General features: G+C 73.3%; 53 protein-coding genes and 1 pseudogene (2 of these 54 running past the window's edge). 16 read left to right on the top strand and 38 right to left on the bottom strand.

Annotated features, from left to right (window positions below):
- From ACIQGQ_RS28100 to ACIQGQ_RS28090, 3 genes are all read right to left on the bottom strand, one after another.
- Positions 1-921, bottom strand: the 5' portion of a protein-coding gene (locus tag ACIQGQ_RS28100) for a glycosyl hydrolase family 18 protein (protein WP_402400589.1). 846 nt of this gene lie to the left of the window's left edge; only the first 921 of its 1767 coding nucleotides appear in the window; its start codon is at positions 919-921; the stop codon falls past the left edge of the window.
- A gap of 235 nt (positions 922-1156) precedes the next feature.
- Positions 1157-3583 carry an ABC transporter gene (locus ACIQGQ_RS28095; protein ID WP_402400586.1) on the bottom strand — a complete coding sequence of 809 codons (2427 nt, stop codon included), beginning with the start codon at positions 3581-3583 and terminating at the stop codon, positions 1157-1159.
- A gap of 138 nt (positions 3584-3721) precedes the next feature.
- A complete protein-coding gene (locus ACIQGQ_RS28090) occupies positions 3722-5113 on the bottom strand; it encodes a polysaccharide pyruvyl transferase family protein (RefSeq protein WP_402400584.1) in 1392 nt (463 codons plus the stop codon).
- A 228-nt stretch (positions 5114-5341) separates the two neighbouring features.
- Here ACIQGQ_RS28090 and ACIQGQ_RS28085 point away from each other — a divergent pair, with 228 nt between their 5' ends.
- Positions 5342-5830 carry a hypothetical protein gene (locus ACIQGQ_RS28085; RefSeq protein WP_402400582.1) on the top strand — a complete coding sequence of 163 codons (489 nt, stop codon included), beginning with the start codon at positions 5342-5344 and terminating at the stop codon, positions 5828-5830.
- A gap of 20 nt (positions 5831-5850) precedes the next feature.
- Here the strand turns inward: ACIQGQ_RS28085 and ACIQGQ_RS28080 are convergent, their stop codons facing one another.
- Positions 5851-6066, bottom strand: coding sequence for a dodecin (locus ACIQGQ_RS28080; RefSeq protein WP_352280254.1), 216 nt, complete (start codon positions 6064-6066; stop codon positions 5851-5853).
- Between the two features lie 203 nt (positions 6067-6269).
- On the opposite strand from ACIQGQ_RS28080, the gene ACIQGQ_RS28075 reads away from it, so the two are divergent.
- The 3 genes from ACIQGQ_RS28075 to ACIQGQ_RS28065 all read left to right on the top strand — a co-directional run bounded on the left by ACIQGQ_RS28075 (position 6270) and on the right by ACIQGQ_RS28065 (position 9375).
- Complete coding sequence (locus tag ACIQGQ_RS28075) at positions 6270-7526, top strand: extracellular solute-binding protein (protein ID WP_402400579.1); 1257 nt, start codon at positions 6270-6272, stop codon at positions 7524-7526.
- Between the two features lie 194 nt (positions 7527-7720).
- Complete coding sequence (locus ACIQGQ_RS28070) at positions 7721-8515, top strand: GNAT family N-acetyltransferase (protein ID WP_402400576.1); 795 nt, start codon at positions 7721-7723, stop codon at positions 8513-8515.
- Positions 8512-9375 carry a lysophospholipid acyltransferase family protein gene (locus tag ACIQGQ_RS28065; RefSeq protein WP_402400574.1) on the top strand — a complete coding sequence of 288 codons (864 nt, stop codon included), beginning with the start codon at positions 8512-8514 and terminating at the stop codon, positions 9373-9375. Before ACIQGQ_RS28070 ends, ACIQGQ_RS28065 begins: the two co-directional genes overlap by 4 nt.
- Here the strand turns inward: ACIQGQ_RS28065 and egtD are convergent.
- Genes egtD through egtA form a run of 4 tightly spaced genes read right to left on the bottom strand, consistent with a single transcriptional unit; the run spans position 9318 to position 13679 of the window.
- The gene (gene egtD, locus ACIQGQ_RS28060; protein ID WP_402400572.1) at positions 9318-10280 is read right to left on the bottom strand and encodes an L-histidine N(alpha)-methyltransferase; all 963 of its coding nucleotides are present in this window, start codon (positions 10278-10280) and stop codon (positions 9318-9320) included. The two genes, ACIQGQ_RS28065 and egtD, sit on opposite strands and share 58 nt — an antisense overlap.
- Positions 10277-11032, bottom strand: coding sequence for an ergothioneine biosynthesis protein EgtC (gene egtC, locus ACIQGQ_RS28055; protein WP_366293780.1), 756 nt, complete (start codon positions 11030-11032; stop codon positions 10277-10279). Before egtC ends, egtD begins: the two co-directional genes overlap by 4 nt.
- On the bottom strand, positions 11032-12363 hold the full coding sequence (egtB, locus tag ACIQGQ_RS28050) for an ergothioneine biosynthesis protein EgtB (RefSeq protein WP_402400569.1): 1332 nt from the start codon (positions 12361-12363) through the stop codon (positions 11032-11034). The genes egtC and egtB overlap by 1 nt, the downstream gene beginning before the upstream one ends.
- A complete protein-coding gene (gene egtA, locus ACIQGQ_RS28045; RefSeq protein WP_402400566.1) occupies positions 12360-13679 on the bottom strand; it encodes an ergothioneine biosynthesis glutamate--cysteine ligase EgtA in 1320 nt (439 codons plus the stop codon). Before egtA ends, egtB begins: the two co-directional genes overlap by 4 nt.
- A gap of 148 nt (positions 13680-13827) precedes the next feature.
- On the opposite strand from egtA, the gene ACIQGQ_RS28040 reads away from it, so the two are divergent.
- Positions 13828-14664: a TIGR02452 family protein gene (locus ACIQGQ_RS28040; RefSeq protein WP_402400563.1), complete on the top strand. Its 837-nt coding sequence runs from the start codon at positions 13828-13830 to the stop codon at positions 14662-14664.
- Between the two features lie 68 nt (positions 14665-14732).
- Here the strand turns inward: ACIQGQ_RS28040 and ACIQGQ_RS28035 are convergent, their stop codons facing one another.
- The gene (locus tag ACIQGQ_RS28035; RefSeq protein WP_402400560.1) at positions 14733-15200 is read right to left on the bottom strand and encodes a type II toxin-antitoxin system PemK/MazF family toxin; all 468 of its coding nucleotides are present in this window, start codon (positions 15198-15200) and stop codon (positions 14733-14735) included.
- Positions 15201-15320: 120 nt separating this feature from the next.
- Between ACIQGQ_RS28035 and ACIQGQ_RS28030 the strand changes: the two genes are divergently transcribed.
- Positions 15321-16343 (top strand): LacI family DNA-binding transcriptional regulator, encoded by a 1023-nt coding sequence (locus ACIQGQ_RS28030; RefSeq protein WP_402400557.1) that lies wholly within the window; start codon positions 15321-15323, stop codon positions 16341-16343.
- Between the two features lie 66 nt (positions 16344-16409).
- Complete coding sequence (locus ACIQGQ_RS28025) at positions 16410-16757, top strand: hypothetical protein (protein ID WP_402400554.1); 348 nt, start codon at positions 16410-16412, stop codon at positions 16755-16757.
- A gap of 33 nt (positions 16758-16790) precedes the next feature.
- On the opposite strand, the gene trxA is transcribed toward ACIQGQ_RS28025, so the two are convergent.
- Positions 16791-17168, bottom strand: a complete 378-nt coding sequence (gene trxA, locus ACIQGQ_RS28020) for a thioredoxin (protein ID WP_402400551.1) — start codon at positions 17166-17168, stop codon at positions 16791-16793.
- Between the two features lie 116 nt (positions 17169-17284).
- Between trxA and ACIQGQ_RS28015 the strand changes: the two genes are divergently transcribed.
- Positions 17285-18724, top strand: coding sequence for a dihydrolipoyl dehydrogenase family protein (locus tag ACIQGQ_RS28015; RefSeq protein ID WP_402400549.1), 1440 nt, complete (start codon positions 17285-17287; stop codon positions 18722-18724).
- On the opposite strand, the gene ACIQGQ_RS28010 is transcribed toward ACIQGQ_RS28015, so the two are convergent.
- From ACIQGQ_RS28010 to ACIQGQ_RS27970, 9 genes are read right to left on the bottom strand one after another with little or no spacing between them, the layout of a single operon-like run.
- Positions 18681-20300 carry a dipeptide ABC transporter ATP-binding protein gene (locus ACIQGQ_RS28010; protein WP_402400547.1) on the bottom strand — a complete coding sequence of 540 codons (1620 nt, stop codon included), beginning with the start codon at positions 20298-20300 and terminating at the stop codon, positions 18681-18683. The two genes, ACIQGQ_RS28015 and ACIQGQ_RS28010, sit on opposite strands and share 44 nt — an antisense overlap.
- Positions 20297-21130: an ABC transporter permease gene (locus ACIQGQ_RS28005; RefSeq protein ID WP_402400545.1), complete on the bottom strand. Its 834-nt coding sequence runs from the start codon at positions 21128-21130 to the stop codon at positions 20297-20299. Before ACIQGQ_RS28005 ends, ACIQGQ_RS28010 begins: the two co-directional genes overlap by 4 nt.
- Positions 21127-22086, bottom strand: coding sequence for an ABC transporter permease (locus tag ACIQGQ_RS28000; RefSeq protein WP_402400542.1), 960 nt, complete (start codon positions 22084-22086; stop codon positions 21127-21129). The genes ACIQGQ_RS28005 and ACIQGQ_RS28000 overlap by 4 nt, the downstream gene beginning before the upstream one ends.
- Positions 22083-23738, bottom strand: coding sequence for an ABC transporter substrate-binding protein (locus ACIQGQ_RS27995; RefSeq protein ID WP_402400539.1), 1656 nt, complete (start codon positions 23736-23738; stop codon positions 22083-22085). The genes ACIQGQ_RS28000 and ACIQGQ_RS27995 overlap by 4 nt, the downstream gene beginning before the upstream one ends.
- 48 nt (positions 23739-23786) lie before the next feature.
- Entirely contained in the window at positions 23787-24602 is an 816-nt protein-coding gene (locus tag ACIQGQ_RS27990) for a class I SAM-dependent methyltransferase (protein ID WP_402400536.1), read from the bottom strand.
- A 16-nt stretch (positions 24603-24618) separates the two neighbouring features.
- Positions 24619-26082: a 4-hydroxyphenylacetate 3-hydroxylase family protein gene (locus tag ACIQGQ_RS27985; RefSeq protein ID WP_402400533.1), complete on the bottom strand. Its 1464-nt coding sequence runs from the start codon at positions 26080-26082 to the stop codon at positions 24619-24621.
- Positions 26079-26642: a flavin reductase family protein gene (locus tag ACIQGQ_RS27980; RefSeq protein ID WP_402400531.1), complete on the bottom strand. Its 564-nt coding sequence runs from the start codon at positions 26640-26642 to the stop codon at positions 26079-26081. Before ACIQGQ_RS27980 ends, ACIQGQ_RS27985 begins: the two co-directional genes overlap by 4 nt.
- Entirely contained in the window at positions 26639-28462 is a 1824-nt protein-coding gene (gene asnB, locus ACIQGQ_RS27975) for an asparagine synthase (glutamine-hydrolyzing) (protein WP_402400528.1), read from the bottom strand. The genes ACIQGQ_RS27980 and asnB overlap by 4 nt, the downstream gene beginning before the upstream one ends.
- The gene (locus tag ACIQGQ_RS27970; protein WP_402400525.1) at positions 28450-29082 is read right to left on the bottom strand and encodes a hypothetical protein; all 633 of its coding nucleotides are present in this window, start codon (positions 29080-29082) and stop codon (positions 28450-28452) included. The genes asnB and ACIQGQ_RS27970 overlap by 13 nt, the downstream gene beginning before the upstream one ends.
- Before the next feature lie 187 nt (positions 29083-29269).
- Here ACIQGQ_RS27970 and ACIQGQ_RS27965 point away from each other — a divergent pair, with 187 nt between their 5' ends.
- Positions 29270-30172, top strand: coding sequence for an alpha/beta fold hydrolase (locus tag ACIQGQ_RS27965; protein WP_402400523.1), 903 nt, complete (start codon positions 29270-29272; stop codon positions 30170-30172).
- Here the strand turns inward: ACIQGQ_RS27965 and ACIQGQ_RS27960 are convergent.
- The 8 genes from ACIQGQ_RS27960 to ACIQGQ_RS27925 all read right to left on the bottom strand — a co-directional run bounded on the left by ACIQGQ_RS27960 (position 30127) and on the right by ACIQGQ_RS27925 (position 38550).
- Positions 30127-31125, bottom strand: coding sequence for a helix-turn-helix transcriptional regulator (locus tag ACIQGQ_RS27960; RefSeq protein WP_402400520.1), 999 nt, complete (start codon positions 31123-31125; stop codon positions 30127-30129). The genes ACIQGQ_RS27965 and ACIQGQ_RS27960 overlap by 46 nt on opposite strands.
- 221 nt (positions 31126-31346) lie before the next feature.
- Positions 31347-32099 (bottom strand): alpha/beta fold hydrolase, encoded by a 753-nt coding sequence (locus tag ACIQGQ_RS27955; RefSeq protein WP_402400518.1) that lies wholly within the window; start codon positions 32097-32099, stop codon positions 31347-31349.
- On the bottom strand, positions 32096-33106 hold the full coding sequence (locus ACIQGQ_RS27950; RefSeq protein WP_402400515.1) for an LLM class F420-dependent oxidoreductase: 1011 nt from the start codon (positions 33104-33106) through the stop codon (positions 32096-32098). Before ACIQGQ_RS27950 ends, ACIQGQ_RS27955 begins: the two co-directional genes overlap by 4 nt.
- The gene (locus ACIQGQ_RS27945; RefSeq protein ID WP_402400512.1) at positions 33103-34320 is read right to left on the bottom strand and encodes an acyltransferase family protein; all 1218 of its coding nucleotides are present in this window, start codon (positions 34318-34320) and stop codon (positions 33103-33105) included. The genes ACIQGQ_RS27950 and ACIQGQ_RS27945 overlap by 4 nt, the downstream gene beginning before the upstream one ends.
- Positions 34307-35614: an MFS transporter gene (locus ACIQGQ_RS27940; RefSeq protein WP_402400509.1), complete on the bottom strand. Its 1308-nt coding sequence runs from the start codon at positions 35612-35614 to the stop codon at positions 34307-34309. The genes ACIQGQ_RS27945 and ACIQGQ_RS27940 overlap by 14 nt, the downstream gene beginning before the upstream one ends.
- Positions 35615-35687: 73 nt before the next feature.
- On the bottom strand, positions 35688-36755 hold the full coding sequence (locus tag ACIQGQ_RS27935; protein ID WP_402400506.1) for a GDSL-type esterase/lipase family protein: 1068 nt from the start codon (positions 36753-36755) through the stop codon (positions 35688-35690).
- A gap of 120 nt (positions 36756-36875) precedes the next feature.
- A complete protein-coding gene (locus ACIQGQ_RS27930; protein WP_402400503.1) occupies positions 36876-37760 on the bottom strand; it encodes a family 16 glycosylhydrolase in 885 nt (294 codons plus the stop codon).
- 190 nt (positions 37761-37950) lie between these two features.
- A complete protein-coding gene (locus ACIQGQ_RS27925) occupies positions 37951-38550 on the bottom strand; it encodes a histidine phosphatase family protein (RefSeq protein WP_402400500.1) in 600 nt (199 codons plus the stop codon).
- A gap of 270 nt (positions 38551-38820) precedes the next feature.
- Between ACIQGQ_RS27925 and ACIQGQ_RS27920 the strand changes: the two genes are divergently transcribed.
- On the top strand, positions 38821-39036 hold the full coding sequence (locus ACIQGQ_RS27920) for a CbtB-domain containing protein (protein WP_352280270.1): 216 nt from the start codon (positions 38821-38823) through the stop codon (positions 39034-39036).
- 27 nt (positions 39037-39063) lie between these two features.
- Complete coding sequence (locus tag ACIQGQ_RS27915) at positions 39064-39825, top strand: CbtA family protein (protein ID WP_402400496.1); 762 nt, start codon at positions 39064-39066, stop codon at positions 39823-39825.
- 63 nt (positions 39826-39888) lie between these two features.
- On the opposite strand, the pseudogene ACIQGQ_RS27910 reads toward ACIQGQ_RS27915, so the two are convergent.
- Positions 39889-39996, bottom strand: a pseudogene (locus ACIQGQ_RS27910) (VOC family protein); the annotation flags it as partial.
- A 120-nt stretch (positions 39997-40116) separates the two neighbouring features.
- Complete coding sequence (locus tag ACIQGQ_RS27905) at positions 40117-40461, bottom strand: tetratricopeptide repeat protein (RefSeq protein WP_402400493.1); 345 nt, start codon at positions 40459-40461, stop codon at positions 40117-40119.
- A gap of 175 nt (positions 40462-40636) precedes the next feature.
- Here ACIQGQ_RS27905 and ACIQGQ_RS27900 point away from each other — a divergent pair, with 175 nt between their 5' ends.
- Complete coding sequence (locus tag ACIQGQ_RS27900) at positions 40637-41602, top strand: pirin family protein (RefSeq protein WP_402400491.1); 966 nt, start codon at positions 40637-40639, stop codon at positions 41600-41602.
- Positions 41603-42177: 575 nt separating this feature from the next.
- On the opposite strand, the gene ACIQGQ_RS27895 is transcribed toward ACIQGQ_RS27900, so the two are convergent.
- Positions 42178-43038 (bottom strand): universal stress protein, encoded by an 861-nt coding sequence (locus ACIQGQ_RS27895; RefSeq protein WP_402400486.1) that lies wholly within the window; start codon positions 43036-43038, stop codon positions 42178-42180.
- Positions 43039-43281: 243 nt separating this feature from the next.
- Here ACIQGQ_RS27895 and ACIQGQ_RS27890 point away from each other — a divergent pair, with 243 nt between their 5' ends.
- Positions 43282-43878, top strand: coding sequence for a CBS domain-containing protein (locus tag ACIQGQ_RS27890; protein WP_402400484.1), 597 nt, complete (start codon positions 43282-43284; stop codon positions 43876-43878).
- A gap of 113 nt (positions 43879-43991) precedes the next feature.
- Here the strand turns inward: ACIQGQ_RS27890 and ACIQGQ_RS27885 are convergent, their stop codons facing one another.
- Genes ACIQGQ_RS27885 through ACIQGQ_RS27875 form a run of 3 tightly spaced genes read right to left on the bottom strand, consistent with a single transcriptional unit; the run spans position 43992 to position 48246 of the window.
- Positions 43992-46397 (bottom strand): glycoside hydrolase family 65 protein, encoded by a 2406-nt coding sequence (locus tag ACIQGQ_RS27885; RefSeq protein WP_402400481.1) that lies wholly within the window; start codon positions 46395-46397, stop codon positions 43992-43994.
- Positions 46394-47167: an HAD family hydrolase gene (locus ACIQGQ_RS27880; RefSeq protein WP_402400479.1), complete on the bottom strand. Its 774-nt coding sequence runs from the start codon at positions 47165-47167 to the stop codon at positions 46394-46396. The genes ACIQGQ_RS27885 and ACIQGQ_RS27880 overlap by 4 nt, the downstream gene beginning before the upstream one ends.
- Positions 47164-48246: a zinc-dependent alcohol dehydrogenase family protein gene (locus tag ACIQGQ_RS27875; protein ID WP_402400476.1), complete on the bottom strand. Its 1083-nt coding sequence runs from the start codon at positions 48244-48246 to the stop codon at positions 47164-47166. Before ACIQGQ_RS27875 ends, ACIQGQ_RS27880 begins: the two co-directional genes overlap by 4 nt.
- Positions 48247-48432: 186 nt before the next feature.
- Here ACIQGQ_RS27875 and ACIQGQ_RS27870 point away from each other — a divergent pair, with 186 nt between their 5' ends.
- Positions 48433-49080 (top strand): CBS domain-containing protein, encoded by a 648-nt coding sequence (locus tag ACIQGQ_RS27870; protein WP_402400474.1) that lies wholly within the window; start codon positions 48433-48435, stop codon positions 49078-49080.
- 45 nt (positions 49081-49125) lie between these two features.
- Here the strand turns inward: ACIQGQ_RS27870 and ACIQGQ_RS27865 are convergent, their stop codons facing one another.
- The 4 genes from ACIQGQ_RS27865 to ACIQGQ_RS27850 all read right to left on the bottom strand — a co-directional run bounded on the left by ACIQGQ_RS27865 (position 49126) and on the right by ACIQGQ_RS27850 (position 51984).
- Entirely contained in the window at positions 49126-49707 is a 582-nt protein-coding gene (locus tag ACIQGQ_RS27865; RefSeq protein ID WP_402400471.1) for a hypothetical protein, read from the bottom strand.
- 242 nt (positions 49708-49949) lie between these two features.
- On the bottom strand, positions 49950-50855 hold the full coding sequence (locus ACIQGQ_RS27860; protein WP_402400468.1) for a universal stress protein: 906 nt from the start codon (positions 50853-50855) through the stop codon (positions 49950-49952).
- Positions 50856-50990: 135 nt separating this feature from the next.
- A complete protein-coding gene (locus tag ACIQGQ_RS27855) occupies positions 50991-51698 on the bottom strand; it encodes a helix-turn-helix domain-containing protein (protein ID WP_402400466.1) in 708 nt (235 codons plus the stop codon).
- Positions 51685-51984: a DUF1918 domain-containing protein gene (locus ACIQGQ_RS27850; protein ID WP_402400463.1), complete on the bottom strand. Its 300-nt coding sequence runs from the start codon at positions 51982-51984 to the stop codon at positions 51685-51687. Before ACIQGQ_RS27850 ends, ACIQGQ_RS27855 begins: the two co-directional genes overlap by 14 nt.
- Positions 51985-52180: 196 nt before the next feature.
- Here ACIQGQ_RS27850 and ACIQGQ_RS27845 point away from each other — a divergent pair, with 196 nt between their 5' ends.
- The gene (locus ACIQGQ_RS27845) at positions 52181-52858 is read left to right on the top strand and encodes a CBS domain-containing protein (RefSeq protein ID WP_402400460.1); all 678 of its coding nucleotides are present in this window, start codon (positions 52181-52183) and stop codon (positions 52856-52858) included.
- Positions 52859-52912: 54 nt separating this feature from the next.
- The gene (locus tag ACIQGQ_RS27840) at positions 52913-53545 is read left to right on the top strand and encodes a CBS domain-containing protein (RefSeq protein WP_402400457.1); all 633 of its coding nucleotides are present in this window, start codon (positions 52913-52915) and stop codon (positions 53543-53545) included.
- A 48-nt stretch (positions 53546-53593) separates the two neighbouring features.
- On the opposite strand, the gene ACIQGQ_RS27835 is transcribed toward ACIQGQ_RS27840, so the two are convergent.
- On the bottom strand, positions 53594-54583 hold the 3' portion of the coding sequence (locus ACIQGQ_RS27835; RefSeq protein WP_402400454.1) for a zinc-binding alcohol dehydrogenase family protein. The gene runs 36 nt beyond the window's last position; the window shows 990 of its 1026 coding nt (coding positions 37-1026); the start codon falls outside the window, past its right edge; its stop codon occupies positions 53594-53596.

The following is a 54583-nucleotide window of genomic DNA, read 5'->3' as shown; positions in this document are numbered from 1 at the left end:
GCTCAGCCCCTTGGAGACCGCCCAGTCGTAGACCACCGGGGCGTCCGCGGTGGTGAACGTCTCGGCCGGGCCGTAGTCGTCGATGCCGGGCATCTCGATGATGCCCGCCATGCCCCAGAGCTGCGCCTCGGTCTTCGACGGGTAGAGCTGGGCGAGCTGGCTCTTGAGACCGGTGATCGCCGTCTTGGTGTCCTGCGCCATGTTGTGCGAGGCGCCGTCGTAGTAGTCGAACGTCATGAGGTTCACGACATCGACCTTGGCGCCGTTGGACACCGCGTTCTCCAGCACCGCGAGCCCGCTGTCGGCGAGACCGCTCGTGGTGGTGGGCAGGGTGTACGAGATCTGCAGCGGGCGCCCGTTGGCGGCGGCCCAGTCCTGGACCTTCTTGATCGCCTTGTTGCGGCGGTCGATCCCGGCGTTGTTGTCCAGCGAGTTGTCCTCGATGTCCATGTCGAGGCGGGACACGTCGTAGGTCGTGATGACCTTCTCGTACGCGGCGGCGATCGAGTCGACGTTGGTGCAGCTGTCGGCGATCTCGGTGCTCTCGTTGTCGGCGGTGTAGCCGCCGAACGACGGGATCACGTCCCCGCCCCGGGACCGCATGGTGGTGAAGTCGGAACCGAAGACGGACTGGGCGATGGGGGTGCCGGTGTCACCGTTCCAGTACGGGGTGCAGGAACCGCGGGCCTCGGTCTGGATGAAGGCCATGGTCAGGTACTTGGCACCGGAGGCCTGCGACAGCGCGGCCGGGCTGTCGCCGTTCCACGCCTCGAAGTACGGGGCGAAGACATGGGCCGGCATGGGGGTCGCGGCGGTGGGGGCGGCCTCGGCACCGGCACCGGCGCCGAGGACCAGTCCGGCGGAGGCCACGGTGGTGGCCAGGACGCTCAGGACTGCGCCGAGTGCTCTTGGACATCGCATGGGGGATGCTCCCGGGGGGTGAGACGACGGGCGGATCGCACGGCTCGGCCGCGCCCGTCGAAGGGCGCGGCCCGTTCCTGTGATTCCCGGCCGGGGGTCACACGCCGCACGGTGTGGAGCGGCCGTGAGGCATGCCCATAATTGGTCTGGACCAGAACGCGGTCAAGAGTCTTTGCCGTTTCATTCCCCATTGCTTGCCGTCCGTCAACTCAACCTCTCCTTCGGTGAGTTGATGTCAGGATCGGTTCAGCGACGCGGCCAGGTACGGGGCCGTGCGGCTGCCGGGGGCCGCCGCCACCTCGGCCGGAGTGCCCGCCGCCACGATCCGTCCGCCCCGGTCGCCGCCGCCGGGACCGAGGTCGATCACCCAGTCGGCCCCCGCCACCACCGCCATGTCGTGCTCGACCACCACGACGGTGTCGCCCGCGTCGACGAGGCCGTGCAACTGCCGCATCAGCACCTCGACATCGGCGGGGTGCAGCCCGGTCGTCGGCTCGTCCAGCAGGTACAGCGTGTGGCCCCGGCGGGTGCGCTGGAGCTCGGCCGCCAGCTTGATCCGCTGGGCCTCGCCGCCCGAGAGCTCCGTGGCGGGCTGCCCCAGCCGCAGGTACCCGAGCCCGACGTCGAGCAGGGTCCGCAGACTGCGCTCCGCGGCCGCGGTCCCCGCGAAGAACCCGGCCGCCGACTCCACCGTCAGGTCCAGTACCTGGGCGATGTCGAGCCCGCGCAGGGTCACCTCCAGCGTCTCCGCGTTGTACCGGGCCCCGTGGCAGTCCGGGCAGGGCGCGTACGTACTGGGCAGGAAGAGCAGCTCCACGGAGACGAAGCCCTCGCCCTGGCAGGTCTCGCACCGCCCGCCCGCCACGTTGAAGGAGAACCGCCCGGCCTTGTAGCCGCGCTCCCCGGCGGTGTCCGTGGCGGCGAACAGCTTCCGTACGACGTCGAAGAGCCCGGTGTACGTGGCCAGGTTGGACCGGGGCGTACGGCCGATCGGCCGCTGGTCGACCTGGACGAGCCGGTCCACCGCCGCCAGCCCCTCGGCCGAGGCGCACCAGCGGCGCGCGGGTTCTGTGCCCGGCTCCCCGGAATCGGCGGACGGCCGCCGGTCGGCGAGCAGTCCGGCCAGCACCTGACCGGTGAGCGTCGACTTCCCCGACCCCGACACCCCCGTCACGGCGGTGAACACCCCGAGCGGGAATGCCGCGTCCACGCCGCGCACGTTGTGCCGGTCCACCCCGGTCAGCCGCAGCCACCCGGCCGGCGTGCGCACCGTGCGCTCCGGTGCCGGCCCCTGGTCGAAGAGGAACCGCCGGGTGGCCGACTCCGGCACCTGCGCGAGCCCGGCCGGGGGGCCGCTGTGCAGCACCCGTCCCCCGTGCTCACCGGCGAGCGGCCCCACGTCCACCAGCCAGTCCGCCCGGCGCACCACGTCCATCTGGTGCTCCACCACGAAGACCGTGTTCCCGGCCTCCTTCAGCCGCCCCAGCACCCCGAGCAGCGACGCGGTGTCCGCCGGATGGAGCCCGGCCGACGGCTCGTCCAGGACGTAGACGACACCGAAGAGGCCCGAACGGAGCTGGGTGGCCAGCCGCAGCCGCTGCAACTCGCCGGAGGAGAGCGTCGGGGCCGTCCGGTCCAGGCTGAGATAGCCGAGGCCCAGCTCCGTGACCGTGGCGATCCGGGCGAGCAGGTCCGCCGTCAGCATCCGCGCCGTGCCGTCGCCGCCCGCCCCGTCCAGCAGCTCCGCGAGCGAACTCAGCGGCAGCGCCGCCAGCTCCGCGATCGTCCGCCCGGCGAAGGTGACGGCCAGCGCCTGCGGGCGCAGCCGGCTGCCGTGGCACTGCGGGCACGGCGCGGAGGTCAGGAACCGCTCGGCCTTCGCCCGCAGCGTGCGGCTCCTGGAGTCCGCGAAGGTGTGCAGCACATAGCGGCGGGCGCTCATGTACGTGCCCTGGTAGGGGCGCTGGATGCGGCCCGCCTCCCGGACCGGATGGACCGTCACCACCGGCTGCTCGTCGGTGAAGAGGATCCACTCCCGCTCCTTCGCGGGCAGCTCGCGCCAGGGCCGGTCGACGTCGTGGCCCAGCGCGTCCAGCACGTCGCGCAGGTTCTTGCCCTGCCAGGCGCCCGGCCACGCGGCGATGGCGCCCTCGCGGATCGACAGCGAGGGGTCGGGGACCAGCAGTTCCTCGGTGGTGCGGTGGACGAGGCCGAGACCGTGGCAGGCCGGGCACGCCCCGGCGGCGGTGTTCGGCGAGAAGGCGTCGGAGTCCAGCCGCTCGGCCCCGGCCGGGTAGTCCCCGGCCCGCGAGAACAGCATCCGCAGCGAGTTGGAGAGCGTGGTGACCGTGCCGACGGAGGAGCGGGCCCCGGGAGCCGAGCGGCGCTGCTCCAGCGAGACGGCCGGCGGCAGACCGGTGACCTCGCCGACCGCGGGCGCCCCGACCTGGTGGATCAGCCGCCGGGCGTACGGGGCGACGGACTCGAAGTAGCGGCGCTGGGCCTCCGCGTAGATCGTCCCGAAGGCCAGCGAGGACTTCCCGGAGCCGGAGACCCCGGTGAAGACGGTGAGGGTGTCGCGCGGGATGTCGACGGAGACGTCCCTGAGGTTGTGCTCACGGGCGCCGCGCACCCGTACGTACGGATCGTGGGGGGTGGGCATGGGCGCGGGACTCCGTACGGATCGGGGCGGGCCGGTGGTCCGGGGGCGGACCGGGGCAAACACTCCGATAGTAGGCCCGGCGGGGCCGTACGGTTCCGGGACGCCCCGTACCGGTCGGGCCGGTACGGGGCGGTCGGGTCAGCGGGAGGGGCGCAGGGCGCGCTTGATCGGCCGTCCCACGACGCTGCGGGCGCGCTGGTACGTGGAGCGCTGGGCGGGCAGCGCCGCGTTCTTCGCAACCGTGCGCTTCAGCCGGGTGTTCTCGGCCTCGATCTCGGCGAGCCGGGTCTGCAGCCAGTTCAGCCGGGGGGCCAGCTCCGCGGCCTCGGGGCCGGTCCAGGGGCGGACGCCGGGCGGGAAGGAGAGCTTGCTCATCCGCTGCTCGAAGGCCGCGCCGCCGTCGCCGTGGGTGAAGGTGTTCTGCAGCCCGTTCTTGTCGAGGAAGTTGGTGAACCGGTCGAACCGCTCCCGGTGGCCGCGGGTCAGCGGCCCGAAGTCCGCCGTCTCGTGGAGCTCGGCGGGGTCGAGGTCGGCCGGGACGTTGGCGAGCGTGCGGTGCGGGATCTCGAAGTAGCGGCACAGCTCCAGGGTCCGGGAGTCGCCGCAGAGCACGGTGGCCGGCGTTCCGGCCAGCAGTGCGGCGATGTTGCCGTGGATCCGTGAGCCGAAGGAGAAGTCGAAGCCCCGCAGGTCCTCCATCCAGGTGACCGGGTCGATGTAGACGCGGACCTTGTCCTCCGCGTACATCGGGTGGTCGGGGTGGGTGGGGATGCCGGTGATGGCGGCGTTCGGGTGCGAGAGGTCGCGCCAGTGCAGCTGGCGGGCGTCGGAGAGGTTCTGGCCGATGAACCGGAGGTGCGGGTAGCGGGCGTGGGTGCGGTCGATGATCTGCCCGAGCTCGGTCTTGCGCACCGCGTCGTGCGAGCCGTTGACGGCGATCCGCGACCCGGGGCCGAGCGTCCCGCCGCCCTCCCGGATGGTGAGCGTGTCGCCGTGCAGGAACATCGAGGGGCAGCCGATGACGTCCACGTCGCGGAAGCCCATGTCCCGCAGGTAGCGCTCGGTGAACTCGCCGCGCACCCCGATGGAGGCGCTGCGGTCGAGCACGGCGGAGACGAAGGCGTAGACCGAGGACTGCATCGGCTTCAGCCGGTCCGCGGAGTAGTTGACCCCGGTCTGGGCGCCGACGCCCGGGACGACCACCGGGATCTTCAGCTTCGAGATGAGCCTGGTCAGCCGCTTCAGCTGCGGCTCGAACGAGGGCCGGAAGGCGTTGGCGAGCGGGACGACGAAGACGTCGTACTCGTTGTTGATGCGGTCCACGTCGGCGATCCGGGTGGCGATCCCGTTGGAGACCACCTCCGTGTGTGGCGTCTGGAGGATCTTGTGAGCGGCGTCACTGAAGATCAGGTTGCCCGAGTTGGTGGCGAACACGTCCTCGTGGAGGGCGCGTTCGACCGGGACCACGTCGAAGGGGCTCTTCCCCGAGCGCAGGAGTATTCGCTTCACGTCGTTTACGTTCGATGCCACAAAGATGAATATAGCTTTGCGATCGTTTTTGATTCCACGTGCATCCTGTACAACCTTTTGCGATCTTCACGGAACGCGAGCGGGTGATGTCACCTCCGTGCACGGGTGGGCAGGCAAGGAGTCTGGGGTCGTTCGTGTCGATTTGGCGGGATAAGTGCCCGCGTCGGCGCCGACCGGGAGTGGCTGCTTGGCGCTGTTGACCGCGGGGCGGTCTGGTGGGATGGGGGCATGAAGAGCGACCCCCGGCCCCTGGCCGTGTTCGACCTGGACGGCACGCTCGCGGACAGCGGCCACCGACAGCACTACCTGGAAGGTCCGCGGCGCGACTGGGACGGCTTCTTCGCCGCGGCCGTCGATGACCCGCCGCTGCCCGAAGGGGTGCGGCTGGCGCTCGACAGTGCCGAGGAGTGCGAGGTCGGATACCTCACGGGGCGGCCCGAGCGGTGCCGTGCGGACACCCTGGCCTGGCTCGCGGCGCACGGGCTGCCGGAGGGCCGGGTCCACATGCGGCGCAACGACGACCGCCGGCCGGCCCGGCAGGCCAAGCTGGAGATCCTGCGCCGGCTGGGCCGGGGGCGCGAGGTCCGCATGCTGGTCGACGACGACGAACTCGTCTGCGACGCGGCGGAGCGGGCGGGCTTCACCGTGGTGCGGGCCCGCTGGGCCGAGGAGTCCCCGGCGCTGAAGGACGCCCAGGAGCGCGAGGGGCGCACCTGACCGGCCGCACTCCGTCCGGGTCAGCTCGTCCCGTCGAGCCGGAAGCCGACCTTCAGGCCCACCTGGTAGTGCTCGATCCGGCCGTCCTTGATCTCCCCGCGCACCTCGGTGATCTCGAACCAGTCGAGATTGTGCAACGTTTCCGAAGCTCTTGCGACGCCCCGCCGGATGGCGTCGTCGACCCCTTCATGGGAGGTTCCCACGATTTCGGTGACCCGATAGGTGTGATTTGACATGATATGTCTCCTCTCGTCCTTATCACGGTGCCCCATCCGGCTCCGCTCCGCGAGGGATCGGCGCGGAAAACACCCGGTGAACGGCCCTTGACCAGATCAATGGTCCATACCAAAATCCAGCCACGCCCGTGCGGGCGCCGCCCGCAGTCCCCCACACCGGGTTCCTGAATCGAGCCGTTTTTGTTCAGCAGAAGGTGAACCTGGTGAAGAACCGCATACTCGTCGGAGCTGTCGCGCTCGTTTCCGCCTGTGCGCTAACAGGGTGTGGAACGGTATTCGGCATGGGGAGCTCGGACAGCAAGAAGGTCACTGTCTGGCTGATGAAGGACAGCGTCTCCGCCGATTTCCTCAAGCGGTTCACCAAGGACTTCGAGGACGAGCACCCCTCCATCGAGCTGGAGTTCAAGTTCCAGGGCTGGGGCGGCATCGGCCCGAAGGTCATCAGCGCCCTGAAGGGCAAGGACACCCCCGACGTCATCGAGGTCGGCAACACCCAGGTCGCCCAGTACGCGGCCAGCGGCGGCCTGCGCGATCTGACGCTGGAGGCCGTACGGGACATGGGCAGCGAGGACTGGCTTCCGGGCCTCGCCGACCCGGGCAGCATCGACGGCATGCAGTACGGCATTCCCTGGTACGCGGCCAACCGTGTGGTGATCTACAACAAGGAAATATTCGAGCGCGCCGGCATCAAGAATCCGCCGAAAACCCGGCAGGAGTGGATCGCCGACACCCGGCTGCTGAACGAGAACGGCAACCAGGGGATCTATCTCGCGGGCCAGAACTGGTACGTGCTCGCCGGATTCATCTGGGACGAGGGCGGTGAACTGGCCGAGGACGAGGGCGGTTCGTGGAAAGGCGCCCTGGACAGCCCCGCGGCGCTCCGGGGCATGAACTTCTACAAGGAGCTCCAGGCGCTCGGCGAGGGCCCCAAGGACGCCGACGAGGAAAAGCCCCCGCAGTCCAACGTGTTCGCCCAGGGGAATGTCGCACAGATCATTTCGGTGCCCGGCAGCGTGGCCCAGATCGTGAAGCGCAACCCCGAACTCAAGGGAAAGCTGGGCTACTTCCCGATCCCGGGGAAGACCGCCAAGAAGCCCGGCGCCGTCTTCACCGGCGGCTCCGACCTCATCGTCCCGGAGAAGGCGGACCGGCGCGCCGACGGCGTCGAGGTGGTCAAGGCGCTGGCGAGCCGGAAGTGGCAGGAGGAGCTCGCCCGGACCATGAGCTACGTGCCCAACAAGCCGGGCCTCGCGAAGGCCGTGGTCGGGCAGGAGGGGACGGCCGCGATGGCCGAGGGGGCCACGCAGGGCCGGGCGACCCCGAACTCGCCGCAGTGGGCCGATGTCGAGGCCGACAACCCGATCAAGCCGTACATGACGGCGGTGCTGGAGGGCGGCGACCCGCTGCGGGAGGCGCGCACCGCCTCGGGGAAGATCACCTCCAAGCTCTTCGGGGGCTGACCCCAGCGGGGCCCCGCCGGCGGCGTCCGGAGGGGCCCGAACCGGCCACCCCCGGGATTCAGCCTTCGCACATGTCGGCGCTCCCGGGCGGTCATGTCGAATCCAGCCGGTCGCGGAAGAAGTAAGGGGCCGGGCCGTCGCACCCCGTGCGACGGCCCGGCGGCCGTCCTTGCCGATCCGTCCGGGAGATTGTCATGAACGCGATGCCCGTTGCCTCCCTTCCCGCCACCTCACCGTCGGCCGCCCCCGAGCGGCCGCGCTACCGGGTCTCCCTGGCCACCGGCCCGGACGAGGTCCGCGCCGCCCAGCGCCTGCGCCACCTGGTCTTCGCCGGAGAACTCGGCGCCCGGCTGCACAGCCCCGAACCCGGCCTGGACAGCGACGCGTTCGACGCGTACTGCGACCACCTGCTCGTCCGGGAGGAGGCCACCGGCGAGGTCGTCGCCACCTACCGGGTCCTGCCGCCCGAGCGGGCGAAGGCCGCCGGGGGCCTCTACGCGGAGAGCGAGTTCGACCTCGGCCGACTCGCCCCGATCCGGGACGACCTGGTGGAGGTCGGACGGTCCTGCGTCCACCCCGCCCACCGCGACGGCGCCGTCATAGCCCTGATCTGGGCCGGGCTCGCCCGCTACATGGAACGCACCGGACACGACTGGCTGGCCGGCTGCTGCTCCATCCCGCTCTCCGACGGCGGCGCGGCGGCGGCCGGAGCCTGGGAGACCGTACGGACCAAGTACCTTGCCCCCGAGGACCACTGGGTCACCCCGCACCGCCTCTGGCAGCCCTCCGGCACGGCCGGGCCGGTACGCACCGGACTCGCCACCCTGCCCCCGCTGCTCCGCGGCTACCTCCGGCTGGGCGCCCAGGTGTGCGGGGCACCCGCCCACGACCCGGACTTCGACGTCGCCGACCTGTACGTCCTGCTGTCGCTGCGCCGCACCGACCCCCGCTACCTCCGCCACTTCCTCGCCCTCGCCCCGCTGCGATGAACCCCTGGCTGCCCGCCGCGCCCTGCGCCCCGGGGACCTGCGCCGCCCACACCGGCCGGACCCGGCTCCGTCCCGTCGCGGCGGCCCTGCTGCTCGCCGGGTGCGCCTGGGTCCTGGCCGGTGCGCTGGGGGCACCGTTCCTGCCCCTGTTCGGCCCGACCCGCCGGGAGCGGCTGATCCGCCGCTGGTCGTACGGCGCCGTGCGCGCCTTCGGCGTACGGGTACGGGTCACCGGCGCCCCCGTACCGCCCGCCGGGACACCCGGGACGCTCGTCGTCGCCAACCACATCTCCTGGCTGGACATCCCGCTCGTCGCCGCGGTGCTTCCCGGCCGGATGCTCGCCAAGCGCGAGATCCGCCAGTGGCCGGTGCTCGGCCCGCTCGCCGCCCGCGGCGGCACCCTCTTCGTCGACCGCGACCGGCTGCGCGCGCTGCCGGCGACCGTCCGCGCCCTCGCCGCGGCGATGCGCGGCGGATCACGGGTGGTGGTCTTCCCCGAGGGCACCACCTGGTGCGGGCGCGGCCCCGGCGGCCGGTTCGGCCCGGCCGCCTTCCAGGCCGCGATCGACGCCGACGCCACCGTCCTGCCGGTACGCATCGGCTACCGCGTCACCGGCCACGGGGCGGCGGCACCGGCGGAGCGCCACGCCCCGGCCGGTGCCGCCGCCTTCGTCGGCGACGATCCGCTCCCCGCCTCACTGTGGCGGGTGGTGCGGGCGGCCGGGCTGACCGCCGAGCTCCACGTCCTGCAGCCGGTCCCGGCGGGTGCCCTGCCGGACCGCCGGGCCCTGGCCCGCCGCGCTCAGAGGGCCGTCGCCAGCGAGAGCGCGAACCGCTCCCCGGAATCCGTCCACCACTGATCCAGCCGCAGACCGGCCGCCTCCAGTTCCGCCCGGACCCGCTCCCGGCGGAACTTGGCCGACACCTCCGTACGCAGCTCCTCACCGGCCTCGAAACCCACCAGCAGATCCAGGGCCGGGACCTTCACCGTCTGCGCCCGCCGGGCCCGCAGCCGCATCTCGATCCACTCGTTCCGCGGGTCCCAGAGCGCCACATGGTCGAAGCCCTCCGGGTCGAAGTCCGCGCCCAGCTCCCGGTTGACCACCCGCAGCACGTTCCGGTTGAACTCGGCGGTCACCCCGGCGGCGTCGTCGTAGGCGGCGACCAGTACCTTCTCGTCCTTCACCAGGTCGGTGCCGAGCAGCAGCGCGTCGCCCGGGGAGAGCAGCGACCGCGCCGACCGCAGGAACGCCGCCCGCTCCTCCGGCAGCAGATTGCCGATCGTGCCGCCCAGGAAGGCCAGCAGCCGGGGCCCGGGGGTGCCCGGCAGTGCCAGACCGCCGGTGAAATCGGCGAGAAGGGCGTGCACCGAGAGTCCGGGGCGCCCGGCGAGCAGCGCCTCCGCGGCACCGCGCAACGCGCTCTCGCTCACGTCGACCGGCACGTAACTGTGCAGCTCCGGAAGCGAGTCCAGCAGGTGGCCGGTCTTCTCCGACGAACCGGACCCCAGCTCGATCAGGGTCCGGGCCCCCGAGGCGCGGGCGATCTCATCGGCCCGCTCGATCAGGATCTCCCGCTCGGCGCGGGTCGGGTAGTACTCGGGCAGCCGGGTGATCTCCTCGAACAGCTCGCTGCCCCGGGCGTCGTAGAACCACTTGGGCGGCAGCGTCTTGGGGTGCCGGGTCAGACCGTGCAGGACATCGGCGCGCAGCGCCGCGTCCGTCGCGTCGGCCGGCAGGGTGCGGGTCAGCAGGAAAGGACTCACGCAAGGGGCTCCTTGAGCGGGGTCAGTGAGACGTCGGCGCGGGTCGCCACCAGCAGCGTGCGGTCGGGGACCGGGCGCCAGAGCGGATCGTCGTCGTACGGTTCCGAGGCCACGACCGTGCGCGGGCCCGGTCCGGTCAGGCACCACAGGGTGTCGCCCCAGGCCGTCGCGACGATCGACGCGCCATCGGTGAGCAGCAGGTTCAGCCGGGATTCCGGTGCGGCGGCGGCCACGTCCAGCACGGTGGCGGAGACGGCCCCGGGCAGCGCGTCGCCGTCCGCCAGCCGGCCTCGCACCAGGGCCCAGAGCAGCGCCGAGTCGCTGCGGGCGGTGAGGGCCAGCAGCTCGGCGGGCGGCAGCGCCGCGGCGAGCGGGGCCACCGTGTGCGGCCAGCCCTTCACCGCGCCGTTGTGGCTGAAGAGCAGCGGCCCGGCGGTGAAGGGCGCGGCGGCCGCCTCGCCGTCCGCGCCCGCCTCCGTGGCGTCCCGGACGGCGGCCAGCAGCGCCGGGCTGCGCACCACCCGGGCCAGATCGGCGAAGGTCTCGTCGCCCCAGACCGGCCCCCGGCGCCGGTACCGTCCGGGCACCGGGTCGCCGTCCGCGTACCAGCCGACGCCGAAGCCGTCCGCGTTGACCGTCCCGTACCGCTGGTGGCGCGGGGCCCAGGACTGGCGGACCAGCGAGTGGGGCGGCCGGGACAGCAGTTCACCGAGGGCCACCGGAGGTCCCAGATAGGCGAGATGACGGCACATCAGCCGACGTCCCGCGCGGTACGGAAACCGGCGAAGATCTGCCGCCGCACCGGCAGGTCCCAGTTGCGGAAGGTGCCCCGGCAGGCCACCTGGTCCACGGCGAACGAACCGCCGCGCAGCACCTTGTGGGCGGGCCCGAAGAACACCTCCGAGTACTCCCGGTAGGGAAACGCGCGGAATCCCGGGTACGGCAGGAAGTCACTGGCCGTCCACTCCCACACGTCACCGATCAACTGCCCGATCCCGTGCGGGGACCGGCCCTGCCGGTATGCCCCGGCGGGCGCCGGCCGCAGATGGCGCTGGCCGAGGTTGGCCCGCTCGGGCGCCGGGTCCTCGTCGCCCCAGGGGTAGCGGCGCGAGCGCCCGGACACCGGGTCGTGGCGGGCCGCCTTCTCCCACTCCGCCTCCGTGGGCAGCCGGCGCCCGGCCCAGCGGGCGTAGGCGTCCGCCTCGTACCAGCTGACGTGGAGCACCGGTTCGTCCCCGGGGACGGGTTCGGTGACCCCGAAGCGGCGGCGCAGCCACTGGCCGCCGTCCCGGTGCCAGAACAGCGGGGCGGCCAGGTCGTGCTCGCGGACCATCTCCCAGCCCTCGGGCGCCCACCAGCGCCGCTCGGTGTAGCCGCCGTCCTCGACGAACTCCAGGTACGCGCCGCAGGTGACCGGTGCGGTGTCGAGGTGGAAGTCCGGCACGTCCCGCACATGCGCCGGGCGTTCGTTGTCCAGGGCCCAGGGGTCGGCGGACGTCCCCATGGTGAACGGGCCGCCCCCGACCAGGACTTCGGCCGGGAGGTCCGCCGGGTCCTCGGCGCGCGGCGGCACGGGCGCGGCCAGTACGGCCGGACCGGACCGGAGCTGATGGGTGATCAGCATCGTCTCGTCGTGCTGCTGTTCGTGCTGGGCGATCATCCCGAAGACGAATCCGGACCGCACCAGCGGCCGGTCGTCGTCCAGGGCGGTGGTGCCGAGGACGTCCAGGGCCCGGCCGCGCACCTCCGCCGCGTACGCCCGCGCCTCGGCGGGCGGCAGCAGCGGCAGCGAGGGGCGGGTCGCCCGGGGGTGCTCGAAGGCGTCGTACAGGCCGTCGATCTCCGGGCGCATCGCCTCGCGCCCGGCCACTCCGCGCAGCAGCCACAGCTCCTCCTGGTTGCCGATGTGCGCGAGGTCCCAGACCAGCGGGGACATCAATGGCGAGTGCTGCGCGGTCAGTTCGCGGTCGTCGACGCTGTCGGTGAGCCGGGTGGTGCGGTCCCGGGCGGTGCTCAGCGCGGCGAGGGCGCGCCGTCGCAACGGCTCCGGGTCGGTCCCGTGGGGTGCGGGGGAGTCGGTCATGGGCGGAACCCCTCGGAGTGGTGGCCCGGACCGCCGGGCCCGATGGGTGCGAGCAGTGCGGGGAGGTCGTCGGCCGGGCAGCGGCCCCGGGCCACGTACCGGTCGTGGAAACCGGCCGCGGCCTCCTGGACCCGCCCGGACGCCCCGAGCCGGGGCAGTGCCTCCAACGCGGCCCCGAAGCAGACGGCGGCCGCCGCCCGCAGCTCGGGATCGGACAGCCCGTCGCGGGCGGCGCGCGTCCAGAGCGCGTTGAGCGGCGCGGGCTCCGGCCCGGCCGCCCCGGCCAGGGGCGCCACGGTACGGAACACCGTCTCGGCGGCCTCCGGATCGTCGAACAGGGCGGTGGTCACGGCGAGCGGCACCAGCCAGCCGTCCGCCCCGTACTGGGCGTCGATCATGCGCAGCTCCAGATGGCCGCGCGGGCGCACCGGCGGGAAGAGCGTACTGATGTGGTAGTCGAGATCGGCGCGCACCGGGGGTCTCGGTGCGCCGGTGCGGATCCAGTCGCGGAACGTCAGCCCGTCCGGCACGGACCACGGACCGCTGTCCTCCCGGATGCACATCACCGGTGTGTCCAGCACATGCCCGGCCCAGGCCTCGCGCGGCAGCGGACCGTGCGGCGGAGCCACCGGCCGCCACGGGTCGAGCGCGGCCCACAGCGACTGCCGGGTCGACCGCCAGGAGGTGGGGCGGCCCAGCCGGAGGGGCGAGTTGGCGAAGACGGCCACCAGGACCGCGCCCAGCAGATGGCACAACTGCCAGCGCCGCCCGTATCCCAGAGGCCCCGGCTCCTCCTCGCCGGCGTCCAGACAGACCTGGACGGACGCGGTGTTGCACATCATCACGCGACCGGCGGGACCCGACCGGTCCAGGGCGGTCTCCATGGCGTCGTAGCGGGGTTCGCGCAGCAGCCGGCGCGGGGGGTGCCAGGGGTCGACGCCGAGCCCCACCGGCACCAGCCCCAGCGGGTCCAGGGCCGCGCGCACCGCGGCCAGGTCGGCGGCGGTGGTCTCGACGCACTCCGTCAGGGAACCGGCGGGGCGCGAGCTGAGCTCCAGCTGGCCGCCGGGTTCGAAGGTGACCGCCGCGCTCAGGGGCAGGGCCCGCAGGACGGCGGTGGCCGCTTCGAGACGGTCGTGCTCGACGGGGACACGCGGACGGTCCCGGTCGTGGATGAGCCATTCGAGTTCCACACCGACCTTGCGGGGCGGTCCCGTCTTGAAGCAGATGCAGCGCAGTAAGTCCTCGGCCTCGCCCTCGTCCAGGGGCGGGGAACCGCCGGGCGGGCCATGGCCCCCGGAGGTGTCGTACGACATGCCGGACCTCCTTCCACAGGTCTCTCCCCACCACCCAAACCCCTGCGAGTGGATCGCACAAGAGTGCCCCTGGACGCGAGAAAACCGGTTGCGCCCCTGCCGTCGGGGTGCCGAACATGCCCCGTATGCACCACACGGGGGAGTACCGATGAGCGCCAGGCTGCGCGGGATCGCGCGCGAGACCGAGGCCGTCGTCGCAGCCGGCCGCTACCGCACCCGGGACGGCCGGGAGGTGTCCATCGGACGGGCCCTGAGCAGCGCGCTCTCCGGGACTGCGCTGTACGGGCCCGAGCCGCTGCCGCTCGTCGTCCTGGACGGCGACCGCACCCCGGCCGTCGAGGTCACCGGCGAGAGCAGCCTGGCCGCCGCCCACCGGATGACCCGCGAGGGCCCCGGCAAGGTCGCCGTGCTCAACTACGCCTCCGCCCGCAACCCCGGCGGCGGCTACCTCAACGGCGCCCAGGCCCAGGAGGAGGCGCTGTGCCGGTCCTCCGGCCTGTACACCACCCTGCTGCGCGCCCCCGATTTCTACGCCCACCACCGCGCCGAACGCAGCGCCCTCTACACCGACCGGGTGATCCACTCCCCGGGCGTACCGGTCTTCCGGGACGACCGGGGACGGTTCCTCGACACCCCGTTCACCGTCGGCTTCCTGACCTCCCCGGCGCCCAACGCCGGCGTCGTCCGCGCCCGCACCCCCGAACAGGCCCACCGCATCCCCGCCGCACTCGCCTCCCGGGCGGAGCGGGTGCTGGAGGTGGCGGCGGTGCGCGGGTACCGGAGGCTGGTGCTGGGGGCCTGGGGCTGCGGGGTGTTCCGCAACGATCCGGCGCAGGTGGCCGGGGCGTTCCGGGCGCTGCTGCTGGACGGCGGCCGGTTCGCCGGGCACTTCGAACAGCTCGTCTTCGGCATCCTCGACCGGGCCCCGGACTCCGCCACCCGGGCCGCCTTCGACCGCGCCTTCGGCACCGGGAGCGCCGCGTAGGGCGTGTCCGACGGATCGCGGCCGGGGGCCCGGTACTTGCTTCCGGACCGTCGGACACGCCCTGGCGCCTACGCCCAGCCGTAACGCTCCCGCAGCCGCCCCACGACCAGGTCGAACCTCGCCCGGTCCAGGGCGCACGCCTCCCGCCGCATCCCGTCCTCGTGCACCCGCAGCACCCGGTCCAGGTCCACCCAGGACGGGCGGCCCGAGCCGTCCCAGGGGCCGGAGCCGAGCGCCACCCACTCGCGGTCCCGGTCGTGCCGCTTGCTGGAGAGCCGCACGGCGAGCAGCGTGCCCGCCGCCTCCCGGGCCACCACCAGGACCGGACGGTCCTTGCCCCGCCCGTCGTTCTCCTCGTACGGGACGAACGTCCAGACGATCTCCCCGGGGTCCGGATCGCCGTCCCGGTCCGGGGCGTAGGAGGTGCGGACCGGCCCCACCCCGAACGGGTCGACCTCCGTCGTGGCGGCCGGGCCGGAGCGGCCCGGGGGATCGGCCGGGGGATCGAAGCTGTCGTCACGGTGTTCGATGATCATCCCCACACCGTAGGGCCCGCACCGCGGCGCCGGGGCGCGGGGGCGGAGGGGACATCCGCCGGACCGGTACGTGCCCCGGGGCGCGTCCGTGCGGCGCGCTCTGGAAGACTGCCGCAAGCCATGAGCCAGTTACCGAACCAGCCCATCGAACGCCCCGTCCCCACCAGCGCCGACGTCGCACGGCTCGCCGGGGTCTCCAGGGCCACCGTCTCGTACGTACTGAACAACAGCGCCTCGGTCCGGATCAGCGAGACCACCCGCCGCCGGGTCCGGGAAGCCGCCGCCGAACTCGGCTACGTGCCCCATGCCGCGGCCCGCAGTCTGCGCGCCGGACACACCCGCATGGTCCTGCTGCCCACCGTCGATCCCCCGGCCGGCCCGCTCCACCAGCGCTTCTTCAGCGAACTGGAGGCAGGGCTGCGCCGGCTCGACTACACCGTCGTCCAGTACGGCAGCACCGGCCTCGACCCGCAGGACGCGCCGCGCGCCTGGGCCGAACTCCGCCCGGTCGCCGTCATCGCCCCCGGCGCCGTCGACCTCACCCCGCCCGGGATAGCCGTGCTCCGGAGGTCCGGGGCCAGGGCCGTGATCACCCTCGGCCCGCGCCCGGTGCCCGGCGCCCACGCCCTGGTCATGGACCAGCAGGTGGTCGGCGACTGCGCGGTGGGGCACCTGCTGGCGGGCGGGCGCCGCCGTATCGGCGTGGTCATGCCCGAGGAGAACGGACCGGACCGCCTCGCCGGCCCCCGGCTGACCGGCGCCCGGCGCGCCGCCCGGCGCCACACCGCCCGGGTGGAACCGCTGCCCCTGCGGTACGAGGAGGAGTCGGCGGCCCGGCTCGCCGCCCGGTGGCGGTCCCTGGACCTCGATGCCGTCTTCGCCTTCGACGACGCGTACGCGATGCTCCTGATGCGGGCCCTCCAGGACGCGGGCATCGACGTACCCGGCGAGACCGCCGTGATCGGCGCCGACGACCTGATGCTGGGCAGGCTCCTGCGGCCCCGGCTCACCACCGTACGGATGGAACTGGCCACCCCGCAGCCGCTCGCCGAACTGGTGGACCGGCTGGTCAAGGAGCCCGGGGCCGACCCCGAGCGCCACGACCTGCTCCGGGTCGCGGTGGTACGGCGCGAGTCCGCCTGAGACACCGGGCGGTCCGGCACGCACGGATCCGTTCCGGACCGGGGGAGAGCCCTTAACGTGAGGGCCATGAGCCATCCGCAGAGCTACGAGATCCTCCTCGTCCCCGGATTCGTGGAGGAGACCCCCGAGGCCGGGGAGAGCGACGGCACCACCGAAACGGCCGAGCCCGCCGGGGCGGACGACCCCGCCGAACCGGACGGCGGCGCCGGTGGTGCCGTCCGCTCGGCGGTCGTCTCGGCGACCGGTGAGACGGGCGCGTCCGGATACCCCCGGTACGCCGGGGACGGCGTCGTGGCCGACATCGACCCCGCGACCCGCACGGTCGAGGCCCTGCTGGTCGACGGGGCCGAACTGACCTACGGCCTCACCGCCAGGGTCAGGGAGCGGGACGCCGGGACCGCCGCCGGGCGCTGAGGCGCCACGGCCCGGCCCCGGCGGGAACCGGACCTACTGCCCCGGCGCCTGGTCCTTGTTCTCCTCGATGGACTTGCGCACCTCGTCCATGTCCAGCTTCCGGGCCTGCCCGATGACGTCCTCCAGCGCGGCCTCCGGCAACGCCCCGGGCTGCGCGAACACCGCCACGTTCTCCCGGACGATCATCAGCGTGGGAATGGAGCGGATCTCGAAGGCCGCCGCCAGCTCCTGCTGCTCCTCCGTGTTGACCTTCGCGAAGACCACGTCGTCGTGGCGCTCGGAGGCGGCCTCGTAGACCGGCGAGAACTGGCGGCACGGACCGCACCAGGAAGCCCAGAAGTCGATCAGGACGAAGTCGTTCCCGCTGACGACCTCGTCGAAGTTTTCCTTGGTGAGCTCGATGGTGCTCATGTCCTCGATACCTCTTTCTCTGCCCGCTCGGAATCTGTCCGGACAACGGTGCCCGCCCCCGTGCTATTCCGCCTGCCCATGTGGCCGCCGTCCACACCCGCCACCAGACTGTCCCCATGACAGATCCCTCCCTGAACACGGAATACGACGTCGTGGTCGTCGGAGCCGGCCCGGTGGGCGAGAACGTCGCCGACCGGGTCCGGGCCGCCGGGCTGACCGCCGCGGTCGTCGAGTCGGAACTGATCGGCGGCGAATGCTCCTACTGGGCCTGCATGCCCAGCAAGGCCCTGCTGCGCCCGGTGGTCGCCCGCGCCGACGCCCGCCGCGTCCCGGGGCTCGCCGCCGCCGTCCAAGGACCGCTGGACACCGGGGCGGTCCTCGCCCACCGCGACTACTACGCCTCGTACTGGAAGGACGACGGCCAGGCCGCCTGGCTGGAGGGGATCGGCGCCGACGTCCACCGGGGCACGGGCCGGCTGACCGGTGAGAAGGAGGTCTCCGTCACCGCCCCCGACGGCACGGAGCACCGGCTCACCGCCCGCCACGCCGTCGCCCTGTGCACCGGAAGCCGCGCCGTCGTCCCCGAACTCCCCGGCGTCGGCACGGCCCGCCCCTGGACCAGCCGGGAGGCGACCAGCGCCAAGGAGGTGCCCGGCCGTCTGGTGATCGTCGGCGGCGGTGTGGTCGGCGTGGAGATGGCCACCGTCTGGCAGGCCCTCGGCGCCCGGGTGACCGTGCTGGTCCGCGGCACCGGGCTGCTGCCGAGGATGGAACCCTTCGCCGGTGAGCTCGTCGCCCAGGCACTCACCGAGGCCGGCGCGGACATCCGCACCGGGACCTCGGTCGCCGCCGTGCACCGCCCCGCCCCGGACGGGCCCGTCACCGTCGAACTGGGCGACGGCGAACGGATCGAGGCCGACGAGATCCTCTTCGCCACCGGCCGGGCCCCGCGCACCGACGACCTCGGACTGGAGACGGTGGGTCTGGAGCCCGGCTCCTGGCTCACCGTCGACGACAGCTGCCGGGTCGAGGGCAGCGACTGGCTCTACGCGGTGGGCGACGTCAACCACCGGGCGCTCCTCACCCACCAGGGCAAGTACCAGGCACGCATCGCGGGAGCCGCCATCACCGCCCGCGCCACCGGTGCTCCGCCCCTGGAGACCGGCGCCTGGGGCGCCCACGCGGCCACCGCCGACCACGCCGCCGTACCCCAGGTCGTCTTCACCGACCCGGAGGCCGCCTCGGTCGGCCTCACCCTCGCCGAGGCGGAACGGGCGGGCCACCGGGTCCGCGCCGTCGACCACGACCTCGCCGCCGTCGCCGGCTCCGGCCTCTACGCGGACGGCTACCGGGGCCGCGCCCGCATGGTCGTCGACCTCGACCGGGAGATCCTGCTCGGCGTCACCTTCGTCGGCCCCGGCATCGGTGAACTGCTGCACTCGGCGACCGTCGCCGTCGCGGGCGAGGTACCCGTCCACCGGCTGTGGCACGCCGTCCCCGCGTACCCCACGATCAGCGAGGTCTGGCTGCGTCTGCTGGAGGCGTACCGGGGCTGAGCACCGGCGGCCCGGGAGTCCGGGCCGCCGGGACCGGGGTGAGGACGGCCGCCAGCAGTGCCTTGGTGTACGGGTGTTGGGGCGCGTCGAACACCTCCTCGGCGTCGCCCTCCTCCACCACCCGCGCGTCCTTCATCACCAGCACCCGGTCGCTGATCCGCCGGACCACCGACAGATCGTGCGAGACGAACAACAGGGCGGTGCCCAGGCGGCGTTGGATGTCGTCCAGCAGATCCAGCACCTGGGCCCGCACCGGGGCGTCGAGCGCCGACACCGGCTCGTCGCACACCAGGACGGCGGGGGACGGCGCCAGTGCGCGGGCGATCGCGACGCGCTGGCGCTGCCCGCCGGAGAGCTCGTCGGGCCGGCGGCGCAGATGCTCGGGGCCGAGGCCCACCAGCCCCAGGAGCTCCCGGGCGCGGGCCGCCCGGTCCTCGTGGCGCCCGATGCCCTCGGCGAGGATCCGGTCCACCGTGAACCGTGGGTCGAAGGAGCTGAACGGGTCCTGCTGGACCAGTTGGATACGGGAGCGGCGCGGCCGCCGCAGCCGCTCGGGCAGCTCGGACCAGGGTTCGCCGTCCAGCCGCACCGTCCCGGAGTCCGGCCGCAGCAGCCCCATCGCCACCCGGGCCACACTGGTCTTCCCGGACCCGGACTCGCCGACCAGGCCGACCGTCTCCCCCGCGCGCAGGGTGAAGGAGACGTCCCGCACCGCCGTGCGCGCGCCGTACGACACCGACACCGACGCCACCTCCAGCACCGGCCCGGCCCGCTTCGGCGCCCGCACCGCCGGACGCGGTGCCGAGGCCGCCAACAGGGCGCGGGTGTAGGGGTGTTGTGGCGAGCCGAGTAGTTCGGGCGTCGGCCCCGACTCCACCATCGTGCCCTGCCGGAGCACCGCCGTACGGTCCGCGATCCGGGCCACCACCCCCAGGTCGTGGGTGATCAGCAGCAGCCCCGTGCCGTCGGCCTTCGCCTCGGCCAGCAGATCGAGGATCTGCGCCTGCACCGTCACATCGAGGGCGGTGGTCGGCTCGTCCGCGATCAGCAGCCGGGGGCCGGCGGCCAGCGCCGAGGCGATCAGCGCCCGCTGCCGCAGCCCGCCGGAGAGTTCGTGCGGATACTGCGCGGCCCGCACCTCCGGCTCGGGGACGCCCACCCGCCGCAGCAACTCCACCACCCGGGCACCGATCAGGGCCCGGCCGACCGTACGGTGCAGCCGCATCGGCTCCGCGATCTCCGCCCCGATCCGGCGCAGCGGATCCAGCGACACCAGCGCGTCCTGCGCGACCAGCCCCACGGCCCGGCCCCGCACCGCACGCCAGTCCCGCGCACGGAAACCCGTCACGTCCCGCCCGTCCACCCGCAGCGCCCGGGCCCGCACCGCCGCCCCCGGCCCGGCGAGGCCGAGCAGGGCACGGGCCGCCGTGCTCTTCCCCGAGCCGGACTCCCCGACCAGGGCCAGGCATTCGCCCGGCGCCACGGAGAAGGACACGTCCCGCACCGCGTGCACCGGCCCGGACCGCCCGGATCCGAAACGCACGTCCAGCCCGTCCACCGTCAGCAACGCGCTCATGCCCCGGCCTCCCTCGGCGCCCCGGCCCACAACGACCGGCCCAGCACGGTCACCGAGAGCACCACCGCGACGATGGCCAGCCCCGGGAAGGTCGCCGTCCACCAGGCGGTCGCCAGGAACTCCCGGCCGTCCGAGAGCATCGACCCCCACTCGGCGGCCGGCGGCGGAGTCCCGAGCCCCAGGAAACTGAGGGCCGAACCGGAGATCACCGCCGTGCCGGTGCCCACCGTGGCCAGCGCCAGCAGCGGACCCGTCACATGGGGCAGCACATGCCGCACCACGATCACCGGCCGCCGGACCCCCAGCACCTTCGCCGCCTCCGCGAAGGGGGACCGGACGGCGGGCAGCGCCTGCCCCCGGACCAGCCGCGCGTACGTGGGCACGGTCGCGACCCCGATCGCCAACAGCACGTTCACCGTCCCGGAACCGACCACCGTGACCACCAGCAGCGCCAACAGCAGCTCCGGGAAGGCCAGCAGCACGTCGAGGCCACGCATCAGCACCCGGTCGGCCAGGCGTGGACCGGCCGCCGCGAGCAGCCCGACGACCAGCCCGGCCAGCGCCCCGAGCACCGTCGCGCCGAGCCCGATCGCCAGCGACGGGCGCGCCCCGTACACCACCCTCGACAGCACGTCCCGGCCCAGCTCGTCCGTACCGAACGGATGGGACCCGCCGGGCGGGCTGAACGCCGCCACCACATCCGTGTCGTCGGGCGGGTGCGGGGCGATCAGCCCGGGGAAGGCCACCGCCACCGCCAGCAGCACCAGCACCCCGCAGGCGGCCACCACCGCCACCCGCCGCCCCCGCCGGGCCCCCGCACCCGCTCTCATACGCCCGCCCCTTCCGCGCGCAGCCGCGGATCGATCACCAGATAGGCGAGATCCACCAGCAGATTCACCACGACGAACGCCGCCGCGGACAACAGCACCAACGCGGTCACCACGGGGATGTCCTTGGACGTCACCGCCGTCACCAGCACCCGGCCCAGCCCAGGCCGGGCGAACACCGTCTCGGTGAGCACCGCCCCGCCCAGCAGGCTGCCCACCACCCACCCGGAGAGCGTCGCCACGGGCAGCGCCGCATGGCGCAGGGTGTGCCGCAGCAGCAGCCACCGCTCGCTCGCGCCCCTGGCCCGTACGGTCAGGGCGAACGGCTGGGCCAGCGCCCCGTCCAGCTCCTGGCGCACCACCCGGGCCAGCACCCCGCCGATCGGCAGTGCCAGGGTCAGCGCCGGCAGGACCAGCGCCGACGCGCCCTGGTCGCCCGCGGCGGGCAGCAGCCGGAAGCGGTACGACAACACCGTCAGCCCGACGATGCCCAGCCAGTAGGAGGGCACCGACACCGCCAGCAGTTCGAGCCCGGACGCCACCGCGCGGGCGATCCGGCCGCGCCCCGCGGTCGCCACGGCCGCCGTGAACGCGATGAGCAGGGCCAGCGCGGTCGCCGCCAGCGCCAGCTCCACCGTCGGCCCGATCTGACCGGCCAGCACGTCCCCGACCGGCAGCCCCAGTTGGTACGAGCGGCCCAGGTCCCCGCTCAGCAGCCCGCCCAACTGCCGCAGGTACTGCACCGGCAGCGGGTCCCCGAGCCCGTAGTCGGCCCGGATCCGCTCGCGCAGCGCGGGCGTCGCGGCCGTCGACGGCCCCAGCACCGTGTCCACCACATCGCCCGGGACCAGATGCAGCACCAGGAACGACACGGTCGCCGCACCCCACAGCACCAGGACCCCGGCCCCGAGCCGCCGCACCACCACGGGCACCACCCGCCCCCGCGCCCCGGAGCTCATCGCCCACCGTCCACCCACGCGCCCTGGAACAGCGGCCACGCCGAGGCGTCGAAGGCCACCCCGTGCACCCGGTCCCGCACCCCCAGCTGCCGGGTGCCGACGAAGGCGGGCAGCGCGTACCCCCGCTCCACGACCCGCTGCTGCACCTTCGCGTACAGCGCCTCGCGCTCCTTGTCCGAGGAGGCCGCCGTCGCCGCGTCCAGCCAGCCGTCGATCCTCGGATCGTCCACCCGGGCCCCGTTCGCCCCGCCGTCGGCGAGCCGGCTCTCCGAGTGGAAGACCGTACGCAGCAGATCGGGGTCCGAGCCGCCCCAGGCGAAGGCGATGATGTCGTAGTCGCCCCGGTCGCGGACCGGGGTGTAGCTGCCCGCGTCCAGCGGCTTGAGGACCAGCTCGACGCCCGCCTTCCGCAGTTCCGCCTGGACGGCGGTGTCGAAGGTGCGCCGTTCGGACTTGGTGTACGCCGGGACGTACAGCAGGGTCACCCGGAACCGTTCGCCGTCCTTGGTCCGGTAGCCCTCCGCGTCCCGGCCGGTCCAGCCGAGCCCGTCGAGGAGGGCGGCCGCCCTGGCCGGGTCGTGGCCCCAGCTCTTCTCCACGGCCGGGGCGTAACCGGGGGTGGACGGGCTGAGCGGGCCCCATGCCCGCCGGTACTGCCCGGCGAAGACGGCCTTGGTGATGGCCTCGGTGTCCACGGCGTGCAGGACGGCCAGCCGGGCGTCGAGCCGGTCGAAGGGGGCGCGCTGGGTGTTGAGGAAGTAGGAGTAGACGATGCCCGGCGAGTCGTGGCCGCTGACCGACAGGCCCGGCTGCGACGTCAGCGAGGCGACCCGGTTGGCCGGCAGGAAGTCCGCCACGTCCGCCTGGCCGGAGGTCACCGCGCCGACCCGGGTCGCGTTCTCCGGCAGGAAGCCGACGACCAGCCGCTCCACATGGGCGGCGCCGTCGTTCTCCGCGGAGGCGGGCGGCCAGGCGTACGAGGCGTTCCGGGCGAGGACCAGCTGCTGGCCCTTCACCCGGGAGACGAAGGTGAACGGCCCCGTGCCGACCGAGGCCGGACCGCCCGTCGCCGGCCCGTCCGGCCGCTCGCGCAGCGCCTTCGGCGAGTGGAAGCCGAGATACGTCGTCGACACGGCGTGCAGGAAGGACGCGTACGGCCGCTTCAGGCGCACCGTCACCGTGTGCCGGTCCACCACCTCGGTCCGCTCGTAGGGGCCGATCAGCGTGGCCGCGTACTGGGACTTGGTGGCCGGGGCCACGATGCGGTCGAAGTTCGCCTTCACCGCCGCGGCGTCGAACGGGGTGCCGTCGGTGAACTCCACGTCCTCACGGAGCCGGAAGGTGTACGCCCGGCCGTCGTCCGACACCTTCCACTCCCTGGCCAGCCACGGCTCGAAGCCGCCGTCCGGGCGCTGTGCCACCAGGGAGTCGAAGACGTTGCGCATCAGCACACCGACGATGTCGGCCGGGGACACATGGGGGTCGAAGTTGTCCGGCTCCACGTCGGTGACGAAGGTGAGCGTCCCGCCGTCGCGCGGGGTACCGCCCGTGCCCGGGGCGGATGTGGCCGCGGTGCCGGGGGAGCAGGCGGTCAGACCGGCCGCCGCCATAGCACCGGCGGACAGCAGGAGGAAGGACCGGCGAGTGGGCACGGGGGCTCCGTTCAAAGAGGTGGTGGAAGAAGAGAGGGGGGAGAAGGGTCAGCGCGGGCGGCGCACCGCACGCCAGGCGCGGACCGTGATCCGGTAGACCTCGCCGTGCTCGGCGGTCCGGGCCGCGGCCGCCCGGCCGACCGCGTCGAAGAAGTCGGTCTGCCGGTCGTCGGGGAGCAGCCGGCTGAAGTACGTGCCGAACGTGGCGGCGTGGAAGTCCCGGTACTGCCCGGCCCCCTCGGCCCGCACCGGGACGGTCCGCTCGTACGACTCCTCGACGGTGAAGTGCCGCTCCAGCAGGGCGCGCACCCCGGCGACGGGCCGGGCCCGCACCCCCATCGGCACGATCCCGGAGAGGTGCGCCGGGGCGTCCAGGAGCCGCAGCGCGTCGCGGGCCACGACATCCTCGCCGCCGAACCCGGCGCCGTCCGTGACCGGATGATGGGTGGTCAGGACGAAGGCCCCGCCGGGCGCCAGATGGGTGGCGATCCAGGCGAACGCCCGCTCCTCGTCCGGATGCAGCCAGTGCAGCACCGAGGTCATGAACGCCACGTCGAACCGGTCGTCCAGGGCGGGCAGGCTCAGCAGGTCCCCGGTCAGCAGCTCGGCCCGCCCGGCCAGCCGCGCCCCGGCCTCCCGCACCCGGTGCGCGGAGCCGTCGACGCCCACCGCCCGCACCGTGTCCGGCCAGCGGTCCAGCGCCGCCCCCAGCAGTGCGCCCGTTCCGCAGCCCAGGTCGAGCAGGGTGCGCGGGGCCCGTGGCACGAGCGAGAGGACCCAGTCGTGGTCCTGCGCCTGCCGGATGCGGCTCACCCCGTCGTAGCCGGACAGGGTGCGGGCGCGTTCGAGTATGTCGTCGGTCATGGCCGGTACGGTCCCTTCACAGCGGGGCGTCGATGAGTGCCGCGATGCGCTCGCGGACCGCCGACAGGTCGTGGTTGCGGTAGAGGTTGATGCGGTTGCGCGCCAGGTCGCCCCGGTGCACGTACTCGTACAGGTCCTGCCGCTGGCCGAAGCTGTCGGCCGTGAGGTCCCAGGCGAGCCGGAACAGCCGGGACTTGTGCGCGGCACCGATGTCCTTGCCGCGCATGTAGCGGTCCAGCAGGGGGCGCAGCTCGGCCGAGGCCAGATCGTTCTCGGTGGGCTGCATGAGGATTCCCGACTGGCCGATGCCCCGGACGATCGACACCGCCCGCCCGGCCACCTGCGCCGCCCACACCGCCGCCGCCGGGGTCGGCCCGGGTGCCAGCAGCCCGCTGTCGGTGCGGTGGGCGGTGGCCTCCCCGGCGTCGAGGAAGTGGTCCAGGAGCTGGGCGTATCCGGCGAGTTCCCCCAGGTCCTCCTGGATGTTGCGGAAGCCGTCCACCCCGATGGACTCGGCGAGCAGCGAGCCGACCCCGAGCAGGGTGCGCAGCCGCTCGCGGTAGCGGATCTGGCCGATGTACTGGCTCCAGGCGTTGATCCGGCCGAGCCCCTCCCGGGCCAGCGCCCCGTCCCCGAGCAGGAACACCCGGTCCCACGGCACGGTCACGTCGTCGAAGAACAGCATCGCGTCCTGCTCGTCGTACCGGCGGGCGAACGGGTGGGCGTGCCCGTGCGGTTCACCGCCGAACGGCTCCCGGCACAGGATGCGCAGCCCCGGCGCGTTCAGCGGCAGCGAGAACCACACCACGAACTCCTCGGAGCCCCGCTGGGCGAACGAGGCCGAGAGGTAGACCAGCACCTCGTGCGCGAACGGGGCGAGCGTGGTGAGCTGCTTGGCACCCCGGACCACGATCCCGGCACCGTCCTCGCGCAGCACCCGCAGCGCGTGGTCCGGATGGTCGACCGGACTGGCCGAGCGGTCGATCTGCGGATCGCCCAGCGCGTGCGTCAGCAGCAGGTCCCGCGAGGCCGCGAACCGGTGGTACGCCGCCGCGTTCGCGCCGAAGCCGGGGCGGTTGGTCTCCAGCCGGTGCCGGAAGTCCAGCAGGCCGACCGCGATCGAGGCCATGAAGGCGGGGGAGCGGCCGTGCTGGCCCCACGACTCCCGCATCCACACCTCGGCGCTGTCCCGGGCCGCCCGCAACTCCTCGGCGGTGCGCGGCGGGTGGTAGCCCCGGCCGATCCGCAGACCGGTGGCGGGGTCCTCGACGGTGAGCAGGTCCCGGTGGGCCGGATCGTGCTGGAGGTCGAGCAGCCGGGACAGCTCGGCGACCGGCTCGGCGAACGCCGGGTGCTCGGCCACGTTCTTGATCTCTTCGCCGTCCAGCCACACGCTGCGCCCGTCGTCGAGACCGGCCCGGAAGCGTGCGCCGTCGAGCGCGCCGAGCGGTTCGACGGCCGAGGTGAGAGAGGAGGTCATGGTGCGATCCCTTGCTGGTGCGGAAGAGCGGGTTCGAGTGGCTCCCGGCTGTGGGGCGGTGCGGGGTCGAGGCGGTGGTAGCGGCCGGCGTGGTGCACCAGCGGCGCACCGCTGCCGGCCCGGACGCCGACGACCTGGCCGATGAGCAGGGCGTGGTCGCCGCCCGGCGCGACGGTGACGAGCCGGCAGTCGAACCAGCTCAGGCAGTCGTCGAGGACCGGCGCCCCGGTGCCCTTCCGGCCGAGGCCGACCGGCGGCGGCTGGGCGCGCCGGTGCTCGGCCGCCGCGTAGTAGTCGGCGACCTCCCCCTGGTCGTGGCGGAGCACGTTCACCGACAGCACGCCGGAGGCGCGCGCCGCCCACACCAGGGGGCTGTTCCGGCCGATCGCCACGGCGATCAGCAGCGGGTCCAGGGAGAGGGAGGAGAAGGCGGAGACGGTCTTGGCGGGGGTGCCGTCCCGGTAGCGGGTGGCCACCACGGTCACCCCGGTGGGGAAGGTCCGGGCGGCGGCGAGGTACTCCGCCGTCGTCGGCCCGCCGAGGCCGGCGACGCGGCTCACCGCACCCTCACCCGGTACGTGTCCAGCCAGCGGTCCACGGCCAGCAGATGGTCCAGCCCGCCGGTCGGGTGGGGCGCCGCACGCGGACCGGGCAGGGGCGTGCCCGCCGCCAGGTGCCGCTTCACCGCGCCCCGGTCCACCAGCTCGAAGACCGGACCGTCCCGTTCCACCAGCTCCTCGGCCAGGGCCCGGAGCGTACGTCCGTAGCCGGGGGCCGAGCTGGCCGGGTAGCCGCTCTTGGGCCGGTTCAGCACGCTCGGCGGCAGCAGGTCGCCGACCGCCCGGCGCAGCAGCGCCTTGGGCACCCCGCCGGCGTTCTTCAACGCCCACGGCACGTTCCACACGTACTCGACGAGCCGGTGGTCCGCGAACGGCACCCGCACCTCCAGGCTGGCCGCCATGCTCATCCGGTCCTTGCGGTCCAGCAGGGCGGGCAGCCAGCGGGTCAGCGCCAGCCAGGAGATCTGCCGGGCCCGCCGTTCGGTCCCCGACTCGCCCGGCAGATGAGGCACTTCGGCCAGCGCCTGGGCCAGCCGGTCGGCGGCGTACTCCCGGGGCCGTATCCACGCGGCGGCCTCCGGCCGCAGCAGGTCCGCCGGGGAGGAACCACCGGTCAGCCAGGGAAAGGTGTCCAGCGGCCGGTCGTGGTGGAAGTACGGGTAACCGCCGAACACCTCGTCGGCCACCTCGCCGGAGAGCGCCACGGTGACATGGCGCCGGACGCCCTTGAACAGCAGGTACAGCGACACGTCCGGCTCGCCCCAGCCGGGCCGGTCGCGGGCCCGCAGCCCGATGGAGCGGTGCGCCAGCAGATCGCCGCCCGGCACGGTCACCGTGGTGTGCGCCGTGGCGAGCCGGGCGGACAGCTCCTGGATGTACGGGGTGTCGCTGTCCCGGTTCCAGTCGCCGAGCCGCTCGGGCCGCTCGTCGGGCGGGAAGTCCACCGAGAACGTCGCCACCTTCTCGTCGCCGCCGCCGGCCGCCGCCAGCGCGGTCAGGGTGGAGGAGTCGAGCCCGCCGGAGAGCAGCAGCCCCAGCGGTACGTCGCTGACCAGCTGCCGCCGCACCGTGTCGGTCAGCAGCTCCCGCACCCGGGCCGCGGTGGCCTCCGGGCCGTCCGTGTGCGGCCGGGTCTCCGGCCGCCAGTACGCCCGCTCCCGCACCCCCTCGGGGCCGAACCGCACGGTGTGTCCGGGGCGTACGGTGCGCAGCCCCCGGAACACGGTGTGGCCCGGCGTCGGCGCGGACGCCACCGCGAACAGCTCGGCGAGCCCCTCGGCATCCGTCTCGGCGGTGAAGAGCGGATTGGCCAGCACCGCCTTCGGCTCCGAACCGAACAGCAGATGGCGTTCGCCGGCCGTCCAGTACAGCGGCTTCACCCCCAGCCGGTCGCGGACCAGCAGCAGCTCCTGCCGGGCCGCGTCCCACAGGGCGTACGCGAACATCCCGTTCAGCCGGGGCACCGCGGCGTCGCCCCATTGGAGGTGGGCCCGCAGCACCACCTCGGTGTCCGACGCGGTACGGAAACGGTGCCCCAGCGCCGTCAGTTCGGCACGCAGCTCCCGGAAGTTGTAGACCTCGCCGCTGTACGTGATCGCGGCCAGCACCCGGCCCCCGTCGTCCCGGGCCTCCATCGGCTGGGTGCCGCCCGCGACATCGATGACGGCGAGCCGGCGGTGGCCGAGCGCGGCGCGTTCGGAGAGCCAGATGTCGCCCGCGTCGGGGCCGCGCGCCACCATCGTGTCGGTCATCGCCCGCACGGTGCGGGCCTCGGTCCGCAGATCGCGGTCCAGATCGGCCCACCCGGCTATGCCGCACATGTCGCCTCCCAGACGCATCCGGGACCGTCGGGGCCCTCGGTGAGTTCGTGCCGCGCGGTGAAGCCCTTGGCGGCGATATTGGCGCCGATGGCGTGCACGCAGTATTCGCAGGGCGAGGCGAGCGTCAGCCGCACACCGCGGGCGCGCGCCAGCTCGCGGTAGTCCCAGATCGCGCAGTGCGAGATCTCCAGCTCGGCCCGCTCCGCACCGTCCTCGGTGACGCGGTAGCGCGATCCGTACAACTCGGCCTGGCGGGCCACCCGCAGCACCGGGTCCAGCGCGCCACGGCCCTGACCGGGCTCCACATAACGGTGCACCTCGGCACCGGCCCGGGCCCAGGCGGCCAGCTCGCCGTGCCCGTACCGGGAGACCAGGAACCGTTCCATCAGGGCCTGGGCGCGGAAGAAGACCCGCTGCCAGGCGTCGGCACCCGCCCCGGTGCCGGTTCCCGGGAGATCGGCGAAGATCTCCGAGCGGACCACGATCCAATCGTCGATGTCCTGGCCGCCGCGGGTCTCGGTGAGATACCGGGTCAGCCCTGCCTCTGCCTCGAACAGGCGCTGCCGCCACAGTGCGGCACGCTCGGACGGGGTCATATCGGTGGAGTACTTCTGCTTCATGCGCAGCTCTTTCGACCGGAGAACACATGATTCGGAAATTGAATGAGCAATTCCCGAGCAGGATAGGAATGCGAGTTCGAACCGGTCAATGGCAATAATGCAGACGGTGCACCGGCCATCCTGTGACTGTCAATAACAGCATCCGCAATGAATTACCCGGGGTGCGCGATTCGAATAGCCTGGCGCGATGGCGCTGTTCGAGGGATTTGAATCACTGACCGTCACCGGGGCCGACAACGGCCCCGTGCACGTACGCCGCGCCGGTGAAGGACCGCCGCTGCTCCTGCTGCACGGCTTTCCCCAGACCCAGGCGATGTGGCACGCCGTCGCCCCGCGCCTGGCCACGGAGTTCACCGTCGTCGCGGCCGATCTGCGCGGGTACGGGGCCAGCCGGCGGACCGCGGGACCGGAGCACGCGCGGCGGACAACGCCGTCCCCGTCCCCGTTCAGCAAGCGGGCCATGGCCGCCGACCTGGTACGGGCCATGGCGGAGCTGGGCTTCGACCGCTTCGGGGTGGCGGGCCACGACCGGGGCGGCCGCTGCGCCTACCGGCTCGCCCTGGACCACCCGGAGCGGGTCGACCGGCTGGCCGTCCTCGACATCGTGCCGACCGCCGACGCCCTGGACGCGGTGGACGCGCCGGCCGCCCGGCAGCTGTGGCGCTGGTTCCTCCTGGCCCAGCCGTACCCCGTGCCCGAGCGGTTGGTCGCCGCCGACCCCGAGACCCTCCTCTTCGGCGCGCACGCCGGGCTGTTCGCCCCCGAGGCGCTCGCCGCCTACCGGGCCGCGGCCGCGGACCCCGCCGTCATCCACGCGATGTGCGAGGACTACCGGGCGATGTTCGGTGACGACCTGGACCAGGACCGGGCCGACCGGCGGGCCGGACGGCGCATCCAGGCCCCGGTGCTCGCCCTGTGGGGCAGCCGCTCGCACACCGAACGCCACCACGACGTGCTCGCGGTGTGGCGGGCCTGGGCGCGCGAGGCCCGGGGCCGGGCGCTGGACTGCGGGCACTTCCTCCCGGAGGAAGCGCCCGACGAGACCTACGCGGAGCTGCGCTCCTTCTTCGCCGGGGCCGCCGCCGGATGACCGGGGGCGACCCGCTCCCGCCCGATCCTGACGACCTCCGCGCCCGGATCGCGGTGCTCGCGCACCAGCCGGGACACCAGCTCACGGTCGGCGGGGCCGACCGGGGCCTGCACCACGATCAGCGCCTCCGGGTCGTCGACCGGCCGGAACGCCGAGAACTGCAGGTCGAGTCCGCCGTGCCGGGGCAGCAGCACCGAGACCCGCCGGGCCGTCAGATCGCCGACCCCCTGGCACTCCCACCACTCGGACAGCTCGGGGAAGTCCGCGCGCAGCGTCGCGTAGATCTCCCGCGTACGCCGGTCCGTCCCGGCGAGCCGCGCGGTCTGCCCCCGGAAATGGGCCAGCACCGCGCGGGCGACCGGCTCCCACTCCAGCAGCGTCGAACGGAACGCGGGGCTGCCGGCCACGCACCACATCAGATTGCGCCGCCCGGCCGGGATCGCCGCCGGATCGGACCACACCGCGGCGTACGCGTCGTTCCACGCGGTGATGTCGAAACGGGAGTCCAGCAGCACCGCCGGACTGTTCTCCCAGGTGTCCAGCAACCCCTGCACCCGGGCGGCCACCTCGCCATGGCCCGCCCCGTCGGGCGCGGGCGGCAGCAGACCCGACAGCGCCAGCACGTGCCGGTGGGACACCGCGTCCAGCCCGAGCGTCCGGGCCACCGCCTCCAGCACCTTCCGGGACGGGATCACCCGCCCCTGCTCCAGCCAGGTGTACCAGGCGAGACCGACCCCGGAGAGCGCGGCGACCTCCTCGCGCCGCAGGCCCGGGGTACGGCGGCGGCCGGTGTCGGGCAGACCGACCTGGCCCGGCGAACGCCGCTCGCGGTGGGCGCGGAGAAAAGCACCCAGCTCCTTGGAATTGGCGAACCGGTGATTCTCACCGGTCTCCTCGCCGTGACGCGCCGCGCGCTCCACGGAATCGGCGGACGAACGGACCGGTGCATTCATGGAAGAATCTCCTCCGGATCTGCGGGGTGGCTGGAAGGGCGATGGAGACGCGTCGGCGCGCCGCTACATCGCCCGCCCCGCCCGTCCGCCCCGGAAATCCCGCTGCACGGCTGCATTCCGCCCCCCGATTCTCCGCGAACGATTCTCCGTGAATCCGCGGCACCGGGATCCAGCCTAACCGCGCCGGCTCCACCACCGTCCGGTTTCCCGCCAGTTGTCCGTCAGGCGAGATGCTGCGTTAAGAATTCCGCAACAGAACGGACGGCCTCCTCCGCCTCGGGCAGCCGGTCCACGGCCAGCTGCCAGCAGTGCGTCGTCCCCTCCCACATCTCCACCCGGCACTCCCCGCCCGCCGCCACCACCCGGGCACCGAACCGCTCGGCGTCGTCCGCCAGCACCTCCGCTCGGCTCGCCTGGAACAGCACCGGCGGCAGCGCGGCCAGCGCCGCCGCGTCGGCGAACAGCGGCGAGGCCTCCGGGGTACGGGGATCCGCCCCCGCCAGATAGAGCGAGGCGGAGCGGCGCAGCGAGGCCCGGTCGAGCACCGGATCGGTGGCCGCGCACCGCTCGAACGCGGGCGACTCCAGCGTGAGATCCAGCCACGGCGACAGCCCGGCCACCGCGGCGGGCATCGGCAGCCCCGCCCGCCGCGCCGCCAGGAGAACGGCCAGCGCCAGCCCGCCGCCGGCCGACTCGCCCACCACCGCGATCCGTTCGGCACCGGTGCCACCGCGCAGCAGGGCCGCGTAGACCGCGAGCCCGTCCTCCACCGCGGCCGGGAACGGATGCGCGGGCGCCAGCCGGTAGGCGGGCACCACCACCTCGCAACCGGTCAGCCGGGCCAGCCGGGTGGCGAGCGGACGGCTCAGCTCCGGGGAGCCGGACCGGTATCCGCCCCCGTGCAGATGCAGCAGCACCGGCCGCTCGCCCCCGGGCGCCGGCGCGATCCGCAGCACGGGCACCCCGCCGCTCATCCCCGCAGCTCCGCGAGGAGACCGGCCAGCCCGTCCGGGCGCGCGTACAGCTCCGGCGTCGGCGCGACATAGAGCAGCAGTGTCGTCACCCCGGGGTGCAGGAACGCGGCGATCCGCTCGCGCAGCGCGGCCGGTTCGCCGTGCAGCCACAACGCGTCCACCAGCGCGTCGGGGAGCGCGGCCGCGGCCCCGCGGCGGTCGCCCGCCACATACGCCTCGTACGACTCCTTCAGCAGCTCGCCGCGGCCCAGCCACTCGTGGAAGGCGTGGTACGGCTTCTGGTTGAGGATCCAGCCGAGGAAGCCGCGCCCCGCGCTCCGGGCGTACGCCACGTCGCGCGTCGGGCAGACGAAGAGCTTCACTACGGTCTCCCGCTCCGGCAGCGGCCGGCCGTCCACCCCGTCGACCCCTCCCGCGGCCCGGCCCGCGGCGATCACCTTCGGCACGTCGTCGGCCGTGAGCAGGTTGACCACCGCCCCGTCGCCGTCCCCGTACGCCACCCCGAGCATCCGGGGCCGCAACGCTCCGACCAGCACCTTCGGCGGCACGGGCGGGGTGAATCCGAGGCTGAAACCGGGCGCCGACAGCGTCTCGTACGCGTCGCCCACCGGCTCCCCGCGCAGCGCCCGCCGCAGGAACCGGACGGTGTCCCGGACCCGGGTGAGCGGCCGGTCGTGGGTACCGCCGTTGAGCGCGGTGGTGTGCGCCGGTACGGAGGCGCCGACCCCCAGCAGCACTTCCGTCTCGGTGAACCGGGCGAGGGTGGCCGCGGTCTGCGCGAGGATGCCGGGGCCCCGGGTGAAGACCGGCACCACCCCGGTGCCCAGGCGCAGCCGGGGCTGCCATGCCGCCGCGGCGGCGAGCGGGGTGAAGGCGTCGATGCCGCCACCCTCCCCGGTCCACACATCGGTGAACCCGAGGTCGGGAAGGGCCTCGACGGTACGGCGCTGAGCGGCCAGGGCCTGGGCGGGCAGGGGCAGATTGACGCCCCAGCGGACAGTGGTCATGGACGTACGTACTCCTGCTCGTCACGGATCTCGGACTGCGGCGGGGCGGACCGGGTACGGCCGGGCACGGCCGGTTCCCGGCCGCGCAGCCGCCTGAGCGGCCGTTCCACCAGGTAGTGGCTGAGGGCGGCACAGCCGGTGGAGAGCACCACGGTGACGGGGAACAGCACCAGGAAGTCCGCGGTGCCGGCCCGCTCGCCGGTCACCCGGAGCCATCCCTCGACCACCACCATGTGCCACAGGAACAGCCCGTACGAGATCCGCCCCAGCCAGGCGGGCACCGGACGGGACAGCAGACCGGCCGGTGTCTTCCGCCCAGGCCGGGCGGGCCCCAGCGCCAGCGGCGCCACCAGCGCCACCGCGATCACCAGGTACAGCACGTGCTCCGACAGCGCCTCCCCGACGCCCGGGTAGCGCAGCGTCGACCCGGTGAGCGGTGTCGACACCAGGACGTACGCGGCCAGCGCCACGCCCCAGCACCACCACGGCCGGCGGGCCGGGGCGAGCGGTCCGGTGGCCCGGGAGGCGACGACGGCGAGCGCCATGCCCGCCGCGAAGTACCCGGCGTACTCGGGCAGCCACAACTGGGCCGGGGGGTAGGCACCGGCCGACGGCACATGGGTGAGCACCACCGACAGCAGGGTCACCGCCTCGACCGCGCCGAGCACGCCCAGCACCAACCCGGCCCGGCCCCGCCGCAGTTGCGGGTGGAGCACGGCGGCCAGCAGCGGCAGCACGGCGTAGAAGGCCACCTCGGTCGCCAGGCTCCAGGTCTGCGGCAGACCGGCCGGGATCGGGTCGGAGCCGTAGATGTGCAGCAGCAGGAAGGTCCGCAGCGCGGGCCAGGGGGCGATGAGGGTGTCCCGGCCGAACCAGACCAGCGCCACCAGCGCCACCAGCCAGTAGGCGGGCAGGATGCGTACCGCCCGGTGCCGGAGGTAGCGGCCGGTGGCGGGGGGAGGGGCGCCGTCGCGGGCCGCGTCGGCGAACGGGCGGTACAGCAGCAGCCCGGACAGGACGAAGAAGATCGGCACCCCCACGGTGAAGCGGGAGACGACCGGCCCGAGCGGCCCGGCCTCCCCGATGCCCAGCCAGCTGGAGGCGACCTGGCCGGTGTAGATGCCCACGTGCAGGGCGATCACCAGCAGCGCGGCCACCGCGCGCAGCCCGTCGAGCGACCGGGTGCGCTCGCGCCCGGTGTCAGGCACGCTCATCCGCCACCGCCTCCTCGCGTCCCTCGCCGGCGGCGCCGTCCGGGCCCGGCTCCTCCGGGGCCTCGCCGGCCGCCGGGCGGACCCGGGCCACCAGCGGAAGCGCGGTCAGCCCGGCCAGCACCGCGAGGCCGCCGCCGACGACCGCGGTGCCGGTGTCCGCGTGCGCGAAGGTGCCCGCCACCGCGACCCCGACCGCCGTACCCGCGTACAGCGTCGCGCTGTTCCAGGAGCTCGACGTCGCCCCCAGCTCCGGACGGGACGACACCAGCAGGGTCTGGACGAGCGTGCCGAACGCCCCGCTCGCGAAGAACCACACCAGCACAGCCGCGTACGCCACCAGCGAGTTCGCGCCGAGCGCCGCCAGCACGGCACCACCGCCCAGCAGCAGGCACCACACCGGGATCCACCGGGCGTCGCCGGTGCCCCGCTCCCGCGCCCGGTCCCCGATCCGGCCCGCGGCCAGCGAACCCAGCGCGCTCCCGGCCCCGACCAGGATGCCGAGCAGCCCCAGCTCGTCGACGGAGAGCCCGAACCGGTCGTGGAGCGCCGAACCGAGGAAGGTGTACGCCCCGAGGTTGGCGGCCTGGAGCAGGAAGACGACGATCAGGATGTGCCGCAGCACCCCGTCCCGCCAGACGGAGAACACCGAGGTGAACCGGAGCGGCGCCACGGCCTCCTGCGCCGGGCGGGCCTTGACCTGGAGGAGCAGCAGCGGCGCCGACGCCGCGGTCAGCACGGTGAGCGCCCAGAACGACGCCCGCCAGCCGCCCCATCCGGCCAGGAAACTGCCGGCCGGGACGCCCAGCACCTGGCCGGCGGAGAACAGCGCCATGCCGAGCCCGACGGCCCTGCCACGGACCGGGGCCGGGGCGGTCTCCGCGATGTGCGCCCAGATCGACGGGCCGGCCAGCGCCGCGCCGAGGGCCCCGAGGACCCGGGCGGCGATCAGCACGGTGAGGTTCCCGGCCACCGCGGCGAGCGCGTTGCCCAGCAGGAACAGCACCGTCCCCGCCAGCACGGTCGGCCGCCGCCCGAAGCGGTCGGAGACCGCCCCGAGGAACGGCGCGGTCAGGGCGTACACCAGGGTGTACGCGGTGACCGTGCTCGCCGCGGCGGCCACCGACACCCCGACCGACCCCGCGATGGTGGGCAGCAGCGGTGAGACCAGGAAGGTCTCGGTGCCGATCAGGAACAGCAGCAGATACACACCCGTGTACGTGGCCCACGGCACCCGGGCGGGTGGCGACGGGGCGGGTGGCGCCTGGTCGGCGACGGGCGGGGTGGACTCGGGCACGGCATTCCTCTCGCCGGACGGCGTCTGACGAGGTGATCGTCGCGCCGCGGGCACCGGGCAACCAGATCCCGAATCATGCTGGTACTGGCACACACAGGCTGCGGCGCAGCGCGGCCAGGAACCGTTCGGCGAGGACCGGATGCCCGGCCGGCCCCGGGTGCAGCCGGTCCAGCCCCTCGGGTTCCAGCAGCAGCCCGGCCCCGGCCTCGCGCGGGCCGAAGACATCGAGCCCGTCGATGTAGTGGAGGTTCCGGTCGCCGTGGCGGCGCAGCAGTCCGACGGCCTCGCGGACCCGGGCGCGGCACTCCACCACGGTCAGCCCGGAAGGCCCGGGGACCGTCTCCCGGTCCGGTGCCACGATCGTCGACATCAGGGCGAACGGGGTCGTGGGATGGCGCTCGCGGACCGTGGCGACGAAGCCCACCAGGGCCGAGGTGAACGCGGCCGGGCTGTGGCTCCCCAGGGCCTGGACGTTGATGCCGACGCAGGCGGTGAGCAGTTCGGCGGGCAGGTCGCGCATGAGCCGGGCCGACATCGGCTGGAGGCAGCAGGCGGCCCCGAGCGCGAGGGAGGTCAGATCCAGCCCGGCCCGCCCGGCCACCAGCGCGGGCCAGGCACGGGCGGGCGAACGGGCCCCCCGTCCCTGCGAGACGGAGCTCCCGTAATGCACCCAGCGGGGGCGCTCGCTCCCGTCGTACGCGACCGTCGACCCCTCGTCGACGAGCAGCGCCCGGAGCCGGAACTGGTGGTACACCGGGAGCCAGAGCTCGACGGTGGCCGTCCGCCCCGGCAGCCCCGCCACCGTGAACCCGGCGTCCTCGCCGTCGGACCGCAGCTCCACGGTCTCGATGATCCGGCCGTCGACCACCACGTCCAGCCGGGCCACCTCCTGCGGGCCGTTGAGCCGGGGCGCCGGGTCGGCCCGGTACCGGCAGCCGATCGTCCGGCTGTCGGTCCTGAGCGCGACCCGGACCCCGGCGGGCATCGCGGCCCGCCCGATCCCGCCCTCCGGCAGATGCAGCGCGGCCTCCTGGTGGGGCACCCGCCAGGGCGCCACCCAGCCCGGCCCGTACTGCAGGGACACCGCACCGCGGAACCGCAGTACGGGATCGTCCCAGGCCACCACGTGTTCCGCGGTCATCTCCCGCCACCTCCCCGTGTCGGTGGCCATCCTCGGCGGACCGGTCATCGGCAACCAGTCGTTGCGGATGCTGTGACCAGGAGTCACCGGCAGGGGAGACGGGTCAGGGGCCGGGGCGCGTCAGGCGGGCGGCCGGACGCCGCTGGTGGTGACGTGCACGTAGTCGACGACGAGCTGCTGCGGGAAGGCGGTGTTGCCGTCGGGGTCGCCGGGCCAGTCGCCGCCGACCGCGAGGTTCAGGATCAGGAAGAAGGGCTTGTTGAACACCCAGGTGTTCCCGTTCAGATCGGCCGGGGTGCGGCGCTGGTAGACGTTCCCGTCCACCGACCAGCTCACCGAGTCCGGTGCCCAGTCGACGGCGAAGGTGTGGAAGTCGTCGGCGAACGCCTGGCCGCCGGGGAGGCTGTACGGGGCGCCGATGCCGTTCGCGCCGGAGTACCCCGGGCCGTGCAGGGTGCCGTGGACGGTGGAGGGTTCGAAGCCCACGTTCTCCATCACGTCGATCTCGCCCGAGTTCGGCCAGCCGACCTGGCCGATGTCGTCGCCGAGCATCCAGAAGGCCGGCCACATGCCCTGGCCGCGCGGGATCTTCATCCGGGTCTCGAAGTGCCCGTACGTCTGGCTGAACCTGCCCGAGGTGTTCAGCCGGGCCGAGGTGTACTGGCACGCGCCGTACCAGCACTGGTAGTTGTTCGGGTTCTCGCGGCGGGCGGTGATGACCAGGTGGCCCTGGCCGTCGAGCGCCGCGTTGCTGTTCCCGGCCGTGTAGTACTGCCGCTCGTGGTTGTTGACGTTGTCGCCGGTCTCGGTCTGCCACTTGGCGCCGTCCACGGCGGAGCCCGCGGGACCGTCGAAGTCGTCGGTGAAACCCGCCGCGGCGGCCGCGCGCGGCCCGGGGGGCGGGGTTCCGGCCGCCGGTCCCGACAGGGCCGGTACGAGGGCGAGGGCGGAGAGCGCGCAGAGCGCGGACGTCAGCAGACGCCGCGGGCGGTACGGAGGAGTCATGGGGGGTCCTTCCCGTGCGAAATGGAGCGGCCGGAACTCGGTCATACGTATGACGGGCCGCGTGTGTGGGGGAGCAGGGAGAGGTCGTGGTGCTGTACGTGATTTAAGAAGTGAAGCAATACCGTGTCAAGAAGCTGGTACGGACCGCAGTTCTTGCACACGGACGAGGGACGGGACGGGCCGGACGGGATTAGTCGGCCGGCGCGGGGGAAAGGGGCTGCCCGCACCGCAGGTTCCACCGGCCGGACCGCCCGGAGAGCGCGGTCAGGGTCAGCGGGGCGACGTCGAGCCGCCAGAAGGACTCCGGCGGCAGGGCCAGCGCCGCGACGACCGCCGCCCGCACCACCGAGGGCTCGACGACGGCCAGCACCCGGTCCTCCCCGGCGCGTCCGTCGGAGCCGGAGCCGAGCGAATCCAGCCAGCGCCGGGTCCGGGAGCACAGCTCCAGCAGGGACTCGCCGCCGTGCGGAGCCGCCGAGGGATCGGCCAGCCAGGCCGATACCGCCGCGGGCTCGGCCGCGCCCACCTCGTCCAGCCGGAGCCCGCTCCACCGGCCCATGTCCCAGCCGCGTACGGCCGGTTCGGGCACCGCGCGCAGCCCCAGCGCCTCGGCGGTCCCGGCGCACCGCACGGACGGTCCGCGCAGCCGCCGTCCGGCGTCCGGTACATCCGGGGCCGCGACCCGGGCCCGGCGGACCCCGGCGGCGTCCAGGGGCGCGTCCCCGTCGAAGCGGGCCTCGCGCAGCGCGGCGTTCAGCGCCGGTGAGATCAACATCACGCGTACCGTCATGATCCGGTCAACTCCTAGGGATGGCCGGGCTCCGTGCCCGCCCGAGGGGTCCACCCTCGCACCGGGGTGTCCGAGCTGTTGTCGGGGCCATGGCGGCGGGTCCTCCCGAGCGGTATGGTCGCGGCGGACATGACGTGGGTGCATCTGGAAGTCCGGTGGGAATCCGGCACGGTCGCGCCACTGTGAACCCGTACGTGTGCGGGAAGTCAGACCCAGTACCCACGTCTCAGGCACCACGATCGGGACGCGTGTTCCCCAGGAGGTTCTGCCATGGCACAGACTGCTGCCCCCGCCACCGCCGCACCGGCGATCACCCCCATCTCGCTGAAGGCCATCGCCCCCTGGGCGGTCTTCTTCGGCATCCTCATGCTCGTCCTGCTCTACTTCGTCGGCGCCGAGCAGGGCGCCACCGCGGTCATCTCCGGCGAAGGCGTCCACGAGTGGGTCCACGACGGCCGCCACCTCCTCGGTTTCCCCTGCCACTGACCCACCGCACGATCCAGGGGAACTCCCATGAACTCCATATCCGTCAGAGCCCTGCTCGTCCGCGGCATGCTGGCCGGCCTCGCCGCGGGCGTACTCGCCCTGCTCGTCGCCTACTTCCTCGGTGAGTCGCGCGTCGACGCGGCCATCGCCCTCGAAGAGGCGCACAGCCACTCCCACGACGGCGGCGAGGAACTCGTCAGCCGCACCGTGCAGTCCACCGCCGGGCTCGCCACCGGCGTGCTCGTCTTCGGCGTGGCGATCGGCGGCATCGCCGCGCTCGTCTTCTGCTACGCCCTAGGCAGGATCGGCCGGTTCGGGCCGCGTGCCACGGCCGCCCTGATCGCGGGCGCGGCACTGCTGGCCGTGTACGTCGTACCGTTCCTGAAGTACCCGGCCAACCCGCCGGCCGTCGGCAACCCCGACACCATCGGGAAGCGCACCGCGCTCTTCTTCCTGATGGTCGCGCTCAGCGTGCTGCTGGCCGTCGCCGCGGTGATCCTCGGCAAGCGGCTCGCTCCCCGCCTGGGCAACTGGAACGCCACGGTCGTGGCGTCCCTCGCCTATGTCGTGGTCATCGGGGTCTCGTACGTCTTCCTGCCCTCGTACAACGAGGTCGGCAAGGACTTCCCGGCCGCCCTGCTGTGGGAGTTCCGGCTGAGCACCCTCGCCGTGCAGGCCACGCTCTGGGCGGCCTTCGGCCTGGTCTTCGGCCACCTCACCGAACGGCTGCTGGTGCCGGGAGCGGCCGTCGCCCCCGGGGCGGACCGCACCGCGGTCACCGCGGGCTGACCGGAACCGGCTCCCCGGCGCGGCCGGGGAGCCGGCGCGGGCCGGTCCCGTACGCGCGGACCGCTACGGCCGCGCGTACGGCCGCGACATGATCTCCATGCCGCGGCCGTACGGGGCGCCGAAGCGGGCACGGCGTCCACCGAAGAGGCGGGTGATCCGGCCAGGCGCGGTTGCCCGCCCCCGGGCAGGCCCCGCACCGGGGCGGCCGGCGAAGCGCCGGTTCTCCCCCGCGGGGCCTCGCCCGTTCCCCCGGTTCCTCCCGCTCCTCTCCGTCTGCTCGCTCTTCCCCGTTCAGCCGTCGAAGTCCCCGGCGAGCGCCGCCGCCATCCGCAGGTGGCCCGCCGCCTCCGCGCTCCGGCCCTGGCGCTCCAGGGTGCGCCCGAGCATCAGCCGCGCGTAGTGCTCCACCGGGTCGCGGTCCAGCACCGTCCGCAGCTCGGTCTCGGCCTTGCCGAGCCGCGCCGAGTGGTAGTACGACCGGGCCAGCAGCAGCCGCGGCGCCACCAGCTCCGGGGCCTCCTCGACCAGCCCCTCCAGGATCCGGGCCGCCGTCAGGTACTCCTTCGCCTCGAAGAACATCCCGGCCCGGTCCCAGCGGTCGGCGGGAGTGCCGAACTCGAAGTACGTCTCGCTCACTTGGTCTCCTCCGTCGTGGACCGCCACCGGGGACGCCCCGGCCCGGTCCTGCCGCCGACCCGGCTGCCGCCCGGTCCTTCCGCACGCTCCAACCCCATGCAGTGGTTGAATATTCCACCAAATCTTCGGCGTGGGTACCGGCACCCCGGCGCCGCGCGGGAATAGGTTGAGCGCCATGAGCAATCTCGATCGCCAGGCCGTTCCCGCCGTCTGCGGCGGGCGCGGCTTCGTCGTCGCCGAGCCCGTACGCGAACTCCTCACCCCGCGCCATGTGCGGCTGGGCGAGTCCACCGAGGTCCGCAGGCTGCTGCCCAACCTCGGCCGCCGGATGGTCGGTGCCTGGGCCTTCGTCGACCACTACGGCCCCGACGACATCGCGGACGAACCGGGGATGCAGGTGCCGCCCCACCCGCACATGGGGCTCCAGACGGTCAGCTGGCTGCACGAGGGCGAGGTCCTGCACCGGGACAGCCTCGGCAGCCTCCGTACGATCCGCCCGCGCGAACTCGGGCTGATGACCTCCGGCCGGGCCATCAGCCACTCCGAGGAGAGCCCCCGAGCCCATGCGAGGTTTCTGCACGGCGCCCAGCTCTGGGTGGCGCTTCCCGACGCCCACCGGCAGGTCGAGCCCCATTTCCAGCACCACACCGACCTGCCGACCGTCTCGGCCCCCGGCCTCACCGCCACCCTGATCCTCGGCGAACTCGACGGCACCGCCTCGCCCGGCACCACGTACACCCCCCTCATCGGCGCCGACCTCGCCCTGGCCGCCGGAGCGCAGGCCCGGCTGCCGCTCGAACCGGATTTCGAGTACGCCGTGCTCTCCATGTCCGGCCGGGCCGAGGTCGACGGGGTGCCCGTCCTGCCCGGCTCGATGCTCTACCTCGGCTGCGGCCGCACCGAACTCCCGCTGCGCGCGGACAGTGATGCGGGCCTCATGCTCCTGGGTGGCGAGCCGTTCGAGGAGGAACTGATCATGTGGTGGAACTTCATCGGGCGGTCCCAGGAGGAGATCGCGCAGGCTCGCGCGGACTGGGCGACGGGGGACCGGTTCGGCACCGTCCACGGGTACGACGGCCCTCCGCTGCCCGCCCCGGAGCTGCCCGCGACCCCTCTGAAGCCGCGGGGTCGAGTGCGCTGATCTGCTCTTTCACTCTTGGGGGCGTAGCGGGCCGACAGGGGGATGGGAGGGGTCGATGTCCGGTGTCGCGCTCAGGACCGGCGCAGGCTGCGTGTCGGATCTGTGAGCCCATGGCCATCCAGGATCTGCTCATGTGCGACCGCCTGTGCCAGTTCTGATGCTGACCCAATGCTGACTCTTCTGACGAGATGTCACCTTCTTGCCGGTCGAGGCGCCCGGGTCGGCAGGGAGCGCGGCGTGTCGATGGACGGACGGTGTCGGGGGCTCAGGTGTGCCAGTTGCGCGCTCTGCGGCCGCGCGGCTTGGAGCAGCGAATTTGTGCGCAGAGCTGGTTGTGTGCTTCCCGCAATGGTCAAGCCGTCGATCCTGGCTATCGCTTCCGCAGGTTCCTTTGGGGGCATTTGTCCGGCCTGCCACGGTGCAGCCAACTCCTTTACCAGACAAGCGAGATGTCGTCGAGAGATTCCCGTGAACAGCCGATGCGCCGCACAACTGTCCGATGGGCCGTGATCGCCGCAGACAGATCATTCCACCGGCTGGACACGACGCCTCACCCGCTATCACGCACCAACTCGTCAGGGGCCCGGAACCGTGATCACGGGGCAGTGGGCCCGGTGCAGCAGTCCGTGGACGACGGATCCGAGCCGCATCCCCATGTAGCCGCCCCGGCCCCGGCGCCCGACCACTACGGCCAGAGCGTGCTCGGAGGCCTCCGCGAGCAGTTCGACGGGCGACCCGATGAGCACCTCGTGGGTGATCCGGATGTCGGGATACCGCTCCGACCGGCCCGCCGTGGTCTCCGCCAGCAGGCGGCGTTCCGCGTGGAGCGACGTACCGTCCGCGTGCCGGAAGAACACGGGAGGCTGCCAGACCGCGACGGCCCGCAGTTCGCAGCGCCTGAGGTCCGCCTCCTCGAAGGCGAGGGCCAGGGCGGAACGGGACGCCTCGCTGCCGTCGACCCCGACGACCAGGTACGGCGGATCCTGAGTGCTGTGTTCCGCTTCCCCCACGACGACGACGGGGCACCGCGCCTGCGCGGTGACCGGAACGACCAGGGAACCGGCGCTCAGGAACTCCTCGGTGCGGCTGAGGCGGCGCGAGCCGAGCACGACCATGGCGGCCTGCCGCGACAGGTCGGACACGACGGTTGCCGGGGCGCCGTCAAGGAGATCGGATGTGATCCTCACATCCGCGTGCCGGGCTCGCGCCCAGTCGGCCGCGGTCCGCAGCGCCTCGTTCCCCGCGTGTTTCTGCGCCCGATGCCGCGGGGTGTCGTCGACGAGCTGCGCTTCCCGCAGGGGCGGCACGGCGACGACGAGACGGAGGGCCAGCCGTCGCCGGTGGGCCTCGTCCGCCGCCCAGGCCAGGGCGAGACGCCCGTCGCGTACGGGATCGATTCCGACGACGAGGCCTTCGCGTTGTCCGGCTGCGCTCATGGTGTGCTCCCCTCTCGGGTCTCGTACCGGTACCCCCACCAGGGGTGCGGGGCTGCTTCCAGCGTCGTGGTCCGCCTCCTCGCAGCCGGAGTGCCACTGGGGGTACGGATGGGACCGAAGGTCCTATGCGCGGCAGGGGCGGGGCGAGGTCGACCGGGCCCTGTGGGGGCCGGTCGGCCCCTCGCCCGGGCACGGGAGCGCGAGCGACGGTGGTGTGGCGGGGGTGTGGACGGGAGGCCTGCGATGAGGCGCATGAAGGTCGGTCGGCTGATGACCGATGACGTGGTCTCCGCCCTGCCGGAGACGTCGTTCAGGGAGGTGGCGAAACTCCTGGCCGAGCACGATGTCACCGGGCTGCCGGTCATGGACGAGGACGACCGCGTCGTCGGGGTCGTCTCCGAGAGCGATCTGCTGTCCCGCCGGGCGCTCACCGCCGGGGAGCTGATGAGCGCGCCGGCCGTCACGGTGCACGCCGAGGAGCCGGTGGCGGACGCGGCCCGGCTCATGGTGCGGCGCGGGGTGGAGCGCCTTCCCGTGGTCGACGAGGAGGAACGGCTGGTGGGCATCGTGACCCGCCGCGATCTGCTCCGCGTCTTTCTCCGCCCGGACGCGGAGATCCGGGCCCGGGTCCGGGACGACGTCGTCGGTGAGGTCCCGGACCTTCCCGACGAGGCGGTGGACGTGCATGTGCTGGACGGTGTGGTCACTCTCGTCGGGCAGGTCCGGCGACCGGACCAGGCCGTCATGCTCGTGCGGCTCACCGAACGCGTGGAGGGGGTCGTGGCCGTCGTGGACCGCATGTCCGCCGGTACGGATCCGGACGGGACACGCCCCGCGTGACGGAGGGCCCGCGAACCTTCCGGGTGACCACCCGCGTGTGGATCCCGCGATCCGTGCCCACCGGTCGGCTGCCCGGCCATTCGGGACGTCCTGCGGAGCGCCGTGGTTCACGTTCACGAGGTGCCGCCCCGCAGCCGGAACCACCGTTCCTCACCCGGTGCCACGGTGCACCGGCGCCGTGCGGGCAGGGTGACGCCGAGCGGGCCCAGCGGTGCGGGGGGCACCCGTATCCCCAGTCGGCCCGGCAGCATCCGCAGTCGGACCCCGCGGTGCCCGCCGCAGCAGAGCGTGAAGGCGAACCGGGGGAACTCCCGCAACGGCACCGGGGCCACGTGCAGCCCGTCCGGTCCCGCCTCCAGGCCGGTGATCCCGCGTTCGACCAGGTCGACCGTGCCGGCCATGGCTCCCAGATGGATGCCTTCGCCGGTCGTCCCGCCCTGTACGTCGGCCACGTCGGCCATCAGCGCCTCCTCGCAGTACCGCCAGGCGTCGGGGCCCTTCAGACGGGCCAGCACCCAGCCGTGGACCAGACTGCTGAGGGTCGAACCGTGGCTGGTACGCCCCAGGTGGTGGTGGACGGTGTCGCGCCAGGTCTCGTCGTCCATCCGGTATCCGAGCCGGGCGAACAGCCCGGACAGCTCCTCCGCCCGGAAGAGGTAGCCGAGCATGAGGGTGTCGGCCTGCTTCGACGCCTGGTAGCGGTTGACGGTGTCGCCCTCGGCCTCCAGGATGCGGTCGAGTCGGCGGATGTCCCCGTAGCGGGCCCGGTAGGCCGCCCAGTCGAGCTCCGCCAGTTCCCCGTATCCCTCGAACTGGCTCACGACGCCTCGGTGGAACGGCACGTGGAGGCGGTGTGACACCTCGGCCCAGTGGGCGAGGGCCGTGTCGTCGAGCGCGAGCCGTTCGCGCAGTTCGTCCCGCCGGGCGGCGGGCAGTTCGTCCAGCAGGTCGAGGCCGCGGGCGAGGACCCACGCGGCCGTCACGTTCGTGTAGGCGTTGTCGTCGATGCCGGGCTCCGTCGCCCCCGGATAGGCGTCGTGGTACTCGTCGGGGCCCACCACCCCGCGGATGCGGTACCGGCCCAGCGACGGGTCGAACTCCGCCGAGGAGGCCCAGTAGCGGGCGATCTCCAGAAGGATCTCGGCACCTTCGGCATGCAGGAACCCGCGGTCCCCGGTGGCCTGCGCATACTTCCAGACGTTGTACGCGACGGCCGAGCCGACGTGGCGCTGGAGCCGGGAACGGTCGGGAAGCCACCGGCCCGAACGCGGATTGAGGTGGAGCTCCTGGGTCTCCTCGTCTCCGGAACTCCCGCTCTGCCAGGGGTACATGGCGCCCTTCCGGCCGGTGCGTCGGGCCGCTTCCCGGGCGGCGGGGAGCCGACGGTGGCGGTACATGAGCAGCCCCCTGGCCACTTCGGGAAAGTGGAGGTCGAGGTAGGGAAGGACGAAGAGCTCGTCCCAGAAGACGTGGCCCCGGTACGCCTCTCCGTGCAGGCCCCTCGCCGGGACGCCCACGTCGAGCTCCGCCGTGTGCGGGGAGACCGTCTGGAGCAGGTGGAACAGGTGCAGCCGCAGGACGCGGCCCGCCTCGCCCGGGACGTGCAGTTCCCCCTCCGCCCAGAGGCGTTGCCAGGCGGCGTGGTGGGTGGCCAGCAGGGCGGGGAGCTCCGGGGCGCGCGCGGCCGCCTCCACCGCCGCCACGAGGGGGGAGCCGGACGGGCGGTCCAGCGAGGTGTGCAGGGCCATGGTCTTCACCACCGTCGCCGACCGGCTCCGGCCGAGGGGCAGGCGGTACGTCTGTACGGTTCCGGTCGGTGTGGTCACCGACCGGCCGCCGTGTCGGGGGCTGGTCACTGTCCGGACGGCCATGGCGAGCAGGTGACCCGGATCGCTCGTGCGGCAGGACAGGAAGGCGACGCCGTCCGGTTCGAAACCACTGCGGTGGCCGGTGAGATGGCGGCCTTCCAGGTTCCGGTAGCGCTCGACCCCGGCGTTGACGACGGCACCGTCCAGGACCGACTCGACCTCGACCGTCCCGGTCCAGCCGTACGCGTGGAACGTGGTGAGCTGGGCCGCGATCCCTGGGTCCCCCATGTGCACGATCCGCAGATGGCTGACGCGCAGGCCGCGCCCTTCGGCGTCCTGGAAGAAGAGGTGCCGGGTGAGGACGCCCCGGTCCAGGTCGAGCCGTACGTCGTAGTGGCGCAGCCGGTCGGAGTCCGGGCCGAGCCGTTCTCCGGGGGGCCGGTCGTCCGGGAGGCAGCGATAGCGCAGGAGCGTCCAGTTCGGCAGGTTGACGAGGTCCTCGTTCCCGACCCGTTCCCCGGCGATGTACGACGTACGGCGGTCGTAGCAGCCGGCGAGGTAGGTGCCCGGGTAGTGGACGGAGTCGGCGGCGCATTCGGGCGTGGACCCCCGGACGGCGAACCGGCCGTTCCCGAGTGTGCAGAGCGCCTCCACCAACCGCTCCCGTGCCGGGTCGTACGCGTCGTACCGCCAGGTGGCCGCCGGAGTCATGGGACCCCTCCCCACACGGTCGCCACCAGCTCCGCGAGATCGGCGACGACGAGGCCCGCCCCGTGTTCCCGCAGCGGTGCGGTGCGGGACCGGTCCGCGGTTCGGTCGACGCCGACGACGAGCCCGAAACGGCCGTCGCGGCCCGCCGAGACCCCGGCGAGCGCGTCCTCGACGACCGCGCCGTCCGCGGGCCGGATGCGGAGCAGACCCGAGGCGCACAGGAACAGCGCGGGGTCGGGCTTGCCCGGGAGACCGAGCCTGGTGGCGTCGGCGCCGTCGACGACGGCGGTCAGGAGCCGGTCGAGTCCGGCCGCGGCGAGCAGTGGCCGGGCGTGCCGGGACGCGGACACCGCGGCGCACGGCACACCGAGGGAGCGCAGGGCGGTCAGTGCCTGCACGGCGTCCTCGAAGGCGGCGACCGGTTTCTCCCGCAGGAGGTTCTGGTACTCCCGCTCCTTGCATGCCGCCACGGCCCGGACCGTGTCGCAGCCGGGGGACGCGTCCTGCGGCCCCGGGGACAGCCGGATTCCACGGGCGGCCAGAAATGCCTCGGCCCCGTCGTAGCGGGACTTGCCGTCCACGAACCGGCGGTAGTCGGCGTCCGCGTCGAACGGCTTCCAGCTCTCTTCCCCGGATGCCCGTTCGGCGAGGCAGGCGTCGAACGCGGCCTTCCAGGCAGTCGCGTGGAAGGCCGCGGAGTCGAGCAGGACGCCGTCGGTGTCGAGGACGACGCCCCGGGGCGGCGGGCGGCCGGGACGGTGGCCGCTCATCCCCGCGCCACCGGCTGTGCGGCCTCGACGACCGTGTGCTGCGGGCTGCCGAGCGCGACCTTGACCGCGCCGGTCTCCGCCGCGCGGCCGAAGACGTCGTACGCCTCCTCCATCTGCCCGAGTTCGAAGCGGTGGGTTACCAGTTCCGCGGTGGAAAGCCGGCCGGACGCCATCATGCTCAGCAGGACGGGGGTGGACACCGTGTCCACGAGACCTGTGGTGAGGGTGATGTCCTTGATCCACAGGTCTTCGAGATGCAGGATCGCCGGCCTGCCGTGGACGCCGATATTGGCGATCCGGCCGCCGGGCCGTGCCATCCGTGTACACATCTCGAAGGTCTCCGGGACTCCCACCGCCTCCATGACGACATCGGCACCCAGGCCGTCGGTGAGGTCGGCCACGAGCTGCTCGGGCTCCTCGTCCGCGGTGGCGGTGGCGTCCGCGCCCAGCCTCCGGGCCGCTTCGAGACGGGTCGTCGCCAGGTCGACGGCCACGATTCGTCCCGGACTGTAGAGGCGTGCCGTGGTGATCGCGGCGAGTCCTATGGGACCGGCGCCGACCACGACGACCGTGTCTCCGGGCCGGACAGCGCCATTGAGGACGCCGACCTCGTAGGAGGTGGGGAAGACGTCGGCCAGCAGCACGGCGTCGAAGCTGTCGACGGCGTTCGGGAGCGGGTGGACGGACAGATCGGCGAAGGGCACTCTGGCGTACTCGGCCTGCGTTCCGTCGATGGTGTGGCCGAGGACCCATCCTCCGCCGCCCAGACACTGGCCGTAGCGGGACTCACGGCAGAAGCGGCAGCGTCCGCAGGGGGAGACGCAGGAGATCAGGACACGTTCGCCCGGCACCACGGTCCGGACGTCCTGGCCGGTCTCCACCACCGTGCCCACCGCCTCGTGCCCGAGGACGCGACCGGGTTCGACCTCGGGCACGTCCCCTTTGACGATGTGCAGGTCGGTGCCGCAGATGGTGACGGCCTCGACACGGACGATCGCGTCGGCCGAGTCCTTGATGCCCGGATCCGGCATGTCCTGCCACTGGACGCGGCCCGTTCCCTGGAACACGAGAGCCTTCATGACAGCCGCCTTCCCGGTGTCAGCGGGGATCGCCCCGCAGGTGTCAACGTCAGGCTGGCGCCCGGCCCGGACACCGCACATGGGCCGACCGGTCCCCGGAACGACCCCCTCGGGCCCGTGTTGCGCCGCCGTGTGGATGTGGAAGGTGGATGCGGGCCGGTACCCGGCCAGCCGAAGGAGACCACCATGGCCCGTCCGCCGCTCACCGTCGCCGACGTGATGTCCAGGAAGGTCGTCGCCGTCCGGCCCGGTGCGGAGTTCAAGGAGATCGTCACTGCCATGGACCGATGGAAGGTGACCGCACTCCCCGTGATCGAAGGGGAAGGCCGGGTCGTGGGTGTCGTCTCCGAGGCCGACCTGGTTCTCAAGGAGGAACTCCACGACCGCGGCCTCGGCTTCGTCGAGCGGCTGCGCAGACCCGGCGCCGCCGCGAGGGCGGGCTCCGGCCGGGCCGAGGACCTGATGACCTCGCCGGCCGTCACCGTCGGCCCCGATGCCTCGCTGCCCCAGGCCGCGCGGATGATGGCCACACGGCACGTCAAACGGCTGCCGGTCGTCGACCCGCGCGGTCTGATCCAGGGCGTCGTGAGCCGGTCCGACCTGCTCAAGGTCTTCCTCCGGTCGGACGCGGATCTCGCCGACGAGGTCCGCGGAGACGTCGGCCGGCTGTTCCCTCTGTCCCATGACCAGGTGGGGGTGCGCGTCGAGGCGGGCGTCGTCATCCTGACCGGTGAGGTGAGCGACGGCGAACTCATCCCCGTGGCGGAGCGGCTGGCGCGAACCGTCGAAGGCGTGGTGGACGTACGGTGCGAACTCACCTCTGGAGGGACATAGCCGAGACGCCCCTCCGCTGTGTCCGGCTGTGCGGCAGCGTCCGGCTCAGTCGTTGTCGGTCCCGCTCCGGGGCCGGCCGGACCAGACGGGTTCCACCCGGGCCCATTCGCGGTCGAGCGCCGCGAAGGTACGGGCCTCGGTGCGTCGCCGCATCACGAGGAGGACACCGGCCGCGGCCGCCCCGGCGGTGCCGGCCGCCGCGACACCGCCGCAGAACGAGGTCAGCACGCGTTCCGTCCCGCTGTCCGGCGGCCGGGCCGGGGCACCCGCGGCGTCCACCCAGACCGGAACCGTGTGCCCCTGGGGCGTCCGGGGCGGGACTTCGACCGTTCCGGACCGGTGGACGCCCTTCTGGTAGGCCCACACGGCGGGGGCGGCTGCCCCCGGCCACCCGTCCTGCCCCGCCTGGGGCACGGAGGGCTCGGCCGGTCCGGTGGTCGTCGCCGTCACACGGTGCAGGCGCCCGGTGTACGCCCGGTCGGCCCGTACCCCGGTGGTCCACAGGAGCCCGGCGGTGACCGCTCCGCAGACCAGCGCGACGACCAGGACCGCCACCACGGCGATGCGCCCGTGGACGTTCCGGCCCGATGGGCCGGACCGGCGGATCCGCTGCTCGTGGACGGTCATCACACACCTCCGGGCGGGCCCTCACACACGTCCGGTCCGGCCGCCGGCGTACGGGCCGTTCCCCCGGCTCACGGCCGGTCGCCCCCGCCGCTGGTACCGGCCCGCTTCACCGGGATGGTCCGTGCTTCCCGGACCCGCCGCTCGGGCATCGGAACACGGACGTCTGCGTTTCGCCTCGGCAGCGGCCCGGGCCAGTGCGGGAGCATCCGGTCTCCCGGGATCGGCTCCGGGCAAGAGGCCGGTCACGGCGTGCCGTCCGTGGCCACGAACGCTGCCGGAACGATTTCCACGGGGCAGTGCGCGTGGTGGATGAGCGCGTGGGCGACGCGCCCGAGGGACGGCCCCAGTCCCGTCGAAGGGTGGCCCCGGCCCATCACGATGAGGTCGGTGTGGGCGCTCGCTTCGGTCAGGACGCCCGGGGTGCTCGTTCCGGCCTCCACATGATGGCCGACGATGAGGCCCGGGTACCTCTCACGCACATGGTCGGCGAGCTCCTTCATCTCCCTCACCCGCTGCTGCGCCATCTCGTCCAGGTCGTCGAGCATGGTCGCGACGGTGCCGACGTTGGCGAGCACGTTCCACACGCTCACGATGCGCAGCGCCGCCCCGCGGACATCCGCCTCCGCTGCGGCGAGCAGCAGCCACCCGAGATCTGCGGAGTCACGTACGGCCGCGGTCACCGAGCCCGACTCCGGGCGCCCGGTCTCCCCGCGCACCACGACCACAGGCACTTCGGCACAGGCAGCCACTCCCAGCCCGACGGAACCGAGCAGCAGGGCGGAGAAGCCCCCGAGCCCCCTGCTCCCGACCACGACCGTTCCCCGAGGGCCGGCGGAGGTCAGGAGTGCGGCGACCGGTTCGTGTTCATCGACCCTCTGGGTGACGGCGAGGCCCGGGAAGCGTTCCCGTACGGCGTCCGCCGTCCCGGCCAGCACCTCGTGGGCAGCTTCGCGTGCCGTGTGCGCCGATTTCGCGTCGCGCGCGTGGGCATGCCGACCGGTGTCGACGGCGTGCACGAGACACAAAGCGCGCGAGCGGCGATCGGCCTCCGCGGCGGCCCAGAGCGCGGCGGTCCGCGCCGAGGGTGAACCGTCGATTCCCACAACGACCTCGGCAAGCCCGGGCGGGGCTGCGGTCTGCTTGTTCATGGTTCCTCCTTCGGTCCGCCCCGGAGTTCGGCGCGCACCCCGTGGCCGGCGATGCGTTTGCCGACACCGTCGCGGCCTTCACCGCCATGGGCCGTTCGGGCCCCATGGCGTCCGGCCCGACCGCCGACCACGGGTTCAGAGCTCCCGCGCCCCGGCCCCGTCGGCGGTGCCGGGTGCGCCCGGCACCAGGATCCGGCGCCCCGTCACACGGTGCGGCAGGAGCAGAACGGGGGTGTCCCGCCCTTCCCCGGCCCACGACTGCGCGTGCGCGGCAACCCGGAGGGACTGCGGATCGGCCGAGCTCGAGACGATGCGCACCGGGCCGACGAGAAGCACACTCCAGCCCTGGCGGAACGCCTCGTCCACATGGTCCTCCTCGAAAGCGATCTCGGCACCGGCGGCCGCGGCCCGCCCGAGTACGGACGTGGCCGTGGTCATGAAGAGCACCCGCCCGTCGATGACCCGGTAGTTGACGGGAACGACGTCAAGCGTGTCCGCCACATCGATGGCGATCCGGCCCACGCCGTGGTCGCCGAGCAGCGCCCAGCATTCCTTCTCGTCGATCCTCTCCAGCCTCGGCCGTGCTCCTGCGGGCCCTTCGCCGGACGGGAGGTCGGCCGTCATGCCCATCAGGTCCTGGACCGTGGTCTCCAGAGCGTCCGCGAGCCGGACCAGGAACCCTGTTCCCGGACCGGGCAACCGCTCCTCCACGTAGGTGATGTAGCCGACGGTGGCTCCGACCCGGTCCGCCACGTCCTCCCGGGAGAGGTTGAGCCGGCGACGCCTGGTCGCGACACGGCGGCCGAAATCGCTCGGGTGCGGCACGTTGTCACAGGCGTTCATCGTCTTTCCTCCTGGGCGGCCGACGCCGGGGTCCGGCGGAGGAGTCATCGGGTGGGTAGTGCCGGACCCGGGCGTCCGGGCCGGGGAACACCAGGGTGACCCGGCCGGTGTCCGACCAGCGGACATCGTAGGGCGGGGTGCCGTCCGTGTGGTGCAGTCCGACGATCTCTCCGTCCCGCCCCTCGTCCCCGACGGTGGCACCGCCCACGACAAGCCGGTCGCCCGTTCGGGCCCAGAGCCCCGCGCGCGGTTTCACCGAGCCGTCCGGCACTTCGGTCCCAGCCATCACCGTCTCCCGTCGCCGTACGTCTCCGGGCTTCTCCCCGGGTGGCCCGCGTTCCGAGCCCATGCTGCTCCCGTCCGGTGTTCTCCTCATAGGGGCCACCGGACCCGGAACAGGACCGTTCGGCACTGCCCGTCCGCGGCGTCGGTGCCGCAGGGTGGAATCCGCCGGGATTCCACGCTCCTGGAGGAGGACCGTCATGCAGCACCGCACGGTTTCCGAGGTCATGACGCACAACGTCGTCACCGTGACTCCCTCCGCTTCGTTCAAGGACATCGCCCGGCTCTTCGCCGACGACGACGTCTCGGCGGTGCCCGTCGTCGACGAGAACCGGCGCCCGCTGGGTGTGGTCTCCGAGGCCGACCTGCTGGGGGCGACCGCCGGACTTCCCGACCCGGAGGGCCGGTGGGCGGGTGCCAGGTCCCTGCCCCGGGCGGACGGACAGGAACCCGCCGAGACGGCGGCCCAGCTGATGACCTCGCCCGCGATCACGGCGCAGCCGGGGTGGAACCTCGTCGAGACGGCCCGGACCATGCACCGCAAGGGGGTGAAAAGGCTTCCGGTGACGGACGAGACGGGTCGGCTCGTCGGGATCGTCAGCCGGAGTGATCTGCTGCGCCCCTTCCTCCGCGGTGATTCCGCGATCCGTGACGAGATCGAGCACGACGTGCTGTCCGGGACCCTCGGGCTCGCTCCGGACACGGTCCGCGTCGCCGTCGCCGAAGGGGTCGTGACCCTGACGGGCCGCGTCGACGAGCGGGCGGACATTCCCGTGATCGTGCGGCTGTGCCGTTCCGTCGACGGAGTCGTGGCCCTGCACGAATCCATCGACCATGCCCACGGCAACCTCGCCCTCGACGTGGAGCCGCCGGGTTGAACGCCCGGTGCCGGCGCACGTCTTCGTGCCCCGGCCGTCCGGAAGGAGCGCCCCATGGCCGCGTCCCCGTACACCGTCAGCGATGTCATGACCCATACGGCCGTGGCCATCGGCCGCGAAGCCTCCTACAAGGAGATCGTCGAGCTGATGCGGCAGTGGAGAGTCAGCGCCGTGCCGGTCCTCGAGGGCGAGGGCCGTGTCGTCGGGGTCGTCTCGGAGGCCGACCTCCTGCCGAAGGAGGAGTTCCGGCGGGACGGCCCCCGGCTGCCCGATCAGATGGGGGAGGCGTCCAAGGCCGACGCCGTGCTCGCCGTCGACCTGATGTCCACTCCGGCCGTGACCGTCCACCCCGACGCCACACTCGCCGAAGCCGCCCGCATCATGGCGCGCAAGCGGGTGAAGCGACTGCCCGTCGTGAACGCTCTCGGCATGCTGGAGGGCGTCGTGAGCCGCGGTGACCTGTTGAAGGTGTTCCTGCGCACGGACGAGGAGATCGGTGAGGAGATCCGGTCCGTCGTACTGGCCGAGCTGTCTCTCGCGGATCCGGTGGAGTTCACTGTGCTGGACGGTGTCGTGACTGTTCAGGGACCTCTGCGGGACCGTTCTCTGGTACCGGTCCTGGCCCAGGCCGTTCGGGCGGTCGAAGGCGTTGTGGACGTCCGCATGGAGTTGGTGCCGGAGCAGTAGAGGGCGGTTCGCCCGTCGGGCCCGCCGCACGGGGCGGGCCCGACGTCATCAGGGGACAAGGACGGCGGCACCGTCGACCCGGTCGGCGGCAAGGTCCCTGAGTGCCTGGTCGGCGGCGTCGAGCGGATAGGGGCTGGTCGTGACCTGTATGCCGATCCGGGCCGCCGTCTCCAGGAAGTCGCGGCCGTCCTGCCGGGTGTTCGAGGTGACGCTGCACAGGTTCCGTTCCTCGAAGAGGTGCCGCTGGTAGTTCAGGACGGGAACGTCGGTGAGGTGGATACCGGCGACGGCGAGTGTGCCCGAGCGGTCCAGCGCCTCCAGCGCCACAGGAACCAGGTCACCGACCGGTGCGAACAGGATCGCCGAGTCCAGTGGTTCCGGCGGGCGGTCGTAGGCGCCGCGCGCGGAGGCGGCACCCAGTCCGAGGGCGAGCTCGCGGGCTCGCGCCGAGCGGGTGAGGACGTGCACCGTCGCTCCTTCGGCCAGTGCTACCTGTGCCGCCAGATGGGCCGAGGCCCCGAAACCGTAGATCCCGAGCCGCCCCCCGGCGGGCAGGGCGCTGCGGCGCAGGGCGCGGTAGCCGATGATCCCGGCGCACAGCAGCGGCGCCAGCAGCGCGGCGTCCTGGTCGTCCGGGAGCCGGTAGGCGTAGTCGGCCGGTACGAGGGCGGCTTCGGCGAATCCGCCGTCCGCGTCCCAGCCGGTGTACCGGGAGTCCGGGCACAGGTTCTCACGGCCCGCCCGGCAGTAGCGGCAACGGCCGCAGGTCCCGCGGAGCCAGGCCCCGCCCGCTCGGTCACCGACCCGGAAGTCCGTGACGTCTCCACCGACGGCGACGACCCGCCCCACGATCTCATGGCCGGGAACGGTCGATGCCCGATGCGGGGGCAGGTCGCCCTCGGCGAGGTGCAGGTCGGTGCGGCACACACCGCACGCCTCGACTCCGAGCAGCAGTTCACCGGGGCCGGGGGAAGGGACAGTCCGCCGTATCCGCATCAGTGGGCCGCCCTCGACCGGGCCGGGGGTCCCTACGGCCCA

The sequence above is a fragment of the Streptomyces sp. NPDC092952 genome (assembly GCF_044754785.1).
GTDB lineage: Bacteria > Actinomycetota > Actinomycetes > Streptomycetales > Streptomycetaceae > Streptomyces.
Note: the sequence above shows the minus strand (reverse complement) of the source record. Positions and strands in the feature narration are given on the sequence as shown.

Excerpts from the sequence above, each read along its gene's own strand:
- ACIQGQ_RS27850 (WP_402400463.1), bottom strand. The coding sequence starts at position 51,984 with ATGGCTGGGACCGAAGTGCCGGACGGCTCGGTGAAACCGCGCGCGGGG.
- ACIQGQ_RS27965 (WP_402400523.1), top strand. The coding sequence starts at position 29,270 with ATGGCGCTGTTCGAGGGATTTGAATCACTGACCGTCACCGGGGCCGAC.
- ACIQGQ_RS28025 (WP_402400554.1), top strand. The coding sequence starts at position 16,410 with ATGAGCCATCCGCAGAGCTACGAGATCCTCCTCGTCCCCGGATTCGTG.
- trxA (WP_402400551.1), bottom strand. The coding sequence starts at position 17,168 with ATGAGCACCATCGAGCTCACCAAGGAAAACTTCGACGAGGTCGTCAGC.
- ACIQGQ_RS27935 (WP_402400506.1), bottom strand. The coding sequence starts at position 36,755 with ATGACCGCGGAACACGTGGTGGCCTGGGACGATCCCGTACTGCGGTTC.
- ACIQGQ_RS28000 (WP_402400542.1), bottom strand. The coding sequence starts at position 22,086 with ATGAGCTCCGGGGCGCGGGGGCGGGTGGTGCCCGTGGTGGTGCGGCGG.
- ACIQGQ_RS27920 (WP_352280270.1), top strand. The coding sequence starts at position 38,821 with ATGGCACAGACTGCTGCCCCCGCCACCGCCGCACCGGCGATCACCCCC.
- asnB (WP_402400528.1), bottom strand. The coding sequence starts at position 28,462 with ATGTGCGGCATAGCCGGGTGGGCCGATCTGGACCGCGATCTGCGGACC.
- ACIQGQ_RS28030 (WP_402400557.1), top strand. The coding sequence starts at position 15,321 with ATGAGCCAGTTACCGAACCAGCCCATCGAACGCCCCGTCCCCACCAGC.
- ACIQGQ_RS28005 (WP_402400545.1), bottom strand. The coding sequence starts at position 21,130 with ATGAGAGCGGGTGCGGGGGCCCGGCGGGGGCGGCGGGTGGCGGTGGTG.
- egtC (WP_366293780.1), bottom strand. The coding sequence starts at position 11,032 with ATGTGCCGTCATCTCGCCTATCTGGGACCTCCGGTGGCCCTCGGTGAA.
- ACIQGQ_RS28095 (WP_402400586.1), bottom strand. The coding sequence starts at position 3,583 with ATGCCCACCCCCCACGATCCGTACGTACGGGTGCGCGGCGCCCGTGAG.
- ACIQGQ_RS27895 (WP_402400486.1), bottom strand. The coding sequence starts at position 43,038 with ATGAGCGCAGCCGGACAACGCGAAGGCCTCGTCGTCGGAATCGATCCC.
- ACIQGQ_RS27945 (WP_402400512.1), bottom strand. The coding sequence starts at position 34,320 with ATGAGCGTGCCTGACACCGGGCGCGAGCGCACCCGGTCGCTCGACGGG.
- ACIQGQ_RS28085 (WP_402400582.1), top strand. The coding sequence starts at position 5,342 with ATGAAGAGCGACCCCCGGCCCCTGGCCGTGTTCGACCTGGACGGCACG.
- ACIQGQ_RS27985 (WP_402400533.1), bottom strand. The coding sequence starts at position 26,082 with ATGACCTCCTCTCTCACCTCGGCCGTCGAACCGCTCGGCGCGCTCGAC.
- ACIQGQ_RS27930 (WP_402400503.1), bottom strand. The coding sequence starts at position 37,760 with ATGACTCCTCCGTACCGCCCGCGGCGTCTGCTGACGTCCGCGCTCTGC.
- ACIQGQ_RS27900 (WP_402400491.1), top strand. The coding sequence starts at position 40,637 with ATGAGCAATCTCGATCGCCAGGCCGTTCCCGCCGTCTGCGGCGGGCGC.
- ACIQGQ_RS27950 (WP_402400515.1), bottom strand. The coding sequence starts at position 33,106 with ATGACCACTGTCCGCTGGGGCGTCAATCTGCCCCTGCCCGCCCAGGCC.
- ACIQGQ_RS27845 (WP_402400460.1), top strand. The coding sequence starts at position 52,181 with ATGCAGCACCGCACGGTTTCCGAGGTCATGACGCACAACGTCGTCACC.
- ACIQGQ_RS27855 (WP_402400466.1), bottom strand. The coding sequence starts at position 51,698 with ATGAACGCCTGTGACAACGTGCCGCACCCGAGCGATTTCGGCCGCCGT.
- egtB (WP_402400569.1), bottom strand. The coding sequence starts at position 12,363 with ATGACCGACTCCCCCGCACCCCACGGGACCGACCCGGAGCCGTTGCGA.
- ACIQGQ_RS28010 (WP_402400547.1), bottom strand. The coding sequence starts at position 20,300 with ATGAGCGCGTTGCTGACGGTGGACGGGCTGGACGTGCGTTTCGGATCC.
- ACIQGQ_RS27890 (WP_402400484.1), top strand. The coding sequence starts at position 43,282 with ATGAGGCGCATGAAGGTCGGTCGGCTGATGACCGATGACGTGGTCTCC.
- ACIQGQ_RS27870 (WP_402400474.1), top strand. The coding sequence starts at position 48,433 with ATGGCCCGTCCGCCGCTCACCGTCGCCGACGTGATGTCCAGGAAGGTC.
- ACIQGQ_RS28040 (WP_402400563.1), top strand. The coding sequence starts at position 13,828 with ATGAGCGCCAGGCTGCGCGGGATCGCGCGCGAGACCGAGGCCGTCGTC.
- ACIQGQ_RS27840 (WP_402400457.1), top strand. The coding sequence starts at position 52,913 with ATGGCCGCGTCCCCGTACACCGTCAGCGATGTCATGACCCATACGGCC.
- ACIQGQ_RS27915 (WP_402400496.1), top strand. The coding sequence starts at position 39,064 with ATGAACTCCATATCCGTCAGAGCCCTGCTCGTCCGCGGCATGCTGGCC.
- ACIQGQ_RS28080 (WP_352280254.1), bottom strand. The coding sequence starts at position 6,066 with ATGTCAAATCACACCTATCGGGTCACCGAAATCGTGGGAACCTCCCAT.
- ACIQGQ_RS28015 (WP_402400549.1), top strand. The coding sequence starts at position 17,285 with ATGACAGATCCCTCCCTGAACACGGAATACGACGTCGTGGTCGTCGGA.
- ACIQGQ_RS27970 (WP_402400525.1), bottom strand. The coding sequence starts at position 29,082 with ATGAAGCAGAAGTACTCCACCGATATGACCCCGTCCGAGCGTGCCGCA.
- egtA (WP_402400566.1), bottom strand. The coding sequence starts at position 13,679 with ATGTCGTACGACACCTCCGGGGGCCATGGCCCGCCCGGCGGTTCCCCG.
- ACIQGQ_RS27925 (WP_402400500.1), bottom strand. The coding sequence starts at position 38,550 with ATGACGGTACGCGTGATGTTGATCTCACCGGCGCTGAACGCCGCGCTG.
- ACIQGQ_RS27955 (WP_402400518.1), bottom strand. The coding sequence starts at position 32,099 with ATGAGCGGCGGGGTGCCCGTGCTGCGGATCGCGCCGGCGCCCGGGGGC.
- ACIQGQ_RS28035 (WP_402400560.1), bottom strand. The coding sequence starts at position 15,200 with ATGATCATCGAACACCGTGACGACAGCTTCGATCCCCCGGCCGATCCC.
- ACIQGQ_RS27960 (WP_402400520.1), bottom strand. The coding sequence starts at position 31,125 with ATGAATGCACCGGTCCGTTCGTCCGCCGATTCCGTGGAGCGCGCGGCG.
- ACIQGQ_RS27875 (WP_402400476.1), bottom strand. The coding sequence starts at position 48,246 with ATGAAGGCTCTCGTGTTCCAGGGAACGGGCCGCGTCCAGTGGCAGGAC.
- ACIQGQ_RS27880 (WP_402400479.1), bottom strand. The coding sequence starts at position 47,167 with ATGAGCGGCCACCGTCCCGGCCGCCCGCCGCCCCGGGGCGTCGTCCTC.
- ACIQGQ_RS27885 (WP_402400481.1), bottom strand. The coding sequence starts at position 46,397 with ATGACTCCGGCGGCCACCTGGCGGTACGACGCGTACGACCCGGCACGG.
- ACIQGQ_RS28070 (WP_402400576.1), top strand. The coding sequence starts at position 7,721 with ATGAACGCGATGCCCGTTGCCTCCCTTCCCGCCACCTCACCGTCGGCC.
- ACIQGQ_RS27860 (WP_402400468.1), bottom strand. The coding sequence starts at position 50,855 with ATGAACAAGCAGACCGCAGCCCCGCCCGGGCTTGCCGAGGTCGTTGTG.
- ACIQGQ_RS27865 (WP_402400471.1), bottom strand. The coding sequence starts at position 49,707 with ATGACCGTCCACGAGCAGCGGATCCGCCGGTCCGGCCCATCGGGCCGG.
- ACIQGQ_RS28065 (WP_402400574.1), top strand. The coding sequence starts at position 8,512 with ATGAACCCCTGGCTGCCCGCCGCGCCCTGCGCCCCGGGGACCTGCGCC.
- ACIQGQ_RS27990 (WP_402400536.1), bottom strand. The coding sequence starts at position 24,602 with ATGACCGACGACATACTCGAACGCGCCCGCACCCTGTCCGGCTACGAC.